The organism is Sphingomonas sp. SRI_018 (genome assembly GCF_057586275.1).
The window spans coordinates 1-57250 of sequence record NZ_JBYCZO010000007.1; the positions used below are offsets into that span (position 1 = coordinate 1).

The following is a 57250-nucleotide window of genomic DNA, read 5'->3' on the forward strand; positions in this document are numbered from 1 at the left end:
TTAATTAGCCGCCCTAACCCCGAAAATCCGCCGCTACCGCCGGAGGGAGGATCGGCTTCGTCGCTCGGACCCGGTATCATTCCGGCGCGACAATGAGTTCGCGCGTTCCCAGGGGCGGGACCGATGCAGGACCGGAGGCGTTACCTGGCGCTGGACGCGATGCGCGGCATCGCCGCGATCGCGGTGGTGTGGTTCCACCTCCACCGCGTGCTCGGCTACGACTGCGCCGGGCCGCTCGCGGTCGACCTGTTCTTCGTGCTGAGCGGCTTCGTCGTCGCCGCGGCCTATGACCGGCCGCTCGCCGAGGGCATGACGGTCGGCGACTTCGCCCGGCGGCGGCTGATCCGCATGTACCCGCTGTTCCTGGCCGGTCTGTTCGTCGGCCTGGGCGTCCAGCTGCTGCTGATGGCCGCCGGGCACAGCAAGCTCAGCGGGCTGGAGACGCTTGCCTCGTTCGTGCTGGCGGCGTTCTGGATCCCGTCGCCGTTCAACGGCAGCCTCGACTTCACCTTCCCGCTCGACGGTCCCGCCTGGTCGCTCTCGTTCGAGATCGTCGCGAACCTCCTGTTCGCGATCTTCCACCGTCACCTGAGCGACCGTCTGCTGATGCTGGTGGCGGCGATCAGCGGGGCCGTCGTGATCGCGGCGGTACTGACGCTGGGCACGATCAACTTCGGCTGGTCGTGGCGGACGATCGACCTCGGTTTCGCGCGGGTGATGTTCTCCTTTCCGCTCGGCGTGCTGCTCTATCGCCACCGCCATCTTGTCCCGGCGAGCCTCGGCCGTATTCCGCCGTGGCTGCTGCTGGCCGGGCTCGGCGCCGTCCTCCTGCTGCCCGAGCGGGCACCGATCGACGTGCTGTTCGTGCTCGTCGGCAGCCCTCTGCTGGTCGCCGCCGGCTTCCGCAGCGCCACGACCGGCGACGAGGCCGCGTTCCAAATCCTCGGCGACATCTCCTACCCGGTCTATGCGCTGCACGGCCCGCCGGTCTTCGTGCTCGAAGGATCGCTCAAGCTGCTCCATCTGGAGCGCTGGGGTCTGCCGCTGGCGCTCGCCTATGTCGTCGGGATCGTCCTCGTCGCGCACCGGGCCGCGATCGGCGATGCGCGAGTGCGGGCGGCGCTCACCCGATATCTCTCCGCCGGACGACGCACGCCGCCGAGTGCGCCCGTCCTCGTTCCCTCGACCGAACGCGAGCCGGCCGCATAGGATCTTTGTAAGGAATCATGGCCTCCGCTTGTCATTGACACCGGTTTCCAATAAGCCGCTGGCACAGCGCGAGAGCACGCGCCGGAAGGGGAGGCTGTTTAGTGAGTTCAGTCGAGGCGGCCGCAGATGCGGGCAGGATCGCACGCTCGTTCGTCGAGGCGCGTCGCGCGGCCCGGGGCCTTCCGGACTATCCGGGCACCGTCCCCACCGACCTCGCCACCGGCTATGCGATCCAGGATGCTGCGCTGGCGCTCGTCGAGGGACCGGTCGCGGGCTGGAAGGTCGGGCGCGTCAATCCGCCGCTCGGCGGAATCGATCGACTGGCCGGCCCGATCTTCGCCGACGCGGTATTCGAAGCGACTGCCGAGCCGATCGCGATGCCGGTGTTCGCCGACGGATTCGCCGCCGCCGAGGCCGAGTTCCTGCTGCGGATCGGCGCCGGCTTCGATCCGGCCAAGCGCCGCTACACGATGGCGGAAGCAGCGGCGGCGATCGACGCCGTGCACGCGGGAATCGAGATCGCGAGCTCGCCCTTCCCCGGCATCAACGCGCTCGGCGCGCCGGTGACCGTCTCCGATTTCGGCAACAACAACGGGCTGGTGATCGGCCCCGAGATCGCGGGCGGCGGCGCGGTCCCCTTCGACGACTGGCTGGTCGAGCTGCTCATCAACGGCGCGCCGATCGGCCGCGACACCACCGCGAACATGCTCGACGGCCCGATCGGCGCCGCGCGCTTCCTGTTCGAGGCGCTGGCGGAGCGCGGCATCGCCCTCCGGCCCGGCCAGTGGATCTCGTCGGGCGCCGTCACCGGCGTCCATCCGGTCGAGGTCGGCGACTATGTCGTCGCACGCTTCAACTCGACACTGACGGTCGAATGCACGATCAAGCCCGCATAACGACGGGCATGGGAGAGACGGATGACTGACCAGCCGGCAGAGGTGATCGAGGCGGCGTCGCGGGTGGGCCGCTATCGCTGGGTGATCTGCGGACTGTTGTTCGCGGCGACGGCGATCAACTATGTCGACCGGCAGATGATCGGCGTGCTCAAGCCGACCATCTCGGCCGAGCTCGGCTGGTCGGAAACGAGCTATGCCGGCATCGTCGTCTGGTTCCAGCTCGCCTATGCCGTCGGCTATCTGGCGTTCGGCAAGGTCATGGACGTGGTGGGCGCGCGCTTCGGCTACGCCATCGCCTTCGTCATCTGGACGGCCGCGCACATGCTGCACGGCGCGGCGCGCACGGCGCTCGAATTCTCGCTGGTGCGCGCCCTGCTCGGCGTCGGCGAATCGGGCAACTTCCCCGCGGGCATCAAGGCGGTCAGCGAATGGTTCCCGGCGCGCGAGCGGGCGTTCGCGACCGGCATCTTCAACGCCGGAGCGAACGTCGGCGCGATCCTGACGCCGATCGTCGTTCCCTATATCGTCGTCACGCTGGCGCTCGGCTGGCGCGCGGCGTTCGTCATCACCGGCGCGTTCAGCCTGATCTGGCTGGTGGCCTGGATCTGGATCTACCGCCGTCCGCGCGAGCATCCGCGGGTCTCCCCGGCCGAGCTCGCCTATATCGACAGCGATCCCGCCGACGTGGGCGAGCCGATCGCCTGGGGCCGCCTGCTCGGCTATCGCGAGACCTGGGCGTTCGCGATCGGCAAGTTCCTGACGGACCCGATCTGGTGGCTCTACCTGTTCTGGCTGCCCGACTTCCTCTCCAAACGCTACCAGCTCGATCTCGTCAGCTTCGGGCCGCCGCTGATCGCGATCTACCTGATCTCCGATTTCGGCAGCGTCGTCGGCGGCTGGTGCTCGTCGCGGATGATGCGCGCGGGGTTCAGCGCCAACCGCGCGCGCAAGCTGACGATGCTCGGCTGCGCGCTGCTGGTGACGCCGGTGTTCTTCGCGCAGTACGTCGGTAACTTGTGGCTGTCGGTCGCGATCATCGGCCTCGCCACCGCGGCGCACCAGGCGTTCTCGGCCAACATCTACACGCTGCCGTCGGACATGTTCCCGCGCCGGGCGGTGGGATCGGTGGTCGGCATCGGCGGCACCGCGGGGGCGATCGGCGGAGCGCTGATGTCGCTCTACACCGGCAAGGTGCTGGAGCTCACCGGCAGCTATACGCTGATCTTCGCGGTCGCGGGCAGCGTCTATCTGCTGGCGATGCTGATCATCCACCTGCTCGTCCCGAACGTCCGCCGCGTCGATCTGGTCGCGGCCAGGTAAGGTCCGGCTATCGGGCAGGCGGCGCCAGGCTATCGCGGCGGACGAGCGAATAGGGTAGCTCGACGCTGGCGGTCTCGGCGCTCCGCCGCCCGTTCGGCGGCCCGACCAGCAGGTCGACCGCCGCCGCGGCCATCTCCGGATTGGGCTGACGGATGGTGGTTAGCTGCGGCCAGGCCATGCGCGCGATCAGGGTGTCGTCGAAGCCGACCACTGACAGCGCCTGCGGCACCTCGATACGGTGCCGCATCGCCGATACGAGCACGCCAAGCGCCATTTCGTCGTTCGACGAGAAGATCGCGGTCGGCAGAGTCGTGGTTTCCAGAATCTTCTCGGCAGCCTCGACCCCGGAGCGGAAGGTGAAGTCGCCGTCGACGACCCACTCCGGCCGCACCGTCAGGCCTGCGGTCTGGACAGCATCCGAGAAGCCCAGCCAGCGCTCGGTCGCGGCGCTGTGGGTCGGATTACCCCTGATGAAGGCGATGTCGCGATGACCGAGCTTGATCAGCTCGTTCGCGAGATCGCGTGCGGCGGCGCGGTCGTTCATCCGCACCAACGGCGTCCGTTCGGGCGTATCGCGCGGAGCAATCCGCACGACCGGCACCTCATGGGCCGCGAGCATGTCGAGCAGATCGGGCCAGTCGCATAGCGGCGGCGCCAGGATCGCCCCTTGCAGCCGCAGCGTGTTCAGGATCGCCGGCAGCTCCTTCAGCCACTCCCGCTGCCCGAGCTCGACCGTCTCGATGACGAGATGATAGCCGAGCGCGCGGCACCGCTCGACCGCACCGCGCTGGATGTCCGCGGCATAGCCCGACGCCACTTCCTCGATGAACAGCCCGAGCAGGAAGGAGCGCGAGCTCGACAGGCCCCGTGCGAAGGCGTTGGGACGATAGTCGAGCTCCTTGACCACCTTCATCACCGCCTCGCGCACCTCGGCGCGGACGTGCGGCTCGCCGTTGATGACGCGCGACACGGTCTTGGCCGATACGCCCGCACGGGCGGCGACATCCTTGATGGTGATGACGGTCATACCGCGGCCACCCGCTCGCGCGCCCAGACGCCGCCGCAGGCGATCGCGAAGGCGGCGATCGCGACATAGCACAGCGCAGACAGGGAGAAGGACGCGACCAGCCCGTTCATGTCGGCGAGCGCGCCGGTCAGCACCGGGATGACGGCGCCGCCCACCACCGCCATGCACAGCGCCATCGAGGCATAGGGCGCCTTGGTCTCGTCCGCCGGCAGCGACAGCGTGAACAGCGTCGGGAACATGATCGAGTTGCACAGCCCCACCGCGATCAGCGCGGTCGCGCCGACCACGCCGGTCGCGATCATCGCCAGCGCGACCAGCCCGGTCGCGGCCGCGGCGAACCAGGCCAGCACCCGGGGCGCCGGCCAGCGCATCAGGATCGCGGCGCCGACGAAGCGGCCGACCATCGCCCCCGCCCAATAGAGGCTGACCAGATGCGCCGCCGCCACCGGCGTGGCTCCCAGGATCTCGGGCAGGACCAGATAGTTGGTGAGCAATGTCCCGATCGTGACCTCGGCGCCGACATAGGCGAACATCGCGCCCGTCCCGGCGAGCAGCTTGCGGTCGCCGAACACCTCCCGCAGCTTCGCGAGCGGGACACGCTCGGGCGCCGGCAGGTCGGCGAGCAGGTTGCGGGCCCGCTCAAAGGCCAGCGCCAGCCCCGCCAGCACCAGCGCGCTGGCCAGGAACGGCAGGGCCAGGATCAGCCAGGCGGTGTCGTCGCCCTCGGCGCTGCGCTCGGTGAGCAGGAACGAAGCGCCGAGCAGCGGCGCCAGCACCGTGCCGATCGAGTTGAACCCCTGCAGCAGCGTGATCCGCGAGACCGCGCGCTCCTCCGGCTCGACCACCGCGACGGCGATGTTGCCGGCGATCTGGAGGAAGGTGATCCCGCCCGCCAGCGCCAGCAGCGCCAGCAGCACCGCGACATAGCTGGCGAACCCCGCCGCCGCCGCGAAGCCGATGCAGCCGGCGGCCATCACCCCCAGCCCCACCGCCATGCCGCGCATATAGCCGATCCTGACCAGAATCGCGGTGATCGGCAGCGCGAACAGCAGGTAGCTCGAGTGGAAGGCGAGCTGGACCAGCGACGCCTGGGTATAGTCGAGCCCCATCAGCAGCTTGAGGCGCGGGACCAGCAGGCTGATCAGGCAGACGAGGAAGCCGCCCATGAAATAATTGCCGATCGACAGGCGGAACATGCGCGAGGCGCGTTGCCGCTCGGCGGCGGAAAGGTCGGACGACTTCACGCCGGCGATCCTATCGCCTCCGCCTTCCCACGCAACGGCCCCCATGTCAGCGGCAATCCACCAGGCCGGCGGTCGGCGAGCCGAGCCGCACCTGCGAGACGGTCACGTCGAGCGCCCCCGCGGTGCTCATCACGAACGGGCGGGTGACGCGGGCGAGATCGGTGCCGGTGAAGCAGCGCAGCGGAACGGCGACGTCACCCCACTCATGGCTCTCCGCCAATGCACGCAGCCGCGCGGTGACGTCGCGGCCGCCGAGCGTGACCGCGGATGCCGGTCCGCCCGCCACGCGCAAGGTGACGATCAGCGCGACGTCGCCGTTGGCCTCGCGGGTGAGGTCGACCGGATCGCCGACCAGCGCCGCCGTGGCCGCGCCGCGCCCGGTCCAGGTGATGCGGACCGAATCCTCCTGCGCCACGCGGTCGGCGGGGCGCTGCGCGATCAGCTCGGGCCCCGGATTCGTCGCAAGCGCGTCGCCGGTGCCGAGCAGCAGGCGGCGGCCGTTGGTCGCCTTGCCGGCGGTGAACAGCGTGTGGGCATCGCCGCCGCCGCTCGCCCGCACCTCCGGCAGCGCCGGCAGCTCGCCGCGGTCCTTGGTGGTGAGGCCGAAACCATAGGGGAACAGCGGGTCGTAGCCGGCATCGCCGACGTTGAGCGGCGTCTGGTCGGAGCGTTTGGGCCAGCTGAACGGCAGCTTCCCGCGGAACTCGGCCTTGCCGAACAGCACGTCGGCGACGCCGCCGCCCTCCGAACCGGGCAGCCATGCGGCGACGAAGGCGTCGGCGGCGTTGAGCCACGGATTGGCCCACAGCGGCCGCCCCGAGAGGAACACCGCCACCACCGGCACGCCGGCGGCCTTGAGGCGCTTCATGGTCGCGAGCGTGTCGGCCGGATCGTCGAAAGCGACGTCGGAGCGGTCGCCCTGGAACTCGGCGTAAGGATTCTCGCCGAACACCACGATCGCCGCGTCGGGTTTGGCGGCGAAGCTGCCGTCGGGGCTGAGTGTCGCGGTGCCGCCGGCCGTCTGCACCGTCTCGCGGATGCCCTGCCAGATCGAGGTCGCGTTCGGGAAATCCGCCGGCGTGGTGCCGGTCCCCTGCCACGACAGGGTCCAGCCGCCCGCCTGCTTGGCGACGTTGTCGGCGCCGTCGCCGGCCACCAGGATGCGCGCGCCGGGCTTGAGCGGGAGCAGCGAGCCCGCGTTCTTGAGCAGCACCAGCGATTCGCGCACCGCCTGCCGCGCCACCGCGCGGTGCTCGGGCGAGCCGAGCAGCTCGTAGCGGCCGGCATAGGGCCGGGCCGACGGCTTCACCGCATCGAAGATGCCGGCGCGGAACTTGACGCGCAGCACACGGCGCACCGCGTCGTCGAGCCGGCTCATCGGGATCGCGCCCGACCTGACCTCGCGCAGCGTCGATTCCCAGATGCCCTTCCAGCTGTCCGGCGCCATGTAGATGTCGAGCCCGGCGTTGATCGCCTGCGGGCAGTCGGTGTTGGTGCAGCCCTCGACCTGGCCGTGCGCATTCCAGTCGCCGACCAGAAAGCCGTCGAAACCCCAGCGTTGCTTGACGACGCCGGTCAGCAGGCTGTCGTTGCCGGTCATCTTGCGGCCGTTCCAGCTCGAGAAGCTGACCATGACCGACTGCACGCCCGCCTTGAGCGCGGCTTCGTAGGGCGGCGCGAACAGGTCGCGCAGCTGCGTTTCGCTCACCTGCGCATCGCCCTGGTCGCGGCCGTTGTGGGTGCCGCCGTCGCCGAGGAAGTGCTTGGCCGTCGCGATGACGTGCGGCCCCCTCAGCCAATCCTTGCCGCCGACCTTTCCCTGCAGCCCCTCGACCAAGGGGCCTGCATAGCTCGCGGCGATCTCGGGCACCTCGCCGAAGCCTTCATAGGTGCGGCCCCAGCGGTCGTCGCGGACGACGGCTATCGTCGGCGCGAAGGTCCAGTCGATGCCGGTGACGCGCATCTCGACCGCCGTCACATCGCCGATCTTCCGCATCAGATCGGGATCGCGCATCGCGCCGAGACCGATGTTGTGCGGGAACAGCGTCGCGCCGACGATGTTCGAATGGCCGTGCACCGCGTCGATGCCCCAGATGGCAGGGATGCGGGGCAGCTTGGGATCGTCGGTGGTCGAGGCATCCCAGAAGGCGTCGGCCAGCGCCAGCCAGTCCTTCGCCGGGGCGTTGTACTGCCCGTGCGGATCGGAATTGCCGCCGTTGAACACCGAGCCCAGATGATAGCGGCGCACGTCCTCGGGCGTGATGCTGGCGATGTCGCCCTGCACCACCTGCCCCACCTTCTGCTCGAGCGACATCGCCGCGAGCAGCCGGTCGATCTTCGCCTCGATCGCCGGATCGCGCGGAACGGGAGAGGTCTGTCCGGGCCATTCCGACGGATGCGCGGTGTTGGCCGGAGTCGAGGGCGTCGGGGGTGCGACCTGTGCAATTCCGCCGCTCGCCGCCAGCACGGCAACGCAGCCCGACACGACCCTCGTCCAATTCCCACCCTTCATAGCCTCTCCCTCTGTTCCGCCGCGTCGATGCGCCGACAGGTGTTGACATCGATGTCGGCTTTCGCGACCATTACGTCAAGCTTCATGAAAGGGGCATGAGGATGCGCTTCAGGATTTCGCCAGCTGCTCGCCCGCGCCGGATGACGGTGAAAGCCGCGATTCGCGATCGGCATCGGGCTCGATTGCTCCCCACCCGGCTAGGTCCAGTCGGGCTTGACGGCGGCCGCTACGGCGGCCGCCGTCTCTTTGTCTCGGGGCAACTGCCGGGCAGCGAATCGGGCGCCGATCCGAGATTTTGGAGAATAAAATTACGCCTGACATCGTTGTCTGGAAATTGTTGACATCGATGTCGAAGGTGATACGTAACAAGCAAGCGGGAATACGCCGCTGACAAAGAATAGCCGACGTCATGAGGCGGCGGCCTGAGTGGAGGGAGGATAATGAAGGGGATCGCCTTGCCGATGGCGCTCGCGCGCTCGGCTTCCGTCATCGCTATCGCTGCCGGCCTCGCGGCCGTTCCGGGCGTCGCAGCAGCCCAGGCCGCGCAAGCGGACGCACCCCAGACGGCGCAAGCCGACGACCCGAGCCAGACCGAGGACATCGTCGTCACCGGCGTGCGCGCCTCGCTCGAGCGTTCGATCGAGATCAAGCGCAACTCGTTCGGCGTGGTCGATGCGATCTCCGCCGAGGATATCGGCAAGTTCCCCGACACCAACCTCGCCGAATCGCTCCAGCGCATCACCGGCGTGTCGATCGACCGCGTCAACGGCGAGGGCTCGACCGTCACCGTCCGCGGCTTCGGCGCGCAATACAACCTCGTCACCTTGAACGGCCGCCAGCTCGCCACCTCGCGCATCGTCGCGGTCGGCGGCGACCAGGGCGGCGACGGCGCGGCGGGCAACGGCCGCTCGTTCGACTTCTCCAATCTTGCTTCGGAAGGCGTGAAGACGCTCGAGGTCTACAAGACCGGCCGCGCCGCAGTGCCCTCGGGCGGCATCGGCGCCGCGATCAACATCGTCAGCCGCCGCCCGCTCGATGCGAAGGATTCGGGCTTCACCGGCAGCATCGGCGCCAAGGCGAGCTACGACACCAGCGCCGACGACTGCATCGACTGCGGATCGAAGATCACGCCGGAGGTCTCGGGCCTGCTCAGCTGGAGCGACAAGGACCAGCGCTTCGGCGTGTCGGTGTTCGGCAGCTACCAGAAGCGCAACTTCAGCTTCCCGAGCCAGGCGAACGACGCCTGGAACATCCGCACGCTCGCGGACTTCCTCAACCCGGACAACGGCTTCGTCAGGCCTTCGACGAAGATCAACAACGCGCCCGCCGATCCCAACACGCTGGTGTCGGTGCCCAACGACAGCCGCTACCATTATTCGGAAGCGAGCCGCGAGCGCATCAACGGTCAGGCGGTGCTCCAGTTCAAGCCGACCGACACGCTGATGCTGACCGTCGACGGCCTGTACGCGCAGGAGCGTGAATCGGAGCGCCGCTCGACCCAGTCGAACTGGTTCAACCGCCCGTTCGACGAGGTGACGTTCGACGACGCCAGCGACGGCATCGCCACCACGCGCTACCTGCACGAAACCATCAACGGCGTGAAGGACGCGGCGTTCGAGCAGGCCTATCGCGCGCAGAAGAACCGTCTGTGGGACATCGGCGCGAACGCGCGCTGGGAAGTGTCCGACCGCCTGTCGTTCTCGCTCGACGGCCATATCGGCAAGGCCGAGAGCCTGCCCGACAACCCCAACGGCCAGACCTCGACCACGGTCGCGTTCAACGCCCCAGTGGTGACGTCACAGTCGCTCGACTGGGGCACCGACGGCTTCCCGCGCCAGAAGATCACGTTCAACGACGCGACGCCGAGCACGACGCCCGCCGGCGTGCCCTTCATCAAGGGCAATGCCAACGGCGTGATCGACGTGGGCGACCTGTCGAGCGCGGTGCAGCGCCAGTTCAACTCGCGCCAGACCCAGCGCATCAAGGAAATCCGCCTCGACGGCACCTGGGACCTCGGCGGCGGCAGCCAGTTCGACTTCGGCGGCAACTACCGCACCACCAACACTCGCCAGGCCCAGTTCAACACCGCCCAGACGCTCGGCGACTGGGGCAACGCGCTGCCGCCCGACATCGAGGCGCTCGCGCCGGGTCAGGTGTTCCAGTTCTGCAACGTCTGCAATTTCCACCACAATGATCCGGACGCGGACGCGAACACGATGGTCGCCTTCCGCACGCAGAATGCGGCGAAGCTCTACAACACGCTCTACGACTATTACATCAACCTGCCCTATGATCCGGTGACCGGCAAAGCGATCGTCGATGGTGTCAACCATCGCAACCGGATCGACACCAACAGCGACAATCGCGTCAAGGAGGACATCTGGGCGGTCTACGGCCAGGTGACCTGGAAGGGTGAGATCGGCGGCGCCAAGGCCAGCCTGGTCGCCGGCGTGCGGTTCGAGAGCACCAAGGTGCATGCGACGTCGCTGCAGACGGTGCCGCTGGCGATCGTGTGGACCGCCGACAACGACTTCCAGATCAACCAGTCCGCCGACCAGGAGGCGCTCTCGTCGCGCGGCCGCTACAACAACCTGCTGCCCTCGATGGACTTCCAGGTCGAGATCGCGCGCAACCTGATCGGCCGTCTCTCCTACAGCAAGACGATCGCGCGTGCCCCGTACGGGAACCTTTTCGCCTCGACCACCGTCGGTGCGCCGCCGCGGCCGACGGTGATCGGCGGTATCGCCCCGGGTTTCCAGAACAATACCGACCTCGATCCGCTGACGTCCGACAATTTCGACGTGTCGCTGGAATGGTATTACAAGCCCGACAGCTTCATCTCGGTCGGCTTCTTCGACAAGCGCGTCCACAACTTCATCGGCAACACGCTGGTCGACAAGAATCTGTTCGGCCTGCGCGATCCGACCTCGGGCCAGCCGGGCACGCGCTCGGGCATCGCCAGGAACATCCTCACCGGCATGGGCGCCGACATCAGCGACGTGAACCTGTTCACCGCCACGGCGCTGGTCATCCAGCATGGCGGCGACGCCGCGGCGGCAGAGGCCGAGTTCAGGTCGCACTACAATTCCGCGACCCGCGCGCTCGACCAGGCCTTCGTCGACGCCACGCTCGCTTCGGTCGACGTGACCCCGGACGCCAACGACCCGCTGTTCAACTTCTCGGTCAACACGCCGATCAACAACAAGGATGCGGAGATCTGGGGCGTCGAGATCGCGGGGCAACACTTCTTCGGCAACACCGGCATCGGCGTCGCCGCCAGCTACACGCTGGTCCGCGGCAACGTCGGCATCGACACCGCGGCCGATCCGAACGTCGACCAGTTCGCGCTGGTCGGCCTCTCGGATACCGCCAACGTCACGCTGATCTACGACAAGTTCGGCATCTCGGGCCGGCTGGCGTACAACTGGCGCGACAAGTTCCTGAGCGCCACCAACCGCGACAGCTACCACAACCCGGTGTTCACCGCACCCTATGGCCAGCTCGACCTCAACATCAGCTACGACGTCACGCCGCAGCTCGCGGTCACCTTCGAGGGCATCAACCTGCTCGAGGAGGGGGTCCGCACCTACGGCCGCGACAAGATCAACACCTGGTTCGAGTCCGAAGGTTCGGCGCGCTACCTGATCGGCGCCCGGTACCGCTTCTAAGGGGGAAGCGAGGGAGGTGGTCACCTCCCTCGCCTTTTCCGCTGCCGGCCGTCGCCTGGCATGATAAGCATGACCGCCATGTCGTCGCCCGTGCTGCTCAACAATGTCGATCATCACGACCTGCGGGTCGTGCTCGGTCATGGCGCGGCCTTCGGAGACTGCGTCAATCAGGTGACGGTGTTCCCGACCGAGTTCGAGGAACTGCAGCGCGACTATGCGATCCTGTTCCGCCGCAATGCGGACGGCGCCTATCGCTCGACCGTGCTGCTCGGGCTCGACGAGGGCGAGAACCTCTATCTCGACGAAAACGGATGGACCGCGCGCTACATCCCTGCACTGATGCAGCGCGGCCCCTTCTCGATCGGCGTGCCGGGACCCGGCGAGACGGGCGAGCCGATGATCCATGTCGACCCCTCGCACCCCCGCGTGAGCCGCAGCGAAGGCGAGCCGGTCTTCCTCGATCACGGCGGCAACGCCCCCTATCTCGACCACATCGCCCGCGTGCTGCAAGCGATCTACGTCGGCAGCAAGGTGAGCGAGGCGATGTTCGCGGCGTTCGAGAAGCATGACCTGCTCGAACCGGTGACGCTCGACGTCCGCCTCGACGAGACGCGCGGGTACAAGCTGCCCGACTGCTACACCATCGCCCCCGCGCACCTCAGCGCACTCGACGGCGAGCAGCTGGCGGCGCTGCACGGTTCCGACTTTCTCCGCCCGGCGATCTGGGCGGCTTCGTCGCTCAGGAACATCACCCGCCTGATCGAGATGAAGAACCGGCGCGACCGTGAACGCTGAGACCCGCCCGCTCGCGATCGAGCGCCGCACCGAGGTGGTGACCGGCGTCGCCGCCGGCGACATCCCGCTCGAAGCGCTCGCCGAGGCGCAGCGCCCGACGATCTTCAAGGGCGCGGTCGCACACTGGCCGCTCGTGCAGGCCGGGCTGGCGTCGCCGAAGGAGGCGATCGCCTATCTCTCGCGTTTCGACGCAGGCAGGCCGATCACCCTCTATGTCGGCGATCCGGCGATCCGCGGGCGCTTCCACTATACGGCGGACGCCACCGCGATGAACTTCGCCGCCGAGCGCGCGCCGCTGCCCGACATCCTCGCGCGGCTGGAGGCGCATCTCGACGATCCCGATCCGCCTGCCTTCTATGTCGGGTCGACCGACGTCGACCTCTACCTGCCGGGCCTGCGCGCGGCGAACGATCTCCGTCCCGCCGACGGGCTGTTCGAGCGCCATCCGCCGCTGATGAGCATCTGGATCGGCAACCGCACCATCGCCTCGGCGCATTACGACATGTCGAACAACGTCGCCTGCTGCGTCGCGGGCCATCGCCGGTTCACATTGTTCCCGCCCGATCAGGTCGCCAATCTCTACCCCGGCCCACTCGCGCCGACGCCGGGCGGCCAGGTGGTGAGCATGGTCGATTTCACCGCGCCGGACCTCGACCTCCACCCCCGCTTCGCCGACGCGATCGCCGCCGCCCAGGTCGCCGAACTCGAGCCGGGCGACGTGCTCGTCTACCCGGCGCTGTGGTGGCACCATGTCGAGGCGCTCGACCGCTTCAACATCCTGGTCAACTATTGGTGGAACGCCGTGCCCGCCTTCATGGACACGCCGATGACCACGCTGCTCCACGGGCTGCTCAGCCTGCGCGACCGTCCGGACAGCGAGAGGCAGGCATGGCGGGCGCTGTTCGACTATTATCTGTTCGGCGATCCCGAACGCCCCGCCGCCCACCTGCCCGAAGCCGCGCGCGGGCCCCTCGCCCCGCTCGACCCAACCAGCGCGCGGCAGCTGCGCGCGCTCCTCATCAACAGGCTCAACCGATGACCGCAGACACTCCCCGCAAGCGCGTCGTGATCGCCGGCGGCGGCACCGCGGGCTGGCTCGCGGCCGCGGCGTTCGCCAAGCACCTGATCCCACTGGTCGACGTGACCTTGGTCGAATCGGACGAGATCGGCACCGTCGGCGTCGGCGAATCGACCATCCCCACCGTCCGCTCGTTCCACGACTTCCTGGGCATCGACGAGCGCGAGTTCCTCCGCGCGACCCAGGCGAGCTTCAAGCTCGGCATCCGGTTCGAGGACTGGGCGAAACTCGGCGACCGCTATTTCCATGCGTTCGGCTCGGTGGGGCGATCGGTGTTCGTCGCCGACTTCCAGCATTTCTGGCTCGAAGCGCGCCGCCACGGCTTCGGCGGCGACTACGGCGACTATTCGCTGGAGCTGCAGGCAGCGACCGCCGGCAAGTTCGCGACCGGGCCGGAGTCGCCGCTCGCCTATGCCTATCATCTCGACGCCACCGCCTATGCCCGCTTCCTGCGCGGCCTCGCCGAGCCGGCCGGAGTCAAGCGTGTCGAGGGCCGGATCGAGCAGGTCGAGCAGGATCCGCTGTCCGGCGACATCCGTGCGCTGGTGCTGGCATCCGGCGCGCGCATCGAGGGCGACCTGTTCGTCGACTGCACCGGCTTCCGCGCGCTGCTGATCGAGCAGACGCTGGAGACCGGCTTCGACGACTGGAGCCACTGGCTGGCGATGGACAGCGCCTTCGCGGTCCAGACCGAATCCGCCGGTCCGATCGTCCCCTATACCCGCGCGATCGCCCACACGGCCGGCTGGCGCTGGCGCATTCCCTTGCAGCACCGCGTCGGCAACGGCTTCGTCTTCTCGAGCGAGTTCATGTCGCCCGACGAGGCACGCGCGCAGCTGCTCGACGCGCTCGACGGCGCGCCACTGTTCGACCCGCGGCTGCTGCGCTTCAAGACCGGCGCGCGCCGCAGGATGTGGAACCGCAACTGCGTCGCCCTCGGGCTGGCCGGCGGCTTCATCGAGCCGCTCGAATCGACCAGCATCCACCTCATCATGATCGCCCTCCTTCGCCTGATCCGGACCTTCCCGTTCGGGGAGACCAGCGAGGCACTGGCAGCGCGGTTCAACGAGCAGTCGCGGCGCGAGTGGGAGCATGTCCGCGACTTCATCATCCTGCACTACAAGGCGACCGCCCGCGACGACAGCGCCTTCTGGCGCCGCTCGGGCGCGATGGCGATCCCCGATTCGCTGGCCGAACGCATCGCCCTGTTCCGCGAGGGTGCCCTCACCTATCAAGACCAGGACGACCTGTTCCGGATCGACAGCTGGGTCGAGGTGCTGATGGGCCAGGGCATCGCGCCCGAGAGCCACCACCACCTTCCGCGGATGCTGCCGCCCGAAGAGCTCCGCAAAGCGCTCGGCGACCTCAAGCAAGGCATCGCGCATGGCCTGGCAGGAATGCCGAGCCACGCCGATTTCATCCGCAGCTACGCGGCGGCGCCGTTGCCGGAGGCGGCGTGAGGGGGAGATATATCACCACCGTCATTCCCGCGAAGGCGGGAATCCATTCTGGCTGACGGCAGTGAGGCTCATCAGTTTCAGCGACAATGGATTCCCGCCTTTGCGGGAATGACGATTCAATTTAGCGCCTTCCCCATCCGCACCAGCGGAACCGGCACGCCGTCGACATTGTCGGCAACCCGCTCGATCTCCACATAGCCGCAGGCCCGGTACAGCGGCTCGCCGGCGAGCGTCGCCATCAGCTCGGCGCGGGTGAAGCCCTCGCGGGCGGCGGCGTCCTCGCACAGCGACAGGATCAGGCGTCCGACGCCGCGGCGGGCGAAGTCCGGATGGGTGTACATCGCGCGCACCCGTGCCGCCTCGGTCGCGGGATCGAGCAGGCGGGGCTCGCGCAGCTCGGTGCTGTGATCGCCGCCATAGAGCGTCGCGCGCCGGCTCCAGCCGCCGCAGCCGGCGAGCCTGCCGTCGTCCGACTCGACCAGGAAATAGGTGCCATCGGCGACGAGCTGGGTATCGAGGCCCATCACCGCGCGGCTCGCGACGACCTGCTCGGGCGTCAGGAAACCGGCCTGGAGCCGGTCGATCGCCAGCGCCATCAGCGCCTTGAGGCGGGGCAGGTCGGCGGTGGTGGCAGGACGGTGGGAGAAGGACATGGAAACGCTAACCATTCGACAGCGTTCGCAGGCTGGAGTAGATCGCGTCAATGGCTGATAAACCCGAGACGCCGTTGCTCGACACGGTGGTGACGCCCACCGATCTGCGCAAGCTCCAGCCCGAACAGCTCCGCCAGCTCGCCGACGAGCTGCGCGCCGAGACCATCTCCGCGGTCGGCACGACCGGCGGGCATCTGGGCTCCGGGCTGGGCGTGGTCGAGCTGACGGTGGCGATCCACTACGTCTTCAATACGCCCGAGGACCGGCTGATCTGGGACGTCGGGCATCAATGCTATCCGCACAAGATCCTGACCGGACGGCGCGACCGCATCCGCACGCTCCGCCAGGGCGGCGGCCTGTCGGGCTTCACCAAGCGGAGCGAGAGCGAGTACGACCCGTTCGGGGCGGCGCACTCGTCGACGTCGATCTCGGCGGCGCTGGGCTTCGCCACCGCCAACCGGCTGACCGGCGCGCCGGGCAAGGCGATCGCGGTGATCGGCGACGGCGCGATGTCGGCCGGCATGGCCTATGAGGCGATGAACAACGCCGAGGCCGCGGGCAACCGGCTGGTCGTCATCCTCAACGACAACGACATGTCGATCGCGCCGCCGGTGGGCGGGCTGTCCGCCTATCTCGCGCGCCTCATCTCCTCGTCCAACTATGTGGGCCTCAGGAGCTTCGCCAAGAAGGCGATCCGCCGCATCTCGCGCCGCGCCTACGACGCCGCCGCCAAGGCCGAGGAGTTCGCCCGCGGCATGGCGACCGGCGGCACCTTGTTCGAGGAATTGGGCTTCTATTATGTCGGGCCGATCGATGGGCATAACCTCGACCATCTGATCCCGGTGCTGGAGAACGTCCGCGACAGCGAGCAGGGGCCGATCCTGGTCCATGTCGTGACTAAGAAGGGCAAGGGCTATGCCCCGGCCGAGAATGCCGCGGACAAATATCACGGCGTCCAGAAGTTCGACGTGATCACCGGCGCCCAGGCCAAGGCGCCGCCGGGACCGCCGAGCTACCAGAACGTGTTCGGCGAGACGCTGGCGAAGCTCGCCGAGACCGATGAGCGCATCGTGGCGATCACCGCGGCGATGCCGTCGGGCACGGGCGTCGACAAGTTCGCCGCGGCGCATCCCGACCGCGCGTTCGACGTCGGCATCGCCGAGCAGCATGCGGTGACCTTCGCGGCGGGCCTCGCGGCGCAGGGAATGCGGCCGTTCTGCGCGATCTATTCGACCTTCCTCCAGCGCGCCTACGATCAGGTGGTACACGACGTCGCCATCCAGAACTTGCCGGTCCGCTTCGCCATCGACCGCGCCGGCCTCGTCGGCGCCGACGGGGCGACCCATGCCGGCAGCTTCGACGTCACCTATCTCGCGACGCTGCCCAATTTCGTGGTGATGGCGGCCGCCGACGAGGCCGAGCTGGTGCACATGACCTATACCGCCGCCGAGCATGATTCCGGCCCGATCGCGGTGCGCTATCCGCGCGGGAGCGGCGTCGGCGTGGCGCTGCCCGCGGTGCCCGAGCGGCTGGAGATCGGCAAGGGACGCATCGTCCGTGAGGGCAAGAAGGTCGCGATCCTCTCGCTCGGCACGCGGCTGGCCGAGGCGCTCAAGGCCGCCGATGCGCTCGATGCCAGGGGGCTGTCGACCACGGTCGCGGACCTGCGCTTCGCCAAGCCGCTCGACGAGGCGCTGATCCGCCGTCTGCTCACCACGCATGAGGTGGCGGTGACGATCGAGGAAGGCGCGATCGGCGGCCTCGGCGCGCATGTCCTGACCTATGCCAGCGACGCCGGGCTGATCGACGCGGGCCTCAAGCTGCGCACGATGCGCCTGCCCGACCTCTTCCAGGACCAGGACAAGCCCGAGCTCCAATATGACGAAGCGCGGCTCAACGCCGAGCATATCGTGGACACGGTGTTGGCGGCACTGAGGCACAACAGCGGCGGCGTAGTCGAGGGTGCGCGGGCCTGACGAAGTCGATCTCGGCCGGCTGAATCAAGCCGAGCGCGAGGCGCTCGGCCTGCTCGGCGAGGGCCATACCGCCAAGAGCATCGCCGCTCTGACCGGCCGCTCGGTCGGCGCGGTCAACGAGCGGCTGCGCGAGGCCCGCCGCAAGACCGGAGTCGGCAGCAGCCGCGAGCTGGCGCGGCTTCTGAAGGCACAAGAAAATCGGGACGAGCAAATCGGGGTGGCCGGATCGGATCGAGACGGAGCATTGACGCTGTCGGAAGCTGCCCCGGCAGGCGCGGAAAGTGGACATCGACGGAGCATTTATCTCATGGCGGCTATTGGGACGATCATGCTTGGTGCAGCCGCACTCGCAATCGCGATCGGGACATCTCGTCCGTCGGCGCCATTACAAGCCTCGACCGCAGCGGCAGATCAGGAGGCAGGAGAGTTCGCGCCGCTTTACAAGGAAAGGGACCCGGGACATTGGCACGCCCTGCTCAAAGCTGAGACCCGCGACAAGCGCTGGGCTCCTGAAGCCGAGGAGGCGTTGCGCGCTCATTATGCCGCAATTCCGGGCCTCGATACGCCAGAGAACAAGCTGACTGCATATTGTGCACAGTCACTGTGCGAGATCTCAGCCATGTTCGACGGTGATCCAGGGCCGGAGATCGGTAAGACCATGATTGCCGTACAGCAGCGCTCGCTGGAGAAGCTGACCCGCCCGGCGTTATCTAATCTCGCAGTAAGCTTCGGTGCGTCCACCGCGCAGCCTAAGCGCGCCCTGTTCGTTGCACATTGGCGCCGACGAAACTGAATGTTCCCTGCTCCAATTTTGAGGCGGCAATCTCGTCGGGCCTGACGGTCACAGGGCGGCTGGCCGTTCCTCCGCCAGCGATGCCGTCAACGCCGCCTTCGCCGCGGCGGGGGTCTTAGGGAAATCGCCGCGCGCGGTGTCGATCAGCCGATCGAGCAGCCCCAGCCCTTCCGCCCAGTCGCCGATGCCGCTCGCGGCGTTGATGTGGCCCTGGCAGCCGATGTCGACGAAATGGCTGCCCCATTGTCCGGCGAGCGCTCGTGCGCGCCCGAGATCGATCCACGGATCGTCGCGGCTCGCGACAAGGATCGACGGGAACGGCAGCACACTCGCCGGCGCGGGCGCGAAACCGGCGAGCTCCTCCGGCGCGTCGGTACGGTCGACATCGGCCGGCGCCACCAGCAGCGCGCCGGCGACCGGCCAGCCGTAGGGCTGCCCTGACAGCTCCGCCCACCACGCCACCGCCTGGCAGCCGAGCGAATGCGCGACGAGCACCACCGGCGCGCGCGCGGTGCGGATTGCCTGGTCGAGCTTGGTCACCCAGCTGTTGCGATGCGGCCGGTCCCACATGCCGAGATCGACCCGCACCGTATCATGGCGCGAGCGCTCCCACAGGCTCTGCCAATGGCTGGGGCCACTGTTGTTGAGCCCGGGCACCGTCAGGATCGTCGGCGACGAGGCCTCGGAGAAATGCGCCATCCTGTCTCTCCCATCGGGGTGGGGGGAGAGGCCGGACGGCGCTCTAGGGGACGCCGCACGACGACTCCACCCGGAGCCGGAATATATTCCTACTGAATGAGTAGGCAATAGCCGCTGCGCCCATCGGAGGTCCGGTTGCGACGATCCGCCGAAGCGTCCAAAGCATGCGTCATGGCCAAGCATCGCGCCGATCAGCTGCTCGTCGACCGCGGACTCGCGGAAAGCCGCACGCGCGCCCAGGCGCTGATCATGGCGGGCCTCGTCTTCGCCGGAGACCGCAAGGTCGAGAAGCCGGGCCAGGCGCTGCCGGAGGACGCCGCGATCGAGGTGCGCGGGCGCGATCATCCCTGGGTGTCGCGCGGGGGGATCAAGCTCGCGCATGGGCTCGACCATTTCGGCTGGGACGTGACCGGCGCGGTGGCGATCGACGTGGGATCGTCGACCGGGGGCTTCACCGACGTGTTGCTGACCCGAGGCGCCGCGCGGGTCTATGCGGTCGATTCGGGCACCAACCAGCTCGCCTGGAAGCTGCGCCAGGACCCGCGCGTGATCGTCCACGAGCAGACCAGTGCGCGCGTGCTGACCCCGGCGCATATCCCCGAGTTGGTCGACCTGATCGTATGCGACGCGAGCTTCATCGGCCTGTCCAAGGTGCTGGAGGTGCCGCTCGGCTTCACCGGACCGGAGGCCCGCGCGATGGCATTGATCAAGCCCCAGTTCGAAGCAGGGCGCGACGAGGTCGGCAAGGGCGGCGTGGTGCGTGACCCGGCCGTGCACGCGCGCGTCTGCGACGAGGTCGCCGCCTGGTTCGAGACGCAGGGCTGGCGGGTCGAAGGGGTGACGCCGAGCCCGATCACCGGCCCCGAAGGCAACGTCGAGTTCTTGATCGCCGCGATCAGGGCGAATCCAAGCTGATCGGAATTACCCATCGCGTTCGCTCTGAGCTTGTCGAAGGGCCGTCCTTTCTCTTGCCGCCGCCCGAAGAAGGACGGTGCTTCGACAAGCTCAGCACGAACGGAATTGTGGATCGTTCTTGGCCAGCATCATGCAACGATCGCGTTTGTTCCCCGTCCTGATCCTCGATAAGAGGTGCGCCCCGGGGGGAGCGAAGGGGCAGGCAATGAGCGAGATCGCGTCGAAGGGACAGCTCCGGGCATCCTATCTACGCTGGGCGATGGTGACGGTGCCGCTGATCCTGCTGCTGGGCTTCGCCTCTGGCCGGCTGGCACCGAGCGGCGACGACAACCGCTGGTTCGCCGCCCTAGCCAAGCCGGCGTTCATGCCGTCCAATGCCGCCTTCCCGATCGCCTGGACCCTGCTCTACGTGCTGCTGGGGCTGGCACTCGCGCTGGTAATCAACGCGCGCGGATCGCGCCTGCGCGGCCCTGCCCTCGCCCTGTTCGCGATACAGATGGCGGCGAACCTCGTCTGGCCGCCGCTGTTCTTCGGCCTGCACAAGGTCGGCGCGTCGGCGATCCTGCTCGCGCTGCTGCTGGTGCTGGCCGCCGTGACCGCCTGGCTGTTCCGGCGCGTGCGCGCGGCGGCGGGCGCGCTGATGGTCCCCTATCTGCTGTGGCTCGCCTTCGCGCTGGCGCTGATCGTCGAGGTGGACCGGCTCAACCCCGGCGCGGAAACCCTTGTGCCGGGCGGCGACACCACCCAGATTGTGATCTGACGTAAGGATTTGAGACCCGTGCAAAGCGAAAACCGCATCTTCGACGATTTCGTGAAATTCGTGAACGGCGCCGCCGGCACCTTCGCCGGCGTGGCACGCGAGGCGGAAGGCACCGCGCGCGAGCGTGCCCGCGAATGGATCGGCGGGCTCGATTTCGTCAGCCGCGACGAGTTCGAGGCGGTGAAGGCCATGGCGGCCGCCGCCCGCGACGAGGCCGATGCGCTGCGCGCGCGGCTCGACAAGCTCGAGGCTGCCCAGGCGGCCGCGACCCCGGCAGCATCAAAGGCGCCGAAGGCACCCAGGGCACCAAAGGCGGGCTGACGCATTTTTTCCACAGCTTTATGGAGCGCGGCGTCTTGTGCGCCGCAGCGCCGGACGGCAGGGTCTCGGCCGGGCAATGCTCGGCGGGAGGGGTGATGCTCGACGAAGTTGAAGACGGATCGGACGGCGAAGCCCCGATCGAGATGCTCGAACGCTATTACGCCGCGCACGGGTGGAACCACGAGCGCGACGAGGACGAGATCGTCGCCAAGGTCAAGGGCAGCTGGACCGAATATGAGCTCCGCGCGGTCTGGCGCGCGGAGGACGGCGTGCTCCAGTTCCTGTGCTTCCCCGACGTGCGCGTGGCCGACGAGCGCCGCGCGGCGATCTACGAGGCGATCGGCCTGGTCAACGAGCAGCTCTGGATCGGCCATTTCGAGCTGTGGTCGTCGAGCGGCATCCTGCTGTTCCGCCACGCCGCGATGATCGACGGCGACGACGGCGCGACCATGACGCTGGGCGCGGCCGAGCTGCTGGTTGAAAGCGCGATCGACGAGTGCGAGCGCTTCTATCCCGTGTTCCAGTTCGTGCTGTGGGGCGGCAAGACCCCGCGCGAGGCAATCGCCGCGGCGCTGATCGAGACGCAGGGCGAGGCATGACCGCGATCCGCCGGCTGTGGCTGGTCGGATGCGGCAATATGGCGGGCGCGATGCTGGACGGCTGGATCGTCGCGGGCGCGGTCGATCCGGCGGAGGTGTTCGTCGTCAACCGCCAGGACCGCGCGCTGCCCGCCGGCGTGCGCCAGGGCCGCGCCTTCCCCGACGGGCCGCTGCCCGATGCGGTGATGCTGGGCATGAAGCCCTTCCAGATCGACGAGATCGCTGCGGCGCACGGGGAGCGCATCGCCGGTGTGCCCCTGCTCATCTCGATCCTCGCCGGGGTCGAGGAGGCGACGCTGGCGCGGAAGTTCGACGCCGGCGCGGTGGTGCGCGCGATGCCCAACCTGCCGGTCGCGATCGGCAAGGGCGTGGTCGGCCTCGCCAGCAACAGCGCCGATGCGGAGCAGCGTAAGGCGGTCGATACGCTGATGGCGCCGCTCGGCCTGGTCGAATGGGTCGAGGAGCGGCTGTTCGATGTCGTTGCCGCGGTGGCTGGCAGCGGGCCGGGGTTCGTCTATCGCTTCATCGACGCGCTCGCCGATGCCGGCACGGCGATGGGCTTCGCGCCGGAGCAGGCGCAGCGGCTGGCGGTGGCGACGGTCGAGGGATCGGGCTTGCTCGCCGCCGCGGCGGACGTGCCGCCATCGGTGCTCGCCGACCGCGTCGCCTCCCCCCGCGGATCGACCCGCGAGGGCTATGCCGTACTCGACAAGGACGATGCGCTGAAGACGCTGATCCGTGAGACGATCGCGGCTGCCGTGCGCCGCAACGGCGAGATGGCAGCGGAGGCGCGGGGATAGACCCCGCTACTGTTGGAATACCATTGGATGTGACCGCGCGGGGGAACGCGACCGCGTCGCCGAGGGTTCTAGCCGCTGAACCCAATCCAGCGGAGGAATCCCGATGGCGACCACCAGTGCGTCCCGCAGCCGCAGCACTTCGAGCCAGAAGAACGGCGGCAGCTCGTCCAATCTCGGCACGCTCGCCGGCGTCGGCGCCGCGGGCATGGCGCTCGGCATGCTGGCGATGCTCGCGCGCAAGGCAGTGGTGCAGGCGCCGACCCTGCTCGCGGGCGAATGGGACCAGGCCCTCGCGGCCGAGCACAAGGCGGTGCTCAAGCTGTTCGACGCGCTGGAGGCGACCGAAAGCCGCAACACCAGCAAGCGCGCGATCCTGCTCTCTCAGCTCAAGCATTCGCTCGCCAAGCACGCGCTGGAGGAGGAGAATGTGATCTACCCCGCGTTGCGCGAAGCCGGGGAGGTCGAGGGCGCCGACGAGCTCAACAAGGAGCACGGCTACATCAAGCAATATCTCTACGAGCTCGAGAACATGCCGAACGACAGCCCGGATTACTTGACGACGGTCCGCAGGTTCCGCAGCGAGATCGAGGAGCATATCGCCGAGGAGGAAAACCAGCTGTTCCCCTCGCTCAAGGCCAAGCTCAGCGAGGAAAAGAACAAGCTGCTGACCGCGGCGATGAACAAGGAAGGGTTCAAGCTGGCCTAACTCCCCAAAGCTCCTCCCCGGCACGGGGAGGAGCCTCGTCGGCCCTACCGCCCCAGCAGCTTGCCCCGGTCGCGTGCCGGCACCAGCCCTTCGAGCACGCCCCAGAAGCCGCCGACCGCCTCCTGCCCGGCGCGCGAATAGGCCTCCGCCATGCGTGTGCTGAGCGCTTGGAACAGCCGCGCCTCGATCGCGGCGCCCTCGACGGTAAGCCGCAGCAGACGCTGGCGGCGGTCACGATCGCCGGGACGGCTCTCGACCAGGCCGCGCTTGGTGAGATCGGCAAGCACGCGGGCAAGCGATTGCTTGGTGACCGCGAGCAACGTCAGCAATTCGCCGACGCTGAGGTTCGGCCGCCGCGCGATGAAATAGAGTGCCCGCTGGTGCGCGCGGCCAAGGTCATGCTCCTCCAGCGCCAGGTCGATCGCGCGGGTCAGCTGGCCATAGCCGAAGAACAACAGCTCGATCCCACGGCGGATCTCGGGCTCGGTCAGGAACAGGGGCGAAGCGGTGGCCATGTTGACCCCATCTGGCACCTCTCCTACTCGGCTGGCAACCGATGGAGCCGAGATGACCGCGCAATCCCTGTTCGCTTTCGAACCCACCGCCACGCCGACCTCCGCCAACGAGCGCAGCTCGCGCCTCGCCGATCCGGGCTTCGGCCGCGTCTTCACCGATCACATGGCGGTGGCGCGCTGGTCGGCGGACAAGGGCTGGCACGATGCGAAGATCGTCGCGCGCGCGCCGCTGAGCTTCGATCCGGCGACCGCGGTGCTCCATTATGCGCAGGAAATTTTCGAGGGTCTCAAGGCCTATCGCACCGCCGACGGTGGCATCACGCTGTTCCGCCCGCAGGCGAACGCGGCGCGCTTCCGCAACTCCGCGCGCCGCATGGCGATGGCGGAGCTGCCCGAGGAGATGTTCGTCGCCTCCTGCCGCGAGCTGGTGGCGATCGAGCGCGACTGGATTCCCGAGGGCGACGAAGGCGCGCTGTACCTCCGCCCCTTCATGATCGCGAGCGAGGTGTTCCTGGGGGTGAAGCCCTCGGCCGAATATCTCTACTGCGTGCTCGCCTCCTCGGTCGGCGCCTATTGGAAGGGCGGGGTCAAGGCGGTGTCGCTGTGGGTGAGCCACGACTATACCCGCGCCGCGCCCGGCGGCACCGGCGACGCCAAGTGCGGCGGCAACTATGCCAGCAGCCTCGCCGCCCAGGCCGAGGCGATCCGCCACGGCTGCGACCAGGTGGTGTTCCTCGACGCGGCCGAGCGCCGCTATGTCGAGGAACTGGGCGGCATGAACATCTTCTTCGTGTTCGCCGACGGTAGCCTGGCGACCCCGCCGCTGACCGGCACGATCCTGCCCGGCATCACGCGCGATTCGATCATCCAGCTCGCCCGCGACGAAGGGCTGACGGTGCGCGAGGAACTCTATTCGATCAACCAGTGGCGCGAGGACGCTGCGTCGGGCAAGCTGACCGAGGCCTTCGCCTGCGGCACCGCCGCGGTGGTGACGCCGATCGGCAAGTTCTCGGGCCCCGGCTACGAGGTGACGATCGGCAGCGGCGGCACCGGTCAGACCACGGCGCGGCTGCTGCGCCGCCTGTCCGACATCCAGCGCGGCCGCGCACCCGACCCGCACGACTGGATCGACCGGCTGGCTTGAGGCTTTCTTTCGGAGGCGCGACCCTCTAAGGGCCTGCGCTTCCCGCTGGGGCGTCGCCAAGTGGTAAGGCAACGGTTTTTGGTACCGTCATTCGCAGGTTCGAATCCTGCCGCCCCAGCCAACCGAGTCCTCTGAATTCGGTTCCAGTGCAGCGCATGTTTCTAACAAGCTATCCCCTCCGGGACGATCCGGCGAGCGTGATCCACACGGTCATGGCATGCGGCCCCGCAGCGCCATGATGGAGTGAGTCAAAGCTCCCGCCTGTCTCGCAGCGGCTTGACCCTGACGCTGCGTCATCCCCGATAGGGCGATTCGCGTGAAGATGAGGGAACGGCATGCGCACGGTTCGGCAGGTGGCGAAGGCAGCTGGGATCAGCGTGCGCACGCTCCACCATTACGACGCGATCGGTCTGCTGAAGCCTGGCCATGTCGGGGCCAACGGGTATCGCTACTATGGCCGCACGGAACTGCTGAAGCTGCAGCAGATCCTGTTCTACCGCGAACTTGGGCTGCCACTGAGCGAGATCCGGTCGATCCTCGATGATCCGGATTTCGACTCGCTCGCAGCGCTCAGAGGCCATCGGGAGGCCCTGGCCACGCGAATAGAGCGGTACGGCGACCTCATCCGCACGATCGATCGCACGATCGCGTCAATCGAGAAGGATGAAGCAATGGAAGACCACGAATATTATGCGGGCGTTTCGCCCGAGACACGGGCGCGCTGGGAGCGCGAAGCCATCGAATTCTGGGGCGAGGATGCGGTGCGCGCTGCGCAGGCAAAGGCACGCTCCTTCTCAAAGGAGCAGGTCGCCGCCATTCAGGCGGAGATGGAGGCGATCCGGAGCGATTTCCAGCGGCTGTTCGCCGAAGGGGCGGCGCCAGGATCGGAGGCAGTGCAGGCTGTGACCGCCCGGCACTATGCCTGGGTTTCGCACAGCTGGACGCCCGACGCCGCAGCGTTCAAGGGCCTCGGCCGGCTCTACGTCGAGAATTCCGAGTTTCGAGGGACCTATGAGGACGGAGCGTTGGCGGGCACGGCCGAGTTCATAGCCGAGGCGATGGCTATCTATGCCGATCGATCGCTCTGAGCGGTCGGCGCATCGGCCGTCGAGAGGTCGACTCGCAGCCTCTCACGCGACCGCTGCGAAGCCTTTGACTGTGCCTTCGCTGGATTGTTCAGGCGGCTACGATCCCGCATCGAGATGGACGCCATCCACGAGGATCAGGCTACGCACGAGAGCTTGGTCACGCACTTCAAGCGCAGCGGCATATTCTGGTGAGGCATACCACCGTTTCGCTGTGCCGGTGTCGGGAAACTCCACGATCACAAGAGCGGAGGGGCGATGTTGCCCCTCCAATACGTCGATCTCTCCGCCCCGAACAAGATAACGTCCGCCAAACGCTCGGATCGAGGCCGCCGCGAGGGTTCTGTATGTCTCGAAGGCGGCGGCGTCGCGCATGGTGACATCGGAGATCAAGTAGGCTGGCATCTAGCTACGCCTCTCTCATTTACAGCCGACATCGTCGGCAGCGGTCGACCGACCACAGGATCACCGGCGCGTCGATCTGCTCCCGGTCAACCGTAACCTCGCGAGTTCCCCTCGTCTTCAAACCAGCTGCAATTCGACCCGGCGGCCGACAACCGCCGCCGCCCGCTGCAGGGTCTCGATAGTGACGTTGCCATCATTGGGGTCGAGCAGCCGGTTCACCTGGGTGCGGCTGGTATGCATCATAGTCGCGAGGCGGTTCTTGCTGAGCTTGCGCTCGCGCATTGCTTCGGCGAGCTGCCAGGCGATGACCTCCTTGATGGCCTTCGCCTGAAACTCGGCCAGCACGCCTTCCTCTTCGAGGAAGCTGTCCAGCGTTGATCCCCTGTGGGGATTGTCAGCCATTCTCGATCTCTTTCTTGCGCTCGCGCGCCAGCTTCAAATCCGTCGGCGGAGTCTTCTGCGCCTTCTTGATGAAGTCGTGCAGCGCATAACGGCCATTTTAGCTCATGGTGAAGCTGAGAGGCTTATGCCTCTGCGATCATTGCTATCGAGACTTTCATATCGGATATGCGCACCGGCATCTTCGCTCCCTGTCGGGCAGGTGGGCTTTTAGGAAACCATTTAAGCCATTCCTCATTGGCACCCGCAAAGTCTTCCTCGTCGGCTACAATCAGCGTGGCACTGACCGCCTTGTCCAAACTGGTGCCGGCAGCCTCCAGAATAGCAGAGATGTTGCGAAGGCATTGTGCGACCTGGGCCTGCACCGGACCGCTCACGAGGCAGCCTGTGACTGGGTCAATAGGCGCAGTTCCTGATACGAAAACCAATCCCGCGGCCTTGACCGCTTGGCTATAGGAGGGTGGCGCCTCTGGGGCGGCCGGCGTGGCGATTATCGTGCGCGACATGATGGTTGTTCCACGATGGGTCATCTAAGCCGACTAAGCTCGGCCAGACACGGCCAGAGTCAAGGACCAGAATCACGGCCGTATCAATATTCGGGCCCACGATGGTCAGCTTCAGTTCGACCGCATTCGGACATCAAATCTAGAGGCTTAGTAGGTTGCAGTCACCGCGATGCTGGCAATGACTCCAATGGCTTCGGGGCGCCTCTATGCATACTCTTGCCGCGCGAAAGGACTTGTTGCTGGCGCGAGTAGAGCGCTCCCATTCGACTGCACGTCGGCTTATGGAGCGCGGCTGAGTCCGTTGAATGACCGATTGAGGGCGCTTACCCGTCGTGGGTGGATATGGCTGAAATCGAGCGGTCACTTTGGGGAGCTGGATCGCGAAGTGCCCCCGTCCCACCAAAATGACGGATTAGGAGGCTAGATTCTACTCGCTGCACCATCGGCAATGCGCTCGAACAGTGACTTTCGCGCGAGTGCTTCTTCAAGTCCCGCCAGCGCTCAGTCACTCTGCCGGCTTCGGCATCGAGCGCTCGCACCGCATCGTCAAAGGCAGCCCAGAGCGGCCGCAATTGCGCGACAAGACCTTGCTGGACGGAGAAAGGTGAGCACGCGCCGACGCGCATCGCCCGCGCCTCGCGTCCCTCGTCGAGCGCGCTCGGCCTCGCCTTTCGGCGTAAAGCGATCGGCATAGCAGACGGCAGTGCCCTGCTCGCCCTCGCGGACATGCCCGCCGAGGAGAAGGGCCTGGCGGTAGGTCAGTCAGCGCTGCGTCGCATAGCCGCGCGCGACTGCTGCCGCCCACAGGATCAGCACGTTGATCCCCGAATAGTGCCGCGCGCTCACGGCATTGGCCGGCAGCGCGCAGCCGCACCGTGCGCTGTCCACGACTGCACCCAGGGCAGCCGCCCCTGCTCCAGCTCGGCGATCACCCGCCGGGTCACCTCGCCATAGAGGTCCGCGCGATGGCCGGTATCCCTCATGATCCTCGCTCCTTCTTCCAAAACCACCGCACCCGGCGCCGGAACGGCGGGGTGGGCGGCAGAAGCGGACCGGCAGTCCCGCCACCGGCGGCGGGCCGCACCCGCGAAGCAGGCTGGACGCAGTGGAGGCCCCCGGCCGAAGGCCGAGGTTGCGGCGCGCCGCGGCGGGACTAGAGGGGCGCGACGCCTACCCCGCCGCACCGGTGCCGGAGGCACCAGCGCCAGCGCGTGCAGGCGGGCCTCGGTCTCCGTTCTTAGAAGGTGTACCCCAAAGACACACCATAGGTGATCGGCTGGGCATATCGTCCCGCGCGCAGCGAGAGCGAGTTCTGGCTCATGCTCGCCATGTATTTGCTGTCGGTGAGGTTGCGCCCGAACACCGAAAGCCGCACGCGCTCGTCCAGCGTCAACGTGGCGGCCGCGTCGAGCGTCACATAAGGCTTCTGGCTCAGGCTGTTGTCGAAGGTGAAATAGACGCGGCTGCTATAGTAAGGCGAGAGCGTGATCTCGAACTCGTCATTGTCGCCGACCGATGTGTGGTAGCGAACGGTCGAGCTGGCCGTGAGCTCCGGCGAGCGCACCATGGTTTTGCCACTGACGTCGAGGCTGACGTTCGCATAGAGCGCACCCTGGAAGAAGGCTCCGCCGCCAAGCGGGATCCAGGTCGCCGGGTTTGAGGGCGCGTCGACATAGCCGGGCGCATTCTTGAAATCGACATAGCGGCTATGCGTATAGGCGACCGCCGCCCGGATATCGAAATTGGCCCCGAGGCGAAGCGAGGCGTCCACTTCGGCGCCATAGATGCGCGACTGCGGCACGTTGAACAGCTGAGTGAACACGGCGCCGTTCGCGCCCGACACGGTCGCGTTCACCTGCGTGTCCTTGTAATCATAGTAGAAGGCGGCGGCACTGACCGAGAAGGTCGGCGATGCCGACTTGAACCCGACCTCGAAGGCATCGACCGTCTCCGGGCGAACGCCTGGTCCTGTCGCCGTCGTCGAATCGAACACGCCGCTTTTGAAGCCCTTGCTGTAAGTGGCGTAGACATTGGCGTCCTTGCCAAGCGCGTACCGAAGGCCGAGCCGCGGCGTCCATTGCTTGTCGGTCGCGTCCTGAAAGCGCGTGAACGGCGACGGCGCGCTGACCCCGAAGGCGCTCCGTGAACGACGGTCCTCATGGCTGTAGCGGATGCCTGCGATCAGCGACAGATCGCCGAACTTGTAGGTGCCGTCGGCATAGCCGGCGATGGCGTCGATCTCGCCTTCGGCAATGGACAAGGGAACGCCGTTGGTCGTGAGAAACGGCACTTTGCCTCGGTTCCGATAATAATAGACGCCGACCACGTAGCTGAACGGCCCGGTCTCCTTCGACGCGAAATTGATTTCCTGCGTGAAGGTCCTGTTGCGGACGCGCAGCGCCAGTGCCTGATTGAGATAGCTAAGGTCGAGATCGTTCACCGTGTCGAGCTCGTTGCGCAGAAATGCCGTGAACGAGGACAAGGTGCCGCCCCCCAGCTCGAGCCGGGCCCGCGCGCTATACTCGTCCGTCTGGGTGCGGATGCGCTGCAGCGTGTTGAAGGAGGAATCGAAGCGATCCGTCGCGATCGGCCCGCCCAACAACGCGACGAGCCGGGCCGGCTGGAAGTTCCTGGTGTCGGCGCCCGACGGGTCGTCGAGTTCGGCATGCGCGGCAGTGAAGATGATCGAGAAATTGTCGGCAGGTTTCACCAGCAGCTTACCGCGCGCCGTGAAGTTCCGGCCCTGATTGGTGATCCGGTCGGTCCGCAGGTCCCGCACATAGCCGTTGGAATAGCGGTACGCGACCGAGCCATTGACGGCCGCCCTGTCGCCGAGCGGCACGTTGACATAGCCGCTCGCGCGGATCTGATCGAAGCGCTCGTACGAGGTGCTGATGCGGCCGGAGAGCGTGAAAGCGGGATCGAGAGTGCGCAGCAGGATCGCGCCGCCCGTGGCGTTGCGGCCGAAGAGCGTGCCCTGCGGCCCCTTCAGTACTTCGACGCCCGCGATGCTGGCGAGATCGAAGATGTTTCCGGTCGGCGTCGGATAATAGATTTCATCGACATAAACTGCGACATTCTGCTCGCCGCTCGATGATGCGAGGGTCGATCCGATGCCGCGAACCGTCGGCGACAGGCCGTAGACGGCGCGCTGAAGATAGATGCCGGGCGTCGCCTTGGTAAGGTTCTCGAGCGAGGTCGGACCCGTCCGCTCGAGATCTTCCGACGAGGCGGTCGCGACCGAGATCGGGACGTCGACCAGGCGCTCCGATCGGCGTTGCGCGGTGACGATGATGTCGCCCTCGCTCGCAGCGCCGTCCTGGACAGCCGGCGCGGGTGTCGTAGCCACCGCGTCCGCCTGCGGGGCGGGCGACGCGGGCTGGGCATTCTGCGCATGCGCGGCGCCGGCCCAGGTGATCGCGAGCGCCGACGAGATTGTCTTCAGCATATGCCTGTTCACGATGCCCCTCCCCGTTTTTTGAACGTCCTTGTTTTGTGGCCATCAGTCTTCGCGTGGGCGACGGCAGGTCAAATGCTGAATAGCGCCGTCCCATGATCGGCAGGAATACGAGCGTTGTAAGCGCCTGTTGCCTGGGTCCGGCTGACGGCTCAGGCCATTCCTCCAGCGCATCGCAGATCCGCGGCTTTCCATAGCGTCCGAGCCCGGCAATGACCAAGGTGGCTCATGGGGTCAGCGCTTCCGGCGCGCGGATATCCGCTGACATTTCGCTGGAGGAATAGCCGCAATGATCGCCATCATCGCCACGTTCGCCGTCAAACCCGGCTTCGCCGCGGAGTTCGAGGCCGTTTTTACCGAATTAGCCACTAATGTCCGGGCCGAGGAGCCCGGCAACCGGCTCTATGCCTTGACCCGATCCAAGCGCACGCCCGATGTCTATCGGGTTCTCGAACTCTATGCCGACAAGGACGCTGCCAAGGCGCATGGCGCGGCCGACTATCTGTCCGCCGCCGGTCCGCGGCTCGCGGCCTGCTGCGAAGTCGATCCCGCCATCGAGATCCTCGACGTCGTCGGCTAGAACGAGGTCGACGGCAGCCAGCCGCTGCAGTCCGCTTCCTCAGCCGCTCCTCCCTTCGCGGCGCCCGCTCAAGATCAGAGCTCTAGCTTGCGAGCGGCATCGCATCGAGCAACGCCTTGGTACGCTCCTCGATCATCGGGAGCACCGCACGAGTCGTATGCACATAGAGCCGGTTCTCGCGGATCGCATCGCGCACCATGTCGCCGACTGCGTCGGGCGCGACACCGCCGGCGATGTACCTCTTCACGTCTTCCCGCCTCGCCGACGCTGCAGCCCTCTCCTCCGACGAGATTCCCTCGGTCGGCCTCGGCCGCAACGCATCCGTTCGATCGACGATGTCCGTCGCGACCGGTCCCGGACACAATATCGTGACGCCGATCCCCTTCGGCTGGAGCTCGAGTTCGAGCGCTTCGCTCATCCCGACCACGCCGAACTTCGCGGTACAGTAGAGCACCCCGCCCGTTCGCGCGACCAATCCGGCACCGGATGCCGTGTTGACGATGTGTCCGCCGGCACCCCGGTCGATGATCCGCGGCAGGAACGTCTGGATGCCGTTGACCACTCCGCCCAGGTTGATGCCGAGGCCCCAGTCCCACAGCTCATAGGTGAGCCGGCTGGCAGGCGCGCCGCTGGCCACCCCGGCATTGTTGACCAGGATCGACACCGGTCCGAGCGCCGCTTCGGCCTTTTCCGCCACTTGGGCAAATGCGTCGCGGTCGCGGACATCGAGCACAGCGGTGTAGACCTCGGTCACCGGGCCGAGCTCGGCCCTGGCCCGCTCGAGCGCCTCCGCGTCGAGGTCGACGAGCGCCAGCCTGGCGCCTTCACGGGCAAGCGATCGCGCGATCCCCAGCCCGATGCCGTTGGCGCCCCCGGTGATGAAGGCGGCGCGATCAGCGATGTCGGTCATGACCTGTCCAATCGGATGCTACGTCGTGCTGTCGACTGCGCTTCATTCCGCCGCGGCAGCGGCCGCCCGGCGCGCCTCGATCGCTTTCTCGATCGTCGCGCGCATGGCCGACGGCATGCTGTCGATATCGATGGGCAGGCCGTGATTGAGCATCGCCTGCATGTGGCCGATCTGGTGAAGATGGAAACCGAAATCGGCCGAAGCCTTGCGGCCCATCTGATCCTGGGCGAAGTTCATCGCCTGCTTAACCAGCTTCATCGTGAACGGATTGCGGGCCGCGATCGCCTCGGCCAGCTCCAGCGTGCGGGCGGAGAGCTCCTCCCGGGGCACGACGCGATTGACCATGCCGCGGCGAAGCGCTTCCTCGGCGCTCATCCAGCTGCCGGTCATCAGCCATTCCTTGGCCTGCCGCACGCTCATCTCATAAGGGTGCTGCCAGAACTCGATGCCCGCGATTCCCATCTCCACTGCCGTCGCGTCGCGGAAGCGCGCGTCGTCCGCGCAGACGATGAGGTCGCACATCCAGGTGAGGATGATGCCGCCCGAGATGACCGATCCCTGGATCTCGGCGATCACGGGCTTGGGCGCGTTGCGCCAGCGCTCGCTGATCTCGAGATAGATCTCCCGCTCGCGGGCATAATAGCCTTCCCAGCCCTTGCCCTTGTAGTCGCCCCATAGGCCGACGACCTGGTCCGGCTTCGGCATGGGCGCTTCATCGCCGCTGATGTCGTGGCCCGAGTTCCAGTGATCGCCGGTCGCCGCGAGGATGATCACGTTGATCTGGTCGTCTCGGCAGGCGCGCTTGAAGGCGCCGTCGAGCTCGTAGGTCATCGTGACCCCCTGCGCGTTCCGCCGCTCCGGGCGGTTCATCACGATCCGCGCCACTTTCGGCGCGGGGGTCTCGTAGATGACCTGCGTGTACTCGCGACCTTCGGTGGCCATATCACTCTCCCTTCCGGATTCTCTGGATCGACGGACAGGCGCCGTCGTCATTTGGTGCCCGACCTTCCTCCGGCCACGGCGTCAGCGTCAAATTCCTACACAGAGCCAGCGATGAGCTGGCGGAATGCCGCGGTGCCGGCGGTCAGCCGGCGCGTCGGCGCTCGTTCAGGTCGGCGATGATCCGTGCGTGGGCCTGCTTGTTGATGCCGTAGAGCAGCACCAGCGCAGCGCCCGCGACCGAGAGCAATGCAGCACCCGGCCCATGGGCGAAGCCGAGCCACGCCGCCGTGCGTTCCGGCAGGTGGGATACGCTTGGCTGCGCCGGGAAGTTCAGGATCTGCAACACGAGCCCCGCGATCAGGACGCCCGCTCCCGTCGCCGTGTTCTTTGCGAATTGCCACCCCGAAAAATAGAGCCCCTGACGCTGGGTGCCGAACAGATGCTCATGCTCGTCGGCGGCGTCAGGAATGATCGACAGGAATGCGATGATGGTCAGCGCCATCATCGCGCCCCCGATGAACGACGTCGTCGCGAGGAAGCCGACCAGCGATCCTCCCGTCAATTGCAGGAGGCCGAGCAGCTTGAGGGTGGCGGGCAAGGCATGACAGCTCAGCATGCCGATCATGCTGAAGACCAGCATCGTGCGCTTCTCGACGCGTCGGGCAAAGGGCCCGGCGAACGGGGCGCCGAGAACCATTCCGAGCACCACGGCCATGCCGATCCCCTGGATCTGGCCCGGACTCAGCTGCCAGAAGAAGGTTGCGACGTGGAGCGCGAGCGCCTGGTGCACGCCGGCCTCGATGTTGAATAGGAGCGCGGCGGCGAACAGCAGGCGGAAGGTGCGGTTGCGGAACATCTCGGCCATCTCGCCGAACAGGCGGCGGTGAAGTGCCGGTCCAGCCTCACCACCGTCCACCTCCGGCGGCAGTTCCCGCATCTTCAGCCCCTGCCTGATCGCGACCGCCGCGCCGGCGAGCACCAGGATGCTCAGCGTGAGCGTCAAGGGCAGATAGGCCGCGCGCCGCGACACGCCGCCCGGCCCCGCGAAGAAGATGCCATAGCCCAGCATGATCACCGCCACTGTGCCGAGAATGCCGATTCCCCAGCGCCATACCGCGACCGAGGAGCGCTCGGCATAATCTTCGGTGAGCTCGGCGCCGAGCGCCTGGTAAGGCACGGTGAACAGCGACAGCGAGATGCGCAGCGTGACCGAAAGCAATGTCAGCCACAGGAACAGCACGGTCTGTCCCAGCGTCGCGGGCAGGCTGAAGATCAGGTTGAAGGTGAGCACGATCGGCAGCAGCGACAGCGCCATGAACGGGACGCGCCGGCCGTAGCGGGATCGCCAGCCGTCGGACAGCGAACCGATTAGCGGATTGACGATCGCGTCGATCACCACCCCTGCGCCGATCGCTAGCCCGGCAAGCCCGCCCGGCAGGCCGCATACCGCAGTCGCATAGAAGAGGACGAACGCGTTGAGCGTGGTCTCGATGATCAGCTCGACCGTCTGCCCGGCCCCATAGCCGATCTTGCGCCCAAGCGGCAGCCGCGCCGCAGTGATCGATTGCTCCGGCGTGGCTTCCAGCTGGCCTTGCGCGATCGCGCTTATCGGCAATGCCTCGAACTTGGCGGCCATTCCCGCTCCTCTCCATCGTCATTGGGCCTGCTTCCGACCGGCCGCGGTGGTCCAGGAGGAGCAACATGCTGTCAAGCGCCGGCACGCCGACATGCCCGACCGGGTCCAAATACTTTCCGCGATATTTCAATAGCTTGATTAGGCAAAGCGTACTCCGTCCATGCCCTGCCCGCATAAGTCGTGATCATAAGGAATGGACGTGTGGTACTGCCAAGAGTCCGGAGCCGAATTCAAAGACCTGCGGCTGAATGGCCCCCATGCGCCTCGCCGAGCAGCCCGGCCGCCTCGCGCAGCGCCGCGACGAATGCATCGCGGGCAGGACGGACCTCGGCGCGCGAAGTCGCCAGCGCCAGGCCGATCTGGATCGGCGATCCCTGCACGGTCAGCTGCGCATAGCCGATGCGGTCGCCGCCCGGGATGCGCGCAACCGCCGGCGCCAGCGCGATGCCGATCCCGCTTTCGACCAGCGCGATCAACGTGTGGAGGTGCGCCGCTTCCTCGACGATCCGCGGCTGAAATCCCGCCATCGTGCAGGCGCTCGACGAGAGATTCTGGTAGCTCGGAAGCCGGACCCGATCATAGCCGATGAAATTCTCGTCACCCAGTTCCTCGAGCCGTACTTCCCCGCGTTGCGACAATGGGTGCGCTTTCGGCAGCAGCAGGATCATCCGCTCTCGCGACAGCTCTTCGACCACCACCCCTTCCACGTCGAACACCGGCGTCCTGAGCACACCGACGTCGAGCTCCCCTGCCTCCAGCGCCTGGATGATCTCCAGCGTCGTCGCTTCGCGCAGACGAAGGTCCACGGCGGGCCGCCGTTGCCGAAAGAGCGGCACGACCTTCGGGATCAGCGCATAGACGGCCGATCCTACGAAACCGACGCTCAGCTCTCCGGCCATGCCTTCTACGGTCGCACGAGCGGCTTCCCACATCGTGTCGATTTCGGTGAGGATCCTTCGTGCATGCGGCAGGGCCGCCGCACCGGCGTCGGTAAGTGCGACCCCGCGCGCTTGGCGGTCGAACAGCGGAAGACCCATTTCCGCTTCCAGCTTGCGGATCGAGATCGAGAGCGGTGGCTGGCTCATGTTGAGCACGCGCGCCGCCCGGTGAAAGTTCAGCGTGTCGCCAAGCGCCACGAACTGCCGGATTTGCCTGAGTTCCATGATATATCCTGTATATCACTTACGATCAAAACAGTATTGGATCATGTATTGGTGAGCCCGTAGAGTCGAGGCGTTGAGGGCATGAAGGGCCGGAAGAGGGCTCGCCCCATCAGCGGGAGGGGTAGTGAATGGTCGTGCGCCTCGGTTCATCTGCAAAGGGTTCCCGGCCGCGCCGACTGGGCGTTGCCCCGGACCGGCTGCATCCAGACGCAGCCGCATGGCGGCCGTGAGCTACGACTATATCGTCGTTGGCGCCGGTTCGGCGGGCTGCGTCGTCGCCGCGCGGTTGAGCGAACGGCACGATCTGCGGGTGCTGCTGCTGGAGTCCGGCGGTGCCGACAACAGTATCCTTCTCCGGATGCCGCTCGTCTTCACCACCCTGCGCAACAATCCGGCGTTCGACTGGGGATACAAGACCGATCCGGAGCCGGGCGCGGCCAACCGGATGCTGCCGGCGGCGCGCGGCAAGGTGCTGGGAGGGTCCTCGTCCGTCAACGGGATGATGTATTCGCGCGGCCATCCGCATGACTATGACGAGTGGGCGGAGCTGGGCGCGAGCGGCTGGTCCTTCGACGAGGTCCTGCCCTATTTCAAGAAGTCCGAACGCAACTGGCGCGGCGAAGGCCCGATGCACGGCGGGAACGGCCCGGTCAGCGTGGTTCCCTACACGAGCGACGAGCCGGTGGCGCAGGCCATCTGCGACACCGCGCGCCGGCTGCAACATCGAGTGCTGGACGATTTCGAGGCAGGCGATCCCGAGGGCTTCGCACTCCCCGACAGCACCATCCATCGCGGGCGCCGTGCCAGCACCTCCAAGGCCTTTCTGGGTCCGGCGAGGCGCCGCGAGAACCTGACCGTCGTCACCGGCGCCCATGTCAGTCGAATCGTGATCGAACAGGGCCGGGCGGTCGGCGTGCGCTATGTACGCGACGGCCGCGAGAACTTTGTCCGCGCGGATCGCGAAGTCGTACTTTCGGGCGGCGCCTATGCATCGCCGCAGATCCTGATGCTGTCGGGCATTGGCCCGGCGGATCATCTGCGCGAGGTCGGCGTGCCGGTCGTGCACGAGCTGCCAGGCGTCGGCATGAACTTGCAGGAGCATCCGCTGGTGCCGATGGGGTTCGCGGCGCGAAAGCCGTTCCGGTTCGGCGCGCGGCTGCGCGCCGATCGCCTGGCATTGTCGCTTGCCGACTGGCTCGTTCGCGGACGCGGGCTTCCCTCGACCGTTCCGCTCAACTGCATCGCCTATCTCAAGTCCGATCCCGGTCTGTCGCGACCCGATCTCGAACATGTCTTCATGTCGACCAATCTGCTCGCGCGCCCCTGGTTCCCGGGCTGGCGCAAGCGGACGCCGGACATGCTCACCTCACTCAACGTCCTGCTCCGCCCCAGGAGCCGCGGCTGGGTCAGGCTGCGATCGAGCGACCCCACCGACCTGCCGCGTATCCAGTTCAACCTGCTCCAGGAAGCGGACGACCTGCGCCTGCTCCGCCATGCGCTGCGCTGGACGCGCGAGTTCGTGCGCCAGCGGCCGCTCGCCGACCATGTCGGAGGCGAGATCTTCCCGGGTGCCGCGCTGGACGATGATGCCGGCCTCGACGTCTTCATCCGGCAGGCCGTGTCGACGGCGGAGCATCCGACCAGCTCCTGCGCGATGGGCGTCGGAGAGGATGCCGTCGTCGACCCCGAGCTCAGGGTGCGCGGGATCGCGGGCCTGCGCGTCGCCGACGCTTCGGTGATGCCCAGATTGATCGGCGGCCATACCAATGCGCCGTCGATGATGATCGGCGAGAAGGCCGCCGATTTGCTCAAAAAGCAGATGTGAGATCGCCAATGTCCCTATCGATCGAGCCGAGCGAACCAACCCGAGCGAGCCTGAAGCGACCATTCCAGCTGCTGATCGACGGCGAGTGGAGCGAGAGCAGCAGCGGCGAGTGGCTCGAGGTCGTCAATCCGGCGGACGGAAGCGTGATCGCGTCCATCCCGGCGGGCGGCAGGGAAGACGTCGATCGCGCGGTCCGGGCCGCGCGCCACGCGTTCGAGCGCGGTCCCTGGTCGACCATGCCGCCAGGAGAGCGCGCGAAACTGCTGTGGCGCATCGCCGATCTGATCGAGGCCCGGCAGGAGGAGTTCGCCGAGCTCGAAACGCTCGACAACGGCAAGCCGATCATGATGTCGAAACGGCTCGACGTGCCTGCTTCGGTCGCGACGCTCCGCTATTGGGCGGGCTGGTGCACGAAGATTTCGGGCGAAACGCGGGCCGTCGACATGCCCGGCGAATATCTCGCGATGACGCTTCGCGAGCCCGTCGGCGTGGTCGGATTGGTCACGCCCTGGAACTTCCCGCTGCTGGCGGTCGTCACCAAGCTCGGTCCGGCCCTCGCCGCGGGATGTACGGTCGTCCTCAAGCCGGCCGAGCAGACCTCGCTGACCGCGCTCCGTCTCGGCGAGGTGGTGCGGGAGGCGGGTATCCCCGCAGGCGTGGTCAATATCGTCACCGGACTGGGTCCGGTCGTCGGCGCCGCGCTCGCCGAGCATGACGACGTCGACAAGATCTCGTTCACCGGATCGACCGCGGTCGGCAAATCGCTGATCGGCGCGGCACGCGGGAATCTCAAGCGCCTCACGCTCGAGCTCGGCGGCAAGTCCCCCACCATCATCCTGCCCGATGCCGACCTGGACAAGGCCATTGCGGGAGCCGCCAACGCGATCTTCCTGAACAGCGGCCAGGTCTGCGTCGCCGGCTCCCGTCTCTATGTCGCACGCGAGCAATATGACGCGGTGCTCGCGGGCCTCACTCGGATCGCAGGGCATTTCAAGCTCGGGCCCGGCCTCGATCGCACGACCGTGATGGGCCCGCTCGTCTCCGAGAAGCAGCAGGAACGCGTGCTCGACTATGTCGACGGCGCGCGGAGCGAGGGCGCGACCGTCATCGCCGGGGGAAAGGCCGCGGGAGACCGGGGCTATTTCGTCGAGCCGACGATCATCCGCGACGTCCACGCGCAGATGCGGGTGTGCCAGGAGGAGATCTTCGGCCCCGTGCTGGTCGCGACGCCGGTCGACAACCTCGACGAGCTGGCCGCGCTCGCGAACAATACGGTGTACGGCCTGTCCGCAAGCATTTGGACGCGCGACATCTCCTCCGCCTACAGGCTCGCGAGGAAGATCCGTGCCGGAACGGTGACGATCAACAGCGGATCGATCGGCGGCCCGAACATCCCGTTCGGCGGTTTCAAACAGTCGGGCTGGGGACGCGAGAACGGTGTCGAGGGCATCGAGAGCTTCACCGAATTGAAGACGGTCATCACCGCGCTCTGAACCGGCAGGCTGCCGCGCGCCGCTCGCCAACGCCGCGGTGAAACAGTTGATGGAGATTGGAATGTCGATCGAGCCGCCCCGGACAGGCAGCAGCGAGGCGCCGCTCGGCCAGGGCCTGTTCTGGCAGGATATGCGGGTCGGCGCGACGTTCCGCACCTATACGCGCACGATCACCGAAACCGATCTCGTCAGCTTCGTCACGCTGACCGGCATGACCGACAGCACCTTTCTGGACGCGACGGCGGCGGGGCCGATGGGTGAGCGCCCGGTGCCCGGTGCCCTCACCTATTCGATGATCGAGGGATTCATCATCCAGTCGCTGATCCGCGGAACCGGCATCGCGATGCTGGGCTGCACGCAAGAGGCGATCGCGCCCGTCCATGTCGGCGACACCATTCACGCGGTCGTCGAGTTCACGGGCGTGCGTCCGACTTCTCAGGGGAACCGGGCGATCGTGGACTCGGCGATCACCATCCTCAATCAACGGGCCGAGCCGGTGCTGCGCTACACGTCGCGGCGGATGATCGCCGGTCGGCCGGACGGTCCCCGGTAACGACGATGCTGCCGCTCGCGAACATCCGGGTCATCGACCTTACCACGGTGGCGATGGGCCCTCTCGCCGCCCAATGGCTGGGGGACTTCGGCGCCGACGTCATCAAGGTCGAGGCGCCCGGCGGCGATTCCACGCGCCAGACCGGCCCGGCGGTCGAGGCGGGAATGGCCGCCACCTTCCTCAGCACCAATCGCAACAAGCGAAGCGTGGTGCTCGACCTCGCCGAGGCCGGAGGCCGTGACGCGCTGACCCGCCTGATCGACGGCGCCGACGTCCTCATGCACAATATCCGGCCGCAGAAGCTCGCGAAGCTCGGCCTCGAGCCTGCGGCGCTGCTCGAGCGGAATCCGCGGCTCGTCTATGCGGGGCTCCACGGCTTCGGCGAGGCCGGGCCCTATGGCGGTCTTCCCGCCTATGACGACATCATCCAGGGCTTGTCCGGGTGCGCCGACCTGGTGCGGCGACAAACGGGCGAGGCGCAATATTTCCCGACGATCACCGCCGACAAGACGACCGGGCTGATCGCCGCGATGGCGATTCTTGCCGCGCTGACCGGTCGCGCCGCCAGCGGCCGCGGGTCGATCATCGAGGTGCCCATGTTCGAGAGCATGGTCGCGTTCAACCTCGTCGAGCATCTCTATGGCCGCTTGTTCGTCCCGCCGCGCGGCGAGATGGGCTATCCGCGCGCGCTCTCCGCGCATCGCCGTCCCTTTCGCACCAGCGACGGGCATGTCTGCATGATGCCCTATACCGATACCCATTGGCGCGCCTTCTTCGCCGAGGCCGGCGCGCCGGAGCATGCGTCGGATCCGCGCTTCGCCACGATGGCCGCGCGCACCGCGAATATCGACGCGCTGTACGCGATCGCCGCGGACCTGATCGCAGGGCGCAGCAGCAGCCATTGGCTCGAGCTATGCGCACGCATTGGCCTGCCTGCGGCGCCCGTCAGGTCGCTCGACGATCTCATGGACGATCCGCATCTCGAGGCGGTCGGCTTCTTCTCGAAGCTGCACGATCCGGCACTGGGCGAGCTGCGCCTGCCGGGGGTGCCCGTCCTGTTCGACGGCCGTCGTCCGCCGCTGGCGATGCCGCCGCGCCTCGGCGAGCACAATGACGAGGTGCTGGGCCCGCTCGGCCTTACGGACAAGCAGGACGCAGAGCCGGCCGGACCGCCGCTCTCACCGGAAAACACGCAAACCGGAGCCTAGGCGCGAAATGCTCGATACATCCACTCGAACGATCTTCTCCGACGATCATGCGATGTTCCGCGACAGCGTGCGCAAGCTGTTCGAACGCCACCTCGTGCCGCACCTTGACGATCATGAACGTGATGGAATCGTCGGCCGGGAGTTCTGGCTTCAGTGCGGCGAGGCCGGCCTGCTTTGCCCCACCGTCGACCCCGCATATGGCGGGCCCGGCCTCGATTTCAGCTACAATGCGATCGTCCAGGAGGAGCTCGCCTATAGCGGGTCGAACGCGGGCCTGATGATCCAGAACGACATCACCGCCGAATATATCGAGGCCTATGGCTCTGAAGCGCAGAAGCGGCGCTATCTGGCGAAGATGGTCAGCGGGGAATGCATCACCGCGATCGCGATGACCGAGCCTTCGGCCGGTTCGGACCTGAAGGCGATCCGCACGAGCGCGAAGCGGGATGGCGACGGTTATGTCATCAACGGCTCGAAGATCTATATCACCAACGGCATCAATGCTGATCTGGTGATCCTCGCCGCGAAGACCGACGCCGCGCGCGGCGCGGGCGGCATGTCGCTGTTCCTGGTGGAAGCGGATACGCCCGGCTTCGTGCGCGGCCGCAAGCTCGACAAGATCGGCCAGCGTTCGGGCGACACCGCCGAGCTCTTCCTCGAGGACCTGCGCGTGCCCGCCGAGAGCCTGCTCGGCGAGGAGAATGCCGGGTTCGGCTATCTGGTGACGCAGCTGGCGCAGGAGCGGCTCTCGGTCGCGATCGCCGCGCAAGCGGCCGCACAGCGCGCATTCGACGAGGCGGTCGCGTTCACCAAGAACCGCGAGGCGTTCGGCCAGCGCGTGTTCGATTTCCAGAACACCCGGTTCGTGCTCGCCGGCATCAAGGCGGAGCTGCAGGTCGGCTGGGCGCATCTCGACTGGGCGATCGCCAGGCACATCGCAGGCGCGCTGGACGCGCCCGCCGCCTCCGCCGCCAAGCTCTGGCACACCGAGCTCCAGGGCCGCGTCGTCGACGCCGCGCTGCAGCTGCACGGCGGCGCCGGCTACATGAACGAATATATGGTCGCGCGCCTCTATCGGGACGCGCGGGTCACGCGAATCTACGGCGGCACGAGCGAGATCATGAAGGAAGTCATCGGCCGGTCGCTCTGACCGGCCGGCCTCGACACGAGCCGAACCCGCGGCGCGGGCGAAACCTCACTCAAACGGGAGATTGCGACGTGAAGATCGAAGGATTGGCGGCGGTGGTGACCGGAGGCGCCTCGGGCCTGGGCGGCGCGACCGCGGCCTGGCTGGCCGCAAAAGGCGCGAAGGTGACGATCCTCGACCTCAACGAGGAGGCGGGACGCGATCATGCCGAGGCGATCGGCGGCTTCTTCGCGAAAACCAACGTCGCCGAGGATGCGAGCGTCGAGGAAGCGCTCGCGGCGGCCGAGGCGAAGCACGGCGTCGCGCGCATATTGGTGAACTGCGCAGGCGTGGCGCCGGCAATCAAGACAGTCGGCAAGGAGAATGTCGCGCATTCGCTCGATGCCTTCCGCCGGACGATCGAGGTCAATCTGATCGGCAGTTTCAACGTCCTCGCCAAATTTGCGGCGCGCCTGGCTGCCGCCGACCCGATCGACGAGGAGCGCGGCGTGATCGTCAACACCGCCTCGATCGCGGCCTATGACGGGCAGATCGGCCAGGCCGCCTATTCAGCGTCGAAGGGCGGAGTCGTGGGCATGACCCTGCCGATCGCACGCGATCTGTCGCAGCATCGCATTCGCGTCGTCACGATCGCGCCGGGCATCTTCCTCACGCCGATGCTTCAATCGCTGCCCCAGGCGGCACAGGATGCGATCGCCGCTCTCGCCCCCCATCCCTCGCGCCTGGGCAAGCCCGACGAGTTCGCGCAGCTCGTCGAGGCGATCGTCGCCAACCCGATGCTCAACGGCGAGGTCATCCGCCTCGACGGCGCCACGCGCCTCCCGATCCGCTGACCCTTTTCTGCAAAGGAACACCGATGCCTGAGGCCTATATCGTCGAAGCCGTCCGCACCGCCGGCGGCAAGCGCAAGGGCGCCTTCGCCGGAATACATCCCGCCGATCTCGGCGCGGCTGTCCTGAACGCGCTGGTCGACCGCACCGGCGTCGACCCCGGAGCGGTCGAGGACGTCATCGTCGGCTGCGTCACCCAAGCAGGCGAACAGGGTTTCGCCTTCGGCCGCAACATGGTCATGGCCTCGCGCCTCCCCGACAGCGTGCCGGCGGTGACGATCGACCGGCAGTGCGGCAGCTCGCAGCAGGCGCTGCACTTCGCCGCCCAGGCGGTGATGTCGGGCACCCAGGACATCGTGATCGCCGCCGGCGGTGAAAGCATGACGCGCGTTCCGATGCTCTCGAACCTGACACTGCATGCCCGGGCCGGCATCGGGGAAGGTCCGTGGAGCCAGACCATCAAGGACCGCTATGGCGTCGCGGAGTTCAGCCAGTTTCACGGTGCCCAGACCATGGCCGACAAATATGGACTCAGCCGCGAAGAGATGGACGCCTATGCGCTCGAGAGCCATCGCCGCGCCGCCGCGGCGATCGCGGGGGGCGCCTTCGCCGATGAGATCGTCCCCGTCGTCACCGCCGACGGAACGGTCACGCAGGACGAGGGCGTGCGCCTCGACGCCTCGCTCGAAGCGATCGCATCGGTGAAGCCGATCGCCGAGGGCGGCACCATCACCGCCGCGAATGCCAGCCAGATGACGGACGGCGCCTCGGGCGTGATGGTGGCGAGTGTGGCGGCGCTGAAGCGTTTCGGCCTCGAGCCCCTGGCGCGCATCCACAATATGACCGTGACCGCAGGCGATCCGGTGATCATGCTCGAGGAGCCGATTCCGGCCACGGCGAAGGCCCTGGCGCGCGCCGGCATGCGCCTCGACGACATCGACCTGTTCGAGGTCAATGAAGCGTTCGCCTCGGTGCCGCTCGCCTGGATGAAGGCGCTCGGCGTCGATCATGATCGCGTGAACGTCAACGGCGGCGCGATCGCGCTCGGACATCCGCTGGGCGCCTCCGGCACCAAGCTGATGGCGACGCTCGTGCACGCGCTTCGGGCGCGCGACAGGAAATGGGGGCTCCAGACGATGTGCGAGGGTGGCGGCATCGCCAATGTGACGATCGTGGAGCGGCTCTAGGGTCATTCCCGGCACGCATATGCGCACCAGCTTTGTCCGAGGTCGGCGCGTCCTCCCTTTTGCTAGTCTCGCCGCAAGGCGCACTGCCGCTCTGCGGTGACGCAATCCTGACGGACGAAGAGGAGTCGATTTGGCAAGCGAACAAGCGAAGGTTGCGGGAGCCGGCTCCGCGGAAATCCCGATCGGCAACCTGCTCGCCCATCACGCATGCGGCGATCCGGCCCGCCCCGCGGTAACCTTCGACAATGCGACCATCAGCTTCGGCGAGCTCGAGGCGCGCGCCAACCGCAAGGCGCGCCAGCTCGCCGCCCTTGGCGTACGCGACCAGGAGGTGGTGACCATAGCCCTGCCGAACGGGATCGAATTCTATGAGACCGCCTTCGCCGTATGGAAATTGGGAGCCACACCGAACATCGTATCCGCGAAGCTACCGCCTGCGGAGCTCCGGGCGATCCTCGAGCTCGCGGGACCGCGGCTGGTCATCGGCGAAGCGTCTGCGCGTGCCGAAAGCTGGCCGTTTCTGCTCGCCGGAACCGCAGCGGACGAAACCCTCTCGACGGACCCGCTGCCGTCGAAGATCGCCTCGCGTTGGAAGATTCATACCAGCGGCGGCTCGACCGGACGTCCGAAACTGATCGTCGCCAAGCAATCGGGCGTGCACGATCCCGGTAAGCTCCCGAGAGAGCAGCAACCGGGGGACGCGATGCTCAACCCGGGCCCCCTGTACCACAATGCTCCCTTCGTCGGCGCCTTCCATTCGCTGTTCGGCGGCAATCACGTCGTCGAGATGGGCCGGTTCGATCCGGTGCGCGCGCTCGAGCTGATCGAGCGGCACCGGATCGCCTGGGTCAATTTCGTGCCGACGATGATGAGCCGCATCTGGCAGCTCCCGGCCGAGCAGCGCGAAGCCTTCGACGTCTCGAGCCTTCGGCTGGTGTTTCATCTGGCCGCGGTCTGTCCGCAGTGGCTCAAGCAGGCCTGGATCGACTGGCTCGGCCCGGATCGCATCATGGAAATCTATGGGGGCAGCGAGCTGCTCGGCGGAACGATCATCACCGGGCGGGAATGGCTCGCGCACAAGGGCTCGGTCGGCAGGGTCCAGGCCGGATTCAGGATGCGCATCCTCGACGAGAATGGCGAGGACTGCGCGCCGGGCGAAGTCGGCGAGATCTACTTCCTGCCCGACAAGGGGCCGAACTCGACCTATGAATATGTCGGCGCCGAGGCGCGGTCGGTGGGCGGCTGGCAGAGCTACGGCGATCTCGGCCATGTCGACGAGGAAGGCTATCTGTACATCGCCGACCGGCGCACCGACATGATCGTGTCGGGCGGCGCCAATATCTTCCCTGCCGAGGTCGAGGCGGCGCTCGATCAGCATCCCGACGTCCGGTCCTCGGTGGTGATCGGGCTCCCCGATGCGGATCTGGGTCATCGCGCGCACGCGATCGTCCAGGTCGCGCGGAAGGCCGCCGCGCATGCCGATGCCGATGCGCTCCGCGCCTTCCTCGCCGGCAAGCTGGTGCGCTACAAAATCCCGCGCACGTTCGAGTTCACCAGCGAGGACCTGCGCGACGATGCCGGCAAGGTCCGCCGGTCGAAATTGCGGGATGAGCGGATCGCCGGCGCACCGTGAACCATGCGCATGGCCCATTGGCCGAAGAAGGCGGCACAGCCCTCTGGCCAGACCCAGCCATTCGTAATAGGAATGGCTCCATGATCGACCGGCGTCTCGTTTATGTCGTCGCGACCGCGCGTAATGGGTCCTTCACGGCTGCAGCGGAGCGTGTCGGCGTAACTCAGTCCGCAATCACCAAGAGCGTCGCCGATCTCGAACAGCAGCTCGGCTACGCCATTTTCAACCGCACCGCGCGCGGCGTGATCCTGACCGAAGAGGGACGCAGCTTCGTCGAGCGTGCGTCTCGCCTTCTCGACGAGTCGCAGGATCTGATGCGCGGGGTGGCGACCGGCTCGGACCCTTATGCCGGCATGCTCCGAATCGGCGTATGCCCGGCCTCACTCGAGTGGCTGCTTGTGGAACCGCTCTCGACCCTGGTCGGCCGGCACCCCAATATCCGGCTCAACATCATCGGCGGCAGCTACGACAGCATCGTCCAACAGCTTCGCACCGGCGCGGTCGATGTAGCGCTTGGCTATGAGGCAGCTTTTCAGGAGCAGCCCGACTTCCGGCGCGACCCGCTGGCGCCGCTGTGCACGACCTTCTTTGCGCGGCAAGGACACCCGATCTTCGAGGCGCCCGAAATCACCAAGCACGAGGTGTCGCACTACGACCTGATCCTGCCCTCGGTGCCGTTCTTCTACAATTTCATCTGGCGGAAAATCTACGAGGGCTCGAGCGTCGACATGCAGGACAGGCTGCACGTCGTCGACTATTTCCCGATCATCGCTCGGCTGGTGCGCAAGACGAACGCCATCAGCGTGACGTCGATCAACCATACCCGGACAAGCGAGTTCGAGCGGCATTTCCGCGCGATACCGATTCCGGATGTCCTGCCCCCCTCGCCGCTGTGCTGCGCGACGAGGCTGCGCTGGACGCCGCGCCCCGCGGTCCGCGCATTCGTCAAGGCCTGTCGGGAGTGGATGCCGGTGCCGACGCCGGCAAAGGCCGAATAGAATCGGCCCGCTTACGCGACGAAGCTCCGGCCGTCCGCGAGCCATGCCCGCCGCTCCGCCTTCAGCGCGGACCTGCGGACCTTGCCGGCATCGTCGCGCAGCGGCACGCCGCTCAGCTCGTAGGACGCCGGCCATTTATACTTGGCGAGCCGCTCCTCGACATGCGCGGCGACCGCCGCACGGTCGAACGGCTTGCCGTCGCGCAAATGAAGGATCGCGTGCACCCGCTCGCCCAGATCCTCGTCCGGCAAGCCGATCACGGCGGAGGAGGACACGAGCGGATGCTCGTCCAGAACGGCTTCCACTTCGGCCGGATAGACATTGGCGCCGCCGCGGATGATTAGATCCGACCGGCGGTCGGCGAGAAACAGATAGCCGTCCGCATCGACATAGCCGAGATCGCCGATCGAGTAGCCGCCCGATGCGTCCGTCTTGGCTTCCGCGCCGATATAGCGGAACTTGGCCGTGCCCTCGGCCGAGAAGAACACCTCGCCGACTTCGCCGACGTCCGCCTCGGATCCGTCGTCGCGCAGGATTCGCAGCGAGCCATGCGTGCATTTTCCCACCGAGCCGGGCTTGGCGAGCCATTCGCGACCGGTGATCGCCGTGCCGCCGCCTCCCTCCGTGCCGCCATAGGCCTCGAAGATCCGGTCGGGGCCGAGCCATTCGATCCACGCGCGCTTCACCCATTGCGGACAGGGCGCGGAAAGGTGCCAGAGTGCCTTCAGGGACGACAGGTCATAGGCACCGCGGACGCTTTCGGGCAGCGCCAGGATGCGCTGCATCATCGTCGGAACGACCGCGACGAACTCGATTCTGTGGCGGTCGATCAAACGCAGGAACTCTTCCGGATCGAAACGGGCCATGCCGACGACATGTGCACCCGCGAGCAGGCTGAAGCTGGTGAACAGGAACGGCATATTATGGTAGAGCGGCCCCGGATTGAGCATCGCGCCGCCATCCGCGAGCCCATGCCGGGCGAGCGGAGCATAGGGCGCCTTTTCGGGATCGACGAACGCGGGCATCGTGTCGACGATGACCTTGGGCCGACCGCTGGAGCCGCCGCTCGCGACGGCCTTCCAGCTGCGCGCGCCGGCATCCTCCACCGGAGCGTCGCTGTATCGGTCGAGTGCCGCGCCGGGAGCAATGGCGGCTCCCTCGAAGGCGAACGGGACGCAGCCGATCACGGCCGCCGGTTTCGCCAGCGAGATGATCTCGCTCGCCTCGCGCCCCGGCAGCTTCGACGGCAGGAGAAACGGGGTTGCCCCGGCCTTCCAGACGCCGACCACGGCTTCATGGAACTCGGCGCAATTGGGCAGCATGACGACGACGAGATCGTCCCGCTTCACCCCATGCGACGCGAGCATGCGCGCGCGCTGGTTCGACCGCCGGTCGAGATCTTCCCAGCTGAGCGAGCCGTCAGGATAGGTGATCGCGGGCTGGGCGCCCTTTCGGCTGGCATGGTCCTGGAGAATCGACGCGAAGGATTTGACGGGCATGCTGGTTTCCGTTCCGACAGGCGAAGCGCCTTCGAGATGTAGCGTTGGATCGCCCTAAGAAGGTAGCGCCTCGAGAAGCGCCTTGGTCCGCGCCTTGATAGGCTCTTCCATGAACCGGTCGGTATGGATGTACAGCCTGTTCTCCTGGACGGCATCGAACACCATCCGGCCGACATCGTCGATGCTGGTGCCCTTCTGCAATGCCTGGCTGATCAGCTCCCTGCGCTCGGCGCGGCGCTTCTCATGCTCTTCGGAAAGCTCGACCGAGCCCTTCGGTGCGCCTTCCATCGAGCGATGGATCACGTTGGTGGCGACCGGCCCCGGGCACAGCACGCTGACCCCGATCCCGCTCGAGCTCAGCTCCAGCGCGAGCGATTCGGACATTCCCACGACCGCGAACTTGGTCGTGCAATAGAGCACCCCCGAGCTCGTCGCGGCGAGGCCCGCGCCGGACGAGGTATTGACGATATGCCCCTCCTCTCCGCGCGCGATCATTCGCGGCAGGAAGGTCTGGATGCCGTTGATCACGCCGTTGAGATTGATCCCGATCGTGAAATCCCAAAGGTCGTAGCTGAGCTTGCCGGCGGTTTCGGCGACGATCACGCCGGCGTTGTTGAACAGCAGGGATACCGGTCCCAGCGCCTTCTCGGTGGCATCGGCTGCCACCGCATAGGCATCGCGATCGCGCACATCGAGCTCGAAGGTCTCGACCTGAGTGACCTCCTGCAGCTCCGCCCTCGCACGCGCGAGGCCCTGGGCATCGCGGTCCGCCAGGGCCAGCTTGACACCGGCCCGACCGAAGGTTCGCGCGATCCCCAGTCCGATCCCATTCGCGCCGCCGGTGATGAACGCCGTGCGACCCCGCACATCCTTCATTGAATCTCTCCTGTCTGTCGTTCGAGCGCCGGCCACCTGGTGGGGAAAGCCGGCGATGGCCCGGCGCCTCAGCCGGCCTTTCCGTACATCGTGATGACGCACGCGCCGCCCATGCCCATATTGTGCTGAAGCCCTAGCCGCGCGCCCTCGACCTGGGTCCGATCGGCAGTGCCGCGCAGCTGACGCGTCAGCTCATAGCATTGCGCCAGGCCGGTCGCGCCGATCGGATGTCCCTTGGACAGCAGCCCCCCGCTGGGATTGACCACATGCTTCCCGCCATAGGTGTTCTGCGCGTCGCGGATATAGCGTTCCGCCGTGCCGACCGGCGTCAGCCCCAGCGCTTCATAGGCGACCAGCTCGTTGGGCGTGAAACAGTCATGCAGCTCGACGACATCGACATCGTCGGGCGACACGCCCGAGGCCTCATAGACCTGATCGGCGCCGGCCTTGACCATGTCGAAGCCGATCAGGCTGACGAGCGAGCTCTGGTCCCAGGTGGTCTGGAAATCGGTCGTGAGCGACTGGGCGAGGATCTCCACGGGCGCATCGATCCCGCGCTCCGCCGCGAACTTCGGCGACACAAGGATCGCGGCGGCCGCACCGCACGTCGGCGGACAGGCCTGGAGGCGCGTGACCGGCCCGGAGAGCTGCGGCGATGCCAGCACCTCCTCAACCGTGATCGGATCGCGGAAGACCGCGAGCGGATTGTTGGCCGCATGGCGGCGCGCCTTGACCGAGATCATCGCGAAGGTCTCGTCCGTCGCGCCATATTTGCGCTGATATTCGAGTCCGGCGCCGCCGTAGAATTGCGGCGTCGGCGGCTTGCTCGGGTCGTATTCCTGCAGTTCGAGGAACTTCTTGCCGTGCAGCGCCATCGTCCGCTTGCGATCGTTGAAGACCGAACCAAGCGCGCCGGGCACCATCTGCTCGAACCCGAAGGCGAGCGCGCAGTCGACGGCGCCCATCTCGACCATCTGGCGCGCGAGGTAGAGCGCGCTCGAACCCGACGAGCAGTTGTTGTTGACATTGACGACCGGGATCCCGGTCGAGCCGATGCGATAGAGCGCGGACTGGCCGGCCGTGGAATCGGCATAGACATAGCCGGCAAAGGCCTGCTGGACCTGGTCGTACGCGATGCCGGCATCGTGCAGCGCCATGCGGATGGCCTTCTCCGCCATGACGTCCCACTCTTCGCTCTGACCCGGCTTGGTGAAGGGGATCATGCCCACCCCGGCCACCCGAACATTTCCCATGAATGAAGCTCCCCGATAATCGCCTGAAGACGCCGCCCGAGACGGGCGGAACTGCCGCGCGCGGTTGCGCGGCGTGTCCGTCATGATTTCAGCCTGATGCCTATGCCCTGCGCCGGCGGCCTGCCCTGGTCGGGACGCGGTGCGCCCCGCAGCTCGGCCATTGATCGCTCTCCCAACTTCTCCTTTCCGCATCGATCGCTGTTCAGAGCGAAAGGCGCGCCGCCGTGCGGCCGCCGCGTCGCTCCGACCTGCGCGATCCCACGGGTCTTCAAACCCGACGCTAGGCCGGCCCCGCTGCCGCACGAAATGCAAAGCAAGGAGGTGCAATGCCTGTCAGGAATGCCCCCGCGCCGTCGGAAGCAGCAACAAGCTCGCAGCTCAGCCATTCCCCACAGGCATGTACGATGTTCCTTAATCCGACCTCAGCGCACCCACCTCCCGTTAAGGTCGGGCGCGAACGAGCAACCAGTCGAGCTTCGGCCAGCCCGGATATCGCTCGACGCGCCGAGGAGGGTGGATTTGGGCAACAACGGGCCGAATGCCGAGGCGACGACCGCACCGCTGCCGATCGGCGACCTGCTCGCCTATCACGCCGCAAGGGGCCCGGCGCGGCCGGCGGTGACATGCGAGGACGTGACCATCAGCTATGGCGCCCTCGACGCCCGCTCTAGCCGCAGAGCGCGGCAGTTGGCGCAACTCGGCGTCGCCGAAGGCGACGTCGTGACCGTGGCGCTGCCGAATAGCCCCGAATTCTACGAGATCGTCTTCGGGATCTGGAAGCTCGGAGCGACGCCGAACATCGTGTCGTCGAAGCTGCCGGCGGGGGAGCTCCAGGCGATCGTCGAACTCGCCGATCCGCGGCTGATCATCGGCGAGGAACATGCGCGCGTCGGCGGCAGAGCCTTCCTCCAGGCGGGGACCGCTCCGAGCAGCGAGCTCTCCGCCGAGCCGCTTCCCTCGAAGATCGCGCCGCGCTGGAAGATCATGACCAGCGGCGGCTCGACCGGCCGGCCGAAGCTGATCGTCGAGAAGCGCTCGGGCGTGCATGACCCGAGCAGGCCGCCGCCCGGCCAGCTGCTCGGCGAAACGATGCTCAACCCCGGCCCGCTCTATCACAACGCGCCGTTCCTGCTCTGCGCGCACGCCCTCTTCTCGGGCGGCCATGTCGTCGAGCTCGGAAAGTTCGATCCGCTGCGCGCGCTCGAGCTGATCGACCGCTACCGGGTCAACTTCGTCAATCTCGTGCCGACGATGATGAGCCGGATCTGGCGGCTCCCCGACGAGCAGCGCAAGGCGTTCGACCTTTCGAGCCTGAGGCTGGTGTACCACACGGCATCGGTGTGCCCGCAATGGCTCAAACAGGCCTGGATCGACTGGCTGGGTCCGGACCGGATCCTCGAGGTCTATGGCGGCACCGAAGTGATGGGCGGGACCATCATCACCGGGCGCGAGTGGCTCGAGCATAAGGGGTCGGTCGGGCGGGCTTATCCCGGCTATCGGATGCGCATCCTCGACGAGAACGGCAAGGAATGCCCGCCCGGCGAGATCGGCGAGATCTACTTCCTCCCGGAGGCCGGCCCGAACTCGACCTATGAATATATCGGCGCTCAGGTGAAGGCCTCCGGAGGTTGGCAGACCTATGGCGACCTCGGCTATGTCGATGCGGAGGGATATCTCTACATCGCCGACCGCCGGACCGACATGATCGTATCGGGCGGCGCCAACATCTTCCCTGCCGAGGTCGAGGCGGCGCTCGATCAGCACCCGGATGTCCAGTCCTCGATCGTGATCGGACTTCCCGATGCCGATCTCGGCCAGCGCACCCATGCCATCGTCCAGGTCGCCGACGACGCGCGCGAACGCACCGACGCCGATGTCCTCCGCGCGTTCCTCGCGGAGAAGCTGGTGCGCTACAAGATCCCCCGGACCTTCGAGTTCACCGACGACGATCTGCGCGACAGCGCAGGCAAGGCACGCCGGTCGCAACTGCGCGAGGAGCGCATCGCCTGCGCCGCATGGTCTCCTGCGCCGGTCACCGGCCAGCCGTCGATGCCCTGAGCGAGATAGCGCCGCAATTCCGCCAAGCCGATTTCCGTGACGAGTTGTGTCAGTGCGTATGCCGCGGTCGCAGGAAGCAACGCGGAGGCGCCGCATTCCGGTCGTCGCAGCACGGCCGGCCGCCGGCACGCGCGGCGCATTCAGCATCGATCATGAAGACGGCCCAGTCATCGCGGACAGCGCGACTTCCCCGGCGGCGATTCCACCTTCGCACTCGAGAAGTCGGGTAATGGCGTCAGAGGCTATGTCCTGTCGTGGGGATGAGCCGAGCATCGCGTCATGATCGGCGGGGACACCGCCGTCGCTCTGCAGAATGTAATCGATCCGGGTGCGATCGATCCCCGTCGTGTCAACAATTGCGGGCTGAGGACCACCAAGGTTTGTCACCAGAGTCCGCGCGCCGGCTTCCGCGACCAGCCGGTGGCGTTCGCGGCCGACGGTCCATACTTCCACCCGGCCTTCCGTAACTTGCACATCAGCCCCTCCGGCGAGACGGCGGACCGAGAAAGCGGTGCCGACCGCACGCACGCGCACGTCGCCGGCGGCAACGACGAAAGATCGCCGCGCATCCTTCGCTACCTCGAACCATGCCTCGCCCGCCTCCAGCCGCACATCGCGGCGCGTCGGCCGGAAGTCGATCTCCAGCGTGGTGGCGGTGTTCATCGTCGTGATCGATTTGTCGCTGAGCGGCACCTTGCGTATCTCGCCGAGAGCGGTCTGAATGCACGTCGGCCCGGGCGACAGCAGGGTCCATCCGACGGTAGCCGCGATCAGCGATGCCGCAATCGCGCCGCCGCCCCATAGGAAGCCGCGCCGGGTCGGCGATGTTACCGACGCGTCCTCCAGCGCCAACGTTCGATGCGCCGGTTCACCATCGGCGAGGGCGCTGGCCCAGTCGAGCATCCTCCAGGCCGCGGTCGCGCGGAGAATGCTCCGCGGTGCTGGTCGTCGACTGACGCATCACCGTACAAGCTGGGAGAAGGGCTCCGTAGAAGCGCTGCTCCGGAACTCTTTCGTGCGGTCCTTTGGACGGGGATTACATCTGAATGCGTAGGCCGACGGATCGGAAATGCAGGTCGAAGGTATTGTTGGCCTTCACCTTGTCGCCGCCGTCGACCGGGTTGTCTGTATTTCACGGCTGATGTCCAGGATCGGCTGATGGATGCCCTCACCGCCGCACACAGGGGCTAGGCGCTACGAGGTTAGATCTAGAACAGACGCGTCCGTGACGGAATCCTAGAGAAGCACGGGCGGCTTGCTTCGAGCGATCCACGGGGAGGCTTTCTCGTAAGCATGTCCCAGCTGCAACACCGCGAGATCGGCGTTTCTCGGCCCGATGAGCTGGATGCCGATCGGCAGGCGGGCAGGTCCGCCGAAGCCCGCCGGTATCGCCAGCACGGGGAGTCCGGCCATGGTCGGCGGAAGGGTCACTTCCATCCACCTGTGATATGAATCCATTTCGACCCCGGCGATCTCGCGCGGCCAGTGCTGCTCGACGTCGAAGGGAAACACCTGGGCGGTCGGAAGGGCGAGGAAGTCGAACGTCTCGAACGCCTTGCGGAACGCCTCGTAGATCCGCGTCCGGCCCTCCGAGGCCTTGGCAAGCTGCGGCCCCGTCAGCGCCAAGCCGCCTTCAACCTCCCAGATTGCTTCGGGCTTCATCAGCTTCCGCTTGTCCGGATCGTCGTAATAACCCTGCAGGTCCGCGCCGACCGACCATTGGCGCAGCGTCACCGCGGTGCGCCACATCGCGCGCGGATCCTCCGCCAACCGCGCTTCGTCGACCTGCATCCCGATCGTCCGGAACGCCGCCAGTGCCGCCTCGCATGTCTTCAGGACGCCCGGCTCCATCGGCAGCGCGCCACCAAGGTCGCCGAGCCAGCCGATGCGCCTACCCCTCCAGTCGCGGTCGAGCGGTTGGGCGAAAATCCTCGGGTCCTCTGCCAAGGCGAATGGTGCGCGCTTGTCGGGTCCGGCCTGAACGGAAAGGAGGAGGGCGAGATCGCCGACGCTACGGGCCATCGGCCCCGAGGTCGCGAAATTCTGCCAGAACAGGTCGCTGTTCGGGATCGACGGTACGCGCCCCCAGGACGGGCGAAAGCCGAAGACGTTGTTCCATCCGGCCGGATTGCGCAGCGATCCGCCGAAGTCGCTGCCGTCCGCGACCGGCACCATCCGCAATGCGAGCGCCACCGCGCCGCCGCCCGTGCTGCCCCCGGCCGACTTCCGTGGATCGAAGGCGTTGCGGGTCGTCCCGAACACGGGATTGTACGAATGCGATCCCAGCGCGAATTCGGGCACGTTGGTCTTGCCGACGAAGATCGCGCCGGTCGCGCGCATGCGGCTGACCACCAGCGAGTCCGCAGTCGGCACATTGTCTTTGAGAATGGGCGATCCTTGCGTGAACGGAATCCCCTTTGCCGGGGCGGTATCCTTCACGGCGTGCGGGAAGCCATGCAAGGCACCCCGGAAGCGCCCGGCAGCCGCTTCCTCGTCCAGCGCAGCCGCTTGGGCGAGCGCTGCCTCATGACCGATCCGCGATATGATGGCATTGAACTGCGGGTTGAGTGCATCGACCCGGGCAAGGTGGGCCGTCATAAGCTCGCGCGCGGACAGATCCTTCTTCCTCAGCGCCTGGGCCAAGGAGATTGCGCTCATGTCGAGGATGTCGGTCGTGCGGGCTGGTCCACTCGCAGCAGCCAGCACCGGCGCGGAAACGACGAGCGCGGGCGCGGCTGCCAACACGTCGCGACGGCTCAATCCGAAAGCGGGAAGATCCACGCCATTCACTTTTCGATCTCCCTTGTCACAGATGTGCGTCGTACGATGCGAGCACAGCCGCGCATCCCGAACGTCAGAACTTCACGCGCGCGCCGACGGTGACGAAGCGTCCGACGGTATCGTAGAACGGCGAATATAGCGACGCGATCGGCGGATTTTTGTCGAACAGGTTGGAGACGTTCGCATATACTTCCATCTCCGGTCCGCTCGAGGTCGGAATTTTCGTACCGAGCTGGAGATCGACATAGGTATAGGCCGGAACCCGGTTGTTGGTGATGTTCAGGTTGCGGTTGTAGAAGCCCGGAGAGATGTAGCGCAGGCGGACCAGTCCGCTGAACTGCGGATCAGAATATCCGATGCTGCCGTTCACGCGCCATTCCGGCATGCCGAGCACGAAGGCGTAGCTGGTGTTGTTGAGATATTGCACGCGCGCGACGCCGTCATAGGTCGTCAGGCTGTCGACCCACGTTCCGATCACGCGGAAGTTCAGGTTCTGACGCTTCGCCGAGTTGAGCGGCAGAACATAGGCAAGTTCGGCGTCGATCCCGTTGGTCTTGTACTCAGCCAGGTTGACCGAAGCAGAGACCACGCGAGTGAGGTTGCCGTTAGAATCGCGGAACACGCGCGCGCACAGGTCTTGATTGCCCGCAAAGCACCGCGAGACCAGATCCTGCGCACTGATCGTGGTGATCACGTTGTTGATGCTGATGTCGAAATAGTCGATCGACGCAGTCAGTCCGCGCAACGGCGACGCGGTAATGCCACCCGTCCAGGTGTCGGCCTTTTCAGGCGTGAGCCCGGAGAAGCCGCCGCCGTTCACGAGCGTCAGCACGGTCGTATTCTTCGCCGGGTCCGAGACGTTGACATAGCTGATCGTCTGATTGGAGTAGAGTTCGCTGAGCGTTGGCGCACGGATGTCGCGCGACCGGGTGACACGGCCGATCACGCCCGGCACGAATTCGTTGGTCAGGCCGACCTTCCACGACCAGATCGAGCCGCTGGTGCTGTAGTCGGAGACGCGCACCGCGCCGTTGAGGTTGAGGTCGCGCAGAAGCGGCAGGCCCTTCGCCAGCGGGATCAGGCCCTCCGCGAACGCCTCCTTCACGGTGACGGAACCGAACAATTGCGCGAAGGAGAATGTCGTGAAGGCGCCCGCCTGGTCGAGCGCACCCGACCGCTGGACGACAGACTCCTTGCGCCATTCCGCGCCGACCGCGATGGACACCGGACCCGCCCAGAGATCGAACGGTTCGCCGCGCAGGCTCACGCCGGCATTGTCGAGCTTCGTCGTCGACCGCAGTTGCGGCGTCCCGGTGACATAGGCCGCGGCCGCGGCGGAGGGTGCGCCGTTGCCGAACAGGTTGATGGGCACGCAGTCGGTCGACGGATTGGTCAGGGCGATGCGGCAAATCGGCTGACCCGTCGTCGGGCTGATGACCGAATCGACCGCATTGTTGAAGTTGGTGGTCAATCGGAAGCCGGGCGTGTCGAGATTATTCTGGTACTCGCCGTGGGTATAATAGGCGCTATAGCGCAGACGGCCGTCGGCCAGCTTTCCGTCGAGGGCAAGGGTTCCCTGTACCGTCTCGCGCTCGACGTCGATCGTGCTGTAGGCGAAATCAGAGTTGAAGCGGCCCATGGTGAAGCTGGTCTGGCCAACTGCCGCAAGCTGCGCCTTGATCTCGGGACGGAGAAAGGCGTTGTCGCTACGGATCGTGATGTTGCCGCGATTGTGA

Annotated in this window: 49 protein-coding genes, 1 tRNA gene and 1 pseudogene (1 of these 51 cut by a window edge); 29 read left to right on the forward strand and 22 right to left on the reverse strand. The window is 66.8% G+C overall.

Translation table 11 applies throughout. The annotated features are described in order from the left end of the window. Window positions 1-123: 123 nt before the first annotated feature. The 3 genes from AC2YHA_RS19000 to AC2YHA_RS19010 all read left to right on the forward strand — a co-directional run bounded on the left by AC2YHA_RS19000 (window position 124) and on the right by AC2YHA_RS19010 (window position 3425). Window positions 124-1209 carry an acyltransferase family protein gene (locus AC2YHA_RS19000; protein ID WP_487402891.1) on the forward strand — a complete coding sequence of 362 codons (1086 nt, stop codon included), beginning with the start codon at window positions 124-126 and terminating at the stop codon, window positions 1207-1209. A 101-nt stretch (window positions 1210-1310) separates the two neighbouring features. Beyond that, window positions 1311-2105 (forward strand): 2-keto-4-pentenoate hydratase, encoded by a 795-nt coding sequence (locus AC2YHA_RS19005; RefSeq protein ID WP_487402892.1) that lies wholly within the window; start codon window positions 1311-1313, stop codon window positions 2103-2105. A gap of 21 nt (window positions 2106-2126) precedes the next feature. Then, complete coding sequence (locus tag AC2YHA_RS19010; RefSeq protein ID WP_233783692.1) at window positions 2127-3425, forward strand: MFS transporter; 1299 nt, start codon at window positions 2127-2129, stop codon at window positions 3423-3425. 7 nt (window positions 3426-3432) lie between these two features. Here AC2YHA_RS19010 and AC2YHA_RS19015 read toward each other — a convergent pair whose 3' ends face one another. From AC2YHA_RS19015 to AC2YHA_RS19025, 3 genes are read right to left on the reverse strand one after another with little or no spacing between them, the layout of a single operon-like run. Then, window positions 3433-4452 carry a LacI family DNA-binding transcriptional regulator gene (locus tag AC2YHA_RS19015; protein ID WP_487402893.1) on the reverse strand — a complete coding sequence of 340 codons (1020 nt, stop codon included), beginning with the start codon at window positions 4450-4452 and terminating at the stop codon, window positions 3433-3435. Continuing rightward, window positions 4449-5696: an MFS transporter gene (locus AC2YHA_RS19020; RefSeq protein WP_487402894.1), complete on the reverse strand. Its 1248-nt coding sequence runs from the start codon at window positions 5694-5696 to the stop codon at window positions 4449-4451. The genes AC2YHA_RS19015 and AC2YHA_RS19020 overlap by 4 nt, the downstream gene beginning before the upstream one ends. A gap of 46 nt (window positions 5697-5742) precedes the next feature. Then, window positions 5743-8208 carry a glycoside hydrolase family 3 protein gene (locus tag AC2YHA_RS19025; protein WP_487402895.1) on the reverse strand — a complete coding sequence of 822 codons (2466 nt, stop codon included), beginning with the start codon at window positions 8206-8208 and terminating at the stop codon, window positions 5743-5745. A gap of 440 nt (window positions 8209-8648) precedes the next feature. Between AC2YHA_RS19025 and AC2YHA_RS19030 the strand changes: the two genes are divergently transcribed. The 4 genes from AC2YHA_RS19030 to AC2YHA_RS19045 all read left to right on the forward strand — a co-directional run bounded on the left by AC2YHA_RS19030 (window position 8649) and on the right by AC2YHA_RS19045 (window position 15209). Continuing rightward, on the forward strand, window positions 8649-11876 hold the full coding sequence (locus AC2YHA_RS19030) for a TonB-dependent receptor (RefSeq protein WP_487402896.1): 3228 nt from the start codon (window positions 8649-8651) through the stop codon (window positions 11874-11876). A gap of 69 nt (window positions 11877-11945) precedes the next feature. After that, window positions 11946-12671 carry a SapC family protein gene (locus AC2YHA_RS19035; protein ID WP_487402897.1) on the forward strand — a complete coding sequence of 242 codons (726 nt, stop codon included), beginning with the start codon at window positions 11946-11948 and terminating at the stop codon, window positions 12669-12671. Continuing rightward, window positions 12661-13710: a cupin-like domain-containing protein gene (locus AC2YHA_RS19040; protein ID WP_487402898.1), complete on the forward strand. Its 1050-nt coding sequence runs from the start codon at window positions 12661-12663 to the stop codon at window positions 13708-13710. Before AC2YHA_RS19035 ends, AC2YHA_RS19040 begins: the two co-directional genes overlap by 11 nt. Beyond that, window positions 13707-15209 carry a tryptophan halogenase family protein gene (locus AC2YHA_RS19045; protein ID WP_487402899.1) on the forward strand — a complete coding sequence of 501 codons (1503 nt, stop codon included), beginning with the start codon at window positions 13707-13709 and terminating at the stop codon, window positions 15207-15209. Before AC2YHA_RS19040 ends, AC2YHA_RS19045 begins: the two co-directional genes overlap by 4 nt. A 116-nt stretch (window positions 15210-15325) precedes the next feature. On the opposite strand, the gene AC2YHA_RS19050 is transcribed toward AC2YHA_RS19045, so the two are convergent. Then, the gene (locus AC2YHA_RS19050; RefSeq protein ID WP_233783700.1) at window positions 15326-15862 is read right to left on the reverse strand and encodes a GNAT family N-acetyltransferase; all 537 of its coding nucleotides are present in this window, start codon (window positions 15860-15862) and stop codon (window positions 15326-15328) included. A gap of 50 nt (window positions 15863-15912) precedes the next feature. Between AC2YHA_RS19050 and dxs the strand changes: the two genes are divergently transcribed. Together dxs and AC2YHA_RS19060 are read left to right on the forward strand one after the other, a co-directional pair. After that, complete coding sequence (gene dxs / locus AC2YHA_RS19055; protein WP_487402900.1) at window positions 15913-17838, forward strand: 1-deoxy-D-xylulose-5-phosphate synthase; 1926 nt, start codon at window positions 15913-15915, stop codon at window positions 17836-17838. Next, window positions 17825-18631: a hypothetical protein gene (locus tag AC2YHA_RS19060; protein WP_487402901.1), complete on the forward strand. Its 807-nt coding sequence runs from the start codon at window positions 17825-17827 to the stop codon at window positions 18629-18631. The genes dxs and AC2YHA_RS19060 overlap by 14 nt, the downstream gene beginning before the upstream one ends. Before the next feature lie 48 nt (window positions 18632-18679). On the opposite strand, the gene AC2YHA_RS19065 is transcribed toward AC2YHA_RS19060, so the two are convergent. Next, a complete protein-coding gene (locus AC2YHA_RS19065; RefSeq protein ID WP_487402902.1) occupies window positions 18680-19330 on the reverse strand; it encodes an RBBP9/YdeN family alpha/beta hydrolase in 651 nt (216 codons plus the stop codon). 171 nt (window positions 19331-19501) lie between these two features. Here AC2YHA_RS19065 and AC2YHA_RS19070 point away from each other — a divergent pair, with 171 nt between their 5' ends. The 6 genes from AC2YHA_RS19070 (at window position 19502) to AC2YHA_RS19095 (ending at window position 23431) form a co-directional block, all read left to right on the forward strand. Further along, window positions 19502-20245 carry a TlyA family RNA methyltransferase gene (locus AC2YHA_RS19070; protein ID WP_487402903.1) on the forward strand — a complete coding sequence of 248 codons (744 nt, stop codon included), beginning with the start codon at window positions 19502-19504 and terminating at the stop codon, window positions 20243-20245. A 205-nt stretch (window positions 20246-20450) separates the two neighbouring features. After that, complete coding sequence (locus AC2YHA_RS19075; protein WP_487402904.1) at window positions 20451-21005, forward strand: TspO/MBR family protein; 555 nt, start codon at window positions 20451-20453, stop codon at window positions 21003-21005. Window positions 21006-21023: 18 nt separating this feature from the next. After that, window positions 21024-21326 (forward strand): accessory factor UbiK family protein, encoded by a 303-nt coding sequence (locus AC2YHA_RS19080; RefSeq protein WP_487402905.1) that lies wholly within the window; start codon window positions 21024-21026, stop codon window positions 21324-21326. 95 nt (window positions 21327-21421) lie between these two features. Beyond that, window positions 21422-21925 carry a type III secretion system chaperone family protein gene (locus AC2YHA_RS19085; protein WP_233783707.1) on the forward strand — a complete coding sequence of 168 codons (504 nt, stop codon included), beginning with the start codon at window positions 21422-21424 and terminating at the stop codon, window positions 21923-21925. Beyond that, a complete protein-coding gene (gene proC, locus AC2YHA_RS19090) occupies window positions 21922-22725 on the forward strand; it encodes a pyrroline-5-carboxylate reductase (RefSeq protein WP_487402906.1) in 804 nt (267 codons plus the stop codon). Before AC2YHA_RS19085 ends, proC begins: the two co-directional genes overlap by 4 nt. Before the next feature lie 103 nt (window positions 22726-22828). Further along, window positions 22829-23431 carry a hemerythrin domain-containing protein gene (locus AC2YHA_RS19095; RefSeq protein WP_487402907.1) on the forward strand — a complete coding sequence of 201 codons (603 nt, stop codon included), beginning with the start codon at window positions 22829-22831 and terminating at the stop codon, window positions 23429-23431. Between the two features lie 44 nt (window positions 23432-23475). Here AC2YHA_RS19095 and AC2YHA_RS19100 read toward each other — a convergent pair whose 3' ends face one another. Further along, the gene (locus AC2YHA_RS19100; protein WP_233783710.1) at window positions 23476-23946 is read right to left on the reverse strand and encodes a MarR family winged helix-turn-helix transcriptional regulator; all 471 of its coding nucleotides are present in this window, start codon (window positions 23944-23946) and stop codon (window positions 23476-23478) included. Between the two features lie 52 nt (window positions 23947-23998). Between AC2YHA_RS19100 and AC2YHA_RS19105 the strand changes: the two genes are divergently transcribed. The 3 genes from AC2YHA_RS19105 (at window position 23999) to AC2YHA_RS19115 (ending at window position 26178) form a co-directional block, all read left to right on the forward strand. Continuing rightward, entirely contained in the window at window positions 23999-25090 is a 1092-nt protein-coding gene (locus tag AC2YHA_RS19105) for a branched-chain amino acid aminotransferase (RefSeq protein ID WP_487402908.1), read from the forward strand. 46 nt (window positions 25091-25136) lie between these two features. After that, window positions 25137-25211, forward strand: a tRNA-Gln gene (locus AC2YHA_RS19110). 214 nt (window positions 25212-25425) lie between these two features. Further along, window positions 25426-26178 carry a MerR family transcriptional regulator gene (locus AC2YHA_RS19115; protein WP_487402909.1) on the forward strand — a complete coding sequence of 251 codons (753 nt, stop codon included), beginning with the start codon at window positions 25426-25428 and terminating at the stop codon, window positions 26176-26178. Between the two features lie 96 nt (window positions 26179-26274). Here the strand turns inward: AC2YHA_RS19115 and AC2YHA_RS19120 are convergent, their stop codons facing one another. From AC2YHA_RS19120 to AC2YHA_RS19145, 6 genes and pseudogenes are all read right to left on the reverse strand, one after another. Beyond that, window positions 26275-26580, reverse strand: a complete 306-nt coding sequence (locus AC2YHA_RS19120) for a DUF1330 domain-containing protein (RefSeq protein WP_487402910.1) — start codon at window positions 26578-26580, stop codon at window positions 26275-26277. Window positions 26581-26697: 117 nt separating this feature from the next. After that, window positions 26698-26982 (reverse strand): Fis family transcriptional regulator, encoded by a 285-nt coding sequence (locus tag AC2YHA_RS19125; protein ID WP_487402911.1) that lies wholly within the window; start codon window positions 26980-26982, stop codon window positions 26698-26700. Beyond that, window positions 26975-27064 carry a hypothetical protein gene (locus tag AC2YHA_RS19130; RefSeq protein WP_487402940.1) on the reverse strand — a complete coding sequence of 30 codons (90 nt, stop codon included), beginning with the start codon at window positions 27062-27064 and terminating at the stop codon, window positions 26975-26977. Before AC2YHA_RS19130 ends, AC2YHA_RS19125 begins: the two co-directional genes overlap by 8 nt. A 40-nt stretch (window positions 27065-27104) precedes the next feature. Further along, window positions 27105-27509 (reverse strand): RidA family protein, encoded by a 405-nt coding sequence (locus AC2YHA_RS19135; protein ID WP_487402912.1) that lies wholly within the window; start codon window positions 27507-27509, stop codon window positions 27105-27107. Between the two features lie 522 nt (window positions 27510-28031). Next, window positions 28032-28468 (reverse strand): annotated as a pseudogene (locus tag AC2YHA_RS19140) (ArdC-like ssDNA-binding domain-containing protein). Between the two features lie 254 nt (window positions 28469-28722). Beyond that, complete coding sequence (locus AC2YHA_RS19145) at window positions 28723-30945, reverse strand: TonB-dependent receptor (RefSeq protein ID WP_487402913.1); 2223 nt, start codon at window positions 30943-30945, stop codon at window positions 28723-28725. A gap of 286 nt (window positions 30946-31231) precedes the next feature. Here AC2YHA_RS19145 and AC2YHA_RS19150 point away from each other — a divergent pair, with 286 nt between their 5' ends. After that, window positions 31232-31522 carry a putative quinol monooxygenase gene (locus tag AC2YHA_RS19150; RefSeq protein ID WP_487402914.1) on the forward strand — a complete coding sequence of 97 codons (291 nt, stop codon included), beginning with the start codon at window positions 31232-31234 and terminating at the stop codon, window positions 31520-31522. Between the two features lie 82 nt (window positions 31523-31604). Here the strand turns inward: AC2YHA_RS19150 and AC2YHA_RS19155 are convergent, their stop codons facing one another. From AC2YHA_RS19155 to AC2YHA_RS19170, 4 genes are all read right to left on the reverse strand, one after another. Next, complete coding sequence (locus AC2YHA_RS19155; protein WP_487402915.1) at window positions 31605-32432, reverse strand: SDR family oxidoreductase; 828 nt, start codon at window positions 32430-32432, stop codon at window positions 31605-31607. Window positions 32433-32474: 42 nt separating this feature from the next. Next, the gene (locus AC2YHA_RS19160; protein WP_487402916.1) at window positions 32475-33374 is read right to left on the reverse strand and encodes an enoyl-CoA hydratase; all 900 of its coding nucleotides are present in this window, start codon (window positions 33372-33374) and stop codon (window positions 32475-32477) included. Between the two features lie 142 nt (window positions 33375-33516). Further along, complete coding sequence (locus AC2YHA_RS19165) at window positions 33517-35010, reverse strand: MFS transporter (RefSeq protein ID WP_487402917.1); 1494 nt, start codon at window positions 35008-35010, stop codon at window positions 33517-33519. A 230-nt stretch (window positions 35011-35240) separates the two neighbouring features. After that, window positions 35241-36173 carry a LysR family transcriptional regulator gene (locus AC2YHA_RS19170; protein WP_487402918.1) on the reverse strand — a complete coding sequence of 311 codons (933 nt, stop codon included), beginning with the start codon at window positions 36171-36173 and terminating at the stop codon, window positions 35241-35243. A 217-nt stretch (window positions 36174-36390) separates the two neighbouring features. Between AC2YHA_RS19170 and AC2YHA_RS19175 the strand changes: the two genes are divergently transcribed. The 9 genes from AC2YHA_RS19175 (at window position 36391) to AC2YHA_RS19215 (ending at window position 47047) form a co-directional block, all read left to right on the forward strand. Next, a complete protein-coding gene (locus tag AC2YHA_RS19175) occupies window positions 36391-37998 on the forward strand; it encodes a GMC family oxidoreductase (protein WP_487402919.1) in 1608 nt (535 codons plus the stop codon). A gap of 8 nt (window positions 37999-38006) precedes the next feature. Continuing rightward, window positions 38007-39491: an aldehyde dehydrogenase family protein gene (locus AC2YHA_RS19180; RefSeq protein ID WP_487402920.1), complete on the forward strand. Its 1485-nt coding sequence runs from the start codon at window positions 38007-38009 to the stop codon at window positions 39489-39491. Between the two features lie 61 nt (window positions 39492-39552). Next, on the forward strand, window positions 39553-40044 hold the full coding sequence (locus AC2YHA_RS19185; protein ID WP_487402921.1) for a MaoC family dehydratase: 492 nt from the start codon (window positions 39553-39555) through the stop codon (window positions 40042-40044). 5 nt (window positions 40045-40049) lie between these two features. Continuing rightward, complete coding sequence (locus AC2YHA_RS19190; RefSeq protein WP_487402922.1) at window positions 40050-41252, forward strand: CaiB/BaiF CoA transferase family protein; 1203 nt, start codon at window positions 40050-40052, stop codon at window positions 41250-41252. A 7-nt stretch (window positions 41253-41259) separates the two neighbouring features. Further along, a complete protein-coding gene (locus tag AC2YHA_RS19195) occupies window positions 41260-42402 on the forward strand; it encodes an acyl-CoA dehydrogenase family protein (protein ID WP_487402923.1) in 1143 nt (380 codons plus the stop codon). A gap of 68 nt (window positions 42403-42470) precedes the next feature. Then, window positions 42471-43232, forward strand: a complete 762-nt coding sequence (locus AC2YHA_RS19200) for an SDR family NAD(P)-dependent oxidoreductase (protein ID WP_487402924.1) — start codon at window positions 42471-42473, stop codon at window positions 43230-43232. A 23-nt stretch (window positions 43233-43255) separates the two neighbouring features. Continuing rightward, window positions 43256-44416, forward strand: a complete 1161-nt coding sequence (locus AC2YHA_RS19205) for an acetyl-CoA C-acetyltransferase (RefSeq protein ID WP_487402925.1) — start codon at window positions 43256-43258, stop codon at window positions 44414-44416. A 130-nt stretch (window positions 44417-44546) separates the two neighbouring features. Next, window positions 44547-46049 (forward strand): AMP-binding protein, encoded by a 1503-nt coding sequence (locus tag AC2YHA_RS19210; protein ID WP_487402926.1) that lies wholly within the window; start codon window positions 44547-44549, stop codon window positions 46047-46049. 17 nt (window positions 46050-46066) lie between these two features. Continuing rightward, window positions 46067-47047, forward strand: a complete 981-nt coding sequence (locus AC2YHA_RS19215; RefSeq protein ID WP_487402927.1) for a LysR family transcriptional regulator — start codon at window positions 46067-46069, stop codon at window positions 47045-47047. 11 nt (window positions 47048-47058) lie between these two features. Here AC2YHA_RS19215 and AC2YHA_RS19220 read toward each other — a convergent pair whose 3' ends face one another. The 3 genes from AC2YHA_RS19220 to AC2YHA_RS19230 all read right to left on the reverse strand — a co-directional run bounded on the left by AC2YHA_RS19220 (window position 47059) and on the right by AC2YHA_RS19230 (window position 50675). Continuing rightward, entirely contained in the window at window positions 47059-48546 is a 1488-nt protein-coding gene (locus tag AC2YHA_RS19220; RefSeq protein WP_487402928.1) for an AMP-binding protein, read from the reverse strand. A gap of 54 nt (window positions 48547-48600) precedes the next feature. Further along, a complete protein-coding gene (locus tag AC2YHA_RS19225; RefSeq protein ID WP_487402929.1) occupies window positions 48601-49422 on the reverse strand; it encodes an SDR family oxidoreductase in 822 nt (273 codons plus the stop codon). A 68-nt stretch (window positions 49423-49490) separates the two neighbouring features. Next, window positions 49491-50675 carry a lipid-transfer protein gene (locus tag AC2YHA_RS19230; protein WP_487402930.1) on the reverse strand — a complete coding sequence of 395 codons (1185 nt, stop codon included), beginning with the start codon at window positions 50673-50675 and terminating at the stop codon, window positions 49491-49493. Window positions 50676-51194: 519 nt separating this feature from the next. Here AC2YHA_RS19230 and AC2YHA_RS19235 point away from each other — a divergent pair. After that, on the forward strand, window positions 51195-52733 hold the full coding sequence (locus AC2YHA_RS19235; RefSeq protein WP_487402931.1) for an AMP-binding protein: 1539 nt from the start codon (window positions 51195-51197) through the stop codon (window positions 52731-52733). Window positions 52734-52883: 150 nt separating this feature from the next. Here AC2YHA_RS19235 and AC2YHA_RS19240 read toward each other — a convergent pair whose 3' ends face one another. The 3 genes from AC2YHA_RS19240 to AC2YHA_RS19250 form a co-directional block, all read right to left on the reverse strand. Next, a complete protein-coding gene (locus AC2YHA_RS19240) occupies window positions 52884-53636 on the reverse strand; it encodes a FecR family protein (protein WP_487402932.1) in 753 nt (250 codons plus the stop codon). A gap of 333 nt (window positions 53637-53969) precedes the next feature. Beyond that, window positions 53970-55514: an amidase gene (locus AC2YHA_RS19245; RefSeq protein ID WP_487402933.1), complete on the reverse strand. Its 1545-nt coding sequence runs from the start codon at window positions 55512-55514 to the stop codon at window positions 53970-53972. A gap of 73 nt (window positions 55515-55587) precedes the next feature. Beyond that, window positions 55588-57250 carry the 3' portion of a TonB-dependent receptor domain-containing protein gene (locus AC2YHA_RS19250; RefSeq protein ID WP_487402934.1) on the reverse strand. The gene runs 1190 nt beyond the window's last position, so the window shows 1663 of its 2853 coding nt (coding positions 1191-2853); the start codon falls outside the window, past its right edge; its stop codon occupies window positions 55588-55590.

What these genes read in the sequence shown, in the direction of transcription:
- AC2YHA_RS19000 (WP_487402891.1), top strand. Translation starts at nt 124, where the DNA reads ATGCAGGACCGGAGGCGTTACCTGGCGCTGGACGCGATGCGCGGCATC.
- AC2YHA_RS19010 (WP_233783692.1), top strand. Translation starts at nt 2,127, where the DNA reads ATGACTGACCAGCCGGCAGAGGTGATCGAGGCGGCGTCGCGGGTGGGC.
- AC2YHA_RS19015 (WP_487402893.1), bottom strand. Translation starts at nt 4,452, where the DNA reads ATGACCGTCATCACCATCAAGGATGTCGCCGCCCGTGCGGGCGTATCG.
- AC2YHA_RS19025 (WP_487402895.1), bottom strand. Translation starts at nt 8,208, where the DNA reads ATGAAGGGTGGGAATTGGACGAGGGTCGTGTCGGGCTGCGTTGCCGTG.
- AC2YHA_RS19030 (WP_487402896.1), top strand. Translation starts at nt 8,649, where the DNA reads ATGAAGGGGATCGCCTTGCCGATGGCGCTCGCGCGCTCGGCTTCCGTC.
- AC2YHA_RS19035 (WP_487402897.1), top strand. Translation starts at nt 11,946, where the DNA reads ATGACCGCCATGTCGTCGCCCGTGCTGCTCAACAATGTCGATCATCAC.
- AC2YHA_RS19045 (WP_487402899.1), top strand. Translation starts at nt 13,707, where the DNA reads ATGACCGCAGACACTCCCCGCAAGCGCGTCGTGATCGCCGGCGGCGGC.
- AC2YHA_RS19050 (WP_233783700.1), bottom strand. Translation starts at nt 15,862, where the DNA reads ATGTCCTTCTCCCACCGTCCTGCCACCACCGCCGACCTGCCCCGCCTC.
- dxs (WP_487402900.1), top strand. Translation starts at nt 15,913, where the DNA reads ATGGCTGATAAACCCGAGACGCCGTTGCTCGACACGGTGGTGACGCCC.
- AC2YHA_RS19065 (WP_487402902.1), bottom strand. Translation starts at nt 19,330, where the DNA reads ATGGCGCATTTCTCCGAGGCCTCGTCGCCGACGATCCTGACGGTGCCC.
- AC2YHA_RS19070 (WP_487402903.1), top strand. Translation starts at nt 19,502, where the DNA reads ATGGCCAAGCATCGCGCCGATCAGCTGCTCGTCGACCGCGGACTCGCG.
- AC2YHA_RS19075 (WP_487402904.1), top strand. Translation starts at nt 20,451, where the DNA reads ATGAGCGAGATCGCGTCGAAGGGACAGCTCCGGGCATCCTATCTACGC.
- AC2YHA_RS19085 (WP_233783707.1), top strand. Translation starts at nt 21,422, where the DNA reads ATGCTCGACGAAGTTGAAGACGGATCGGACGGCGAAGCCCCGATCGAG.
- proC (WP_487402906.1), top strand. Translation starts at nt 21,922, where the DNA reads ATGACCGCGATCCGCCGGCTGTGGCTGGTCGGATGCGGCAATATGGCG.
- AC2YHA_RS19095 (WP_487402907.1), top strand. Translation starts at nt 22,829, where the DNA reads ATGGCGACCACCAGTGCGTCCCGCAGCCGCAGCACTTCGAGCCAGAAG.
- AC2YHA_RS19100 (WP_233783710.1), bottom strand. Translation starts at nt 23,946, where the DNA reads ATGGCCACCGCTTCGCCCCTGTTCCTGACCGAGCCCGAGATCCGCCGT.
- AC2YHA_RS19105 (WP_487402908.1), top strand. Translation starts at nt 23,999, where the DNA reads ATGACCGCGCAATCCCTGTTCGCTTTCGAACCCACCGCCACGCCGACC.
- AC2YHA_RS19115 (WP_487402909.1), top strand. Translation starts at nt 25,426, where the DNA reads ATGCGCACGGTTCGGCAGGTGGCGAAGGCAGCTGGGATCAGCGTGCGC.
- AC2YHA_RS19120 (WP_487402910.1), bottom strand. Translation starts at nt 26,580, where the DNA reads ATGCCAGCCTACTTGATCTCCGATGTCACCATGCGCGACGCCGCCGCC.
- AC2YHA_RS19125 (WP_487402911.1), bottom strand. Translation starts at nt 26,982, where the DNA reads ATGGCTGACAATCCCCACAGGGGATCAACGCTGGACAGCTTCCTCGAA.
- AC2YHA_RS19135 (WP_487402912.1), bottom strand. Translation starts at nt 27,509, where the DNA reads ATGACCCATCGTGGAACAACCATCATGTCGCGCACGATAATCGCCACG.
- AC2YHA_RS19150 (WP_487402914.1), top strand. Translation starts at nt 31,232, where the DNA reads ATGATCGCCATCATCGCCACGTTCGCCGTCAAACCCGGCTTCGCCGCG.
- AC2YHA_RS19155 (WP_487402915.1), bottom strand. Translation starts at nt 32,432, where the DNA reads ATGACCGACATCGCTGATCGCGCCGCCTTCATCACCGGGGGCGCCAAC.
- AC2YHA_RS19160 (WP_487402916.1), bottom strand. Translation starts at nt 33,374, where the DNA reads ATGGCCACCGAAGGTCGCGAGTACACGCAGGTCATCTACGAGACCCCC.
- AC2YHA_RS19165 (WP_487402917.1), bottom strand. Translation starts at nt 35,010, where the DNA reads ATGGCCGCCAAGTTCGAGGCATTGCCGATAAGCGCGATCGCGCAAGGC.
- AC2YHA_RS19170 (WP_487402918.1), bottom strand. Translation starts at nt 36,173, where the DNA reads ATGGAACTCAGGCAAATCCGGCAGTTCGTGGCGCTTGGCGACACGCTG.
- AC2YHA_RS19175 (WP_487402919.1), top strand. Translation starts at nt 36,391, where the DNA reads ATGGCGGCCGTGAGCTACGACTATATCGTCGTTGGCGCCGGTTCGGCG.
- AC2YHA_RS19180 (WP_487402920.1), top strand. Translation starts at nt 38,007, where the DNA reads ATGTCCCTATCGATCGAGCCGAGCGAACCAACCCGAGCGAGCCTGAAG.
- AC2YHA_RS19185 (WP_487402921.1), top strand. Translation starts at nt 39,553, where the DNA reads ATGTCGATCGAGCCGCCCCGGACAGGCAGCAGCGAGGCGCCGCTCGGC.
- AC2YHA_RS19190 (WP_487402922.1), top strand. Translation starts at nt 40,050, where the DNA reads ATGCTGCCGCTCGCGAACATCCGGGTCATCGACCTTACCACGGTGGCG.
- AC2YHA_RS19195 (WP_487402923.1), top strand. Translation starts at nt 41,260, where the DNA reads ATGCTCGATACATCCACTCGAACGATCTTCTCCGACGATCATGCGATG.
- AC2YHA_RS19205 (WP_487402925.1), top strand. Translation starts at nt 43,256, where the DNA reads ATGCCTGAGGCCTATATCGTCGAAGCCGTCCGCACCGCCGGCGGCAAG.
- AC2YHA_RS19220 (WP_487402928.1), bottom strand. Translation starts at nt 48,546, where the DNA reads ATGCCCGTCAAATCCTTCGCGTCGATTCTCCAGGACCATGCCAGCCGA.
- AC2YHA_RS19225 (WP_487402929.1), bottom strand. Translation starts at nt 49,422, where the DNA reads ATGAAGGATGTGCGGGGTCGCACGGCGTTCATCACCGGCGGCGCGAAT.
- AC2YHA_RS19230 (WP_487402930.1), bottom strand. Translation starts at nt 50,675, where the DNA reads ATGGGAAATGTTCGGGTGGCCGGGGTGGGCATGATCCCCTTCACCAAG.
- AC2YHA_RS19240 (WP_487402932.1), bottom strand. Translation starts at nt 53,636, where the DNA reads ATGCTCGACTGGGCCAGCGCCCTCGCCGATGGTGAACCGGCGCATCGA.